This is a genomic window from Rothia endophytica (assembly GCF_928381505.1).
GTDB lineage: Bacteria > Actinomycetota > Actinomycetes > Actinomycetales > Micrococcaceae > Rothia > Rothia endophytica_A.
Genome location: NZ_CAKMSJ010000012.1, coordinates 1 through 42,389 on the forward strand (window position 1 = coordinate 1; position 42,389 = coordinate 42,389).

General features: G+C 59.3%; 33 protein-coding genes. 13 read left to right on the forward strand and 20 right to left on the reverse strand.

Translation table 11 applies throughout. The features are described from left to right. Positions 1-346: 346 nt before the first annotated feature. The 4 genes from L6990_RS11275 (at position 347) to L6990_RS11290 (ending at position 5,522) form a co-directional block, all read left to right on the forward strand. Positions 347-1,834 (forward strand): NAD-dependent succinate-semialdehyde dehydrogenase, encoded by a 1,488-nt coding sequence (locus L6990_RS11275; protein WP_237204337.1) that lies wholly within the window; start codon positions 347-349, stop codon positions 1,832-1,834. 82 nt (positions 1,835-1,916) lie between these two features. After that, entirely contained in the window at positions 1,917-3,275 is a 1,359-nt protein-coding gene (gene gabT / locus L6990_RS11280) for a 4-aminobutyrate--2-oxoglutarate transaminase (protein ID WP_440480505.1), read from the forward strand. A gap of 331 nt (positions 3,276-3,606) precedes the next feature. After that, a complete protein-coding gene (locus L6990_RS11285) occupies positions 3,607-4,983 on the forward strand; it encodes an NAD-dependent succinate-semialdehyde dehydrogenase (RefSeq protein ID WP_237204307.1) in 1,377 nt (458 codons plus the stop codon). Positions 4,984-5,156: 173 nt separating this feature from the next. Then, positions 5,157-5,522: a helix-turn-helix domain-containing protein gene (locus L6990_RS11290; RefSeq protein ID WP_237204308.1), complete on the forward strand. Its 366-nt coding sequence runs from the start codon at positions 5,157-5,159 to the stop codon at positions 5,520-5,522. A gap of 130 nt (positions 5,523-5,652) precedes the next feature. Here L6990_RS11290 and L6990_RS11295 read toward each other — a convergent pair whose 3' ends face one another. Both L6990_RS11295 and L6990_RS11300 read right to left on the reverse strand, forming a co-directional pair. Further along, the gene (locus L6990_RS11295; RefSeq protein ID WP_237204309.1) at positions 5,653-6,927 is read right to left on the reverse strand and encodes an ATP-binding protein; all 1,275 of its coding nucleotides are present in this window, start codon (positions 6,925-6,927) and stop codon (positions 5,653-5,655) included. 176 nt (positions 6,928-7,103) lie between these two features. Then, complete coding sequence (locus L6990_RS11300) at positions 7,104-8,759, reverse strand: alpha-keto acid decarboxylase family protein (RefSeq protein ID WP_237204310.1); 1,656 nt, start codon at positions 8,757-8,759, stop codon at positions 7,104-7,106. Between the two features lie 175 nt (positions 8,760-8,934). Here L6990_RS11300 and L6990_RS11305 point away from each other — a divergent pair, with 175 nt between their 5' ends. The 6 genes from L6990_RS11305 (at position 8,935) to L6990_RS11330 (ending at position 13,711) form a co-directional block, all read left to right on the forward strand. Continuing rightward, positions 8,935-9,894, forward strand: a complete 960-nt coding sequence (locus L6990_RS11305; protein WP_237204311.1) for an alpha/beta hydrolase — start codon at positions 8,935-8,937, stop codon at positions 9,892-9,894. 123 nt (positions 9,895-10,017) lie between these two features. Continuing rightward, the gene (locus L6990_RS11310; protein ID WP_440480506.1) at positions 10,018-10,749 is read left to right on the forward strand and encodes a VIT1/CCC1 transporter family protein; all 732 of its coding nucleotides are present in this window, start codon (positions 10,018-10,020) and stop codon (positions 10,747-10,749) included. 50 nt (positions 10,750-10,799) lie between these two features. Then, positions 10,800-11,204: an RNA-binding S4 domain-containing protein gene (locus tag L6990_RS11315; RefSeq protein WP_237204312.1), complete on the forward strand. Its 405-nt coding sequence runs from the start codon at positions 10,800-10,802 to the stop codon at positions 11,202-11,204. Positions 11,205-11,210: 6 nt separating this feature from the next. Continuing rightward, positions 11,211-11,741 carry a GNAT family N-acetyltransferase gene (locus tag L6990_RS11320; protein ID WP_237204313.1) on the forward strand — a complete coding sequence of 177 codons (531 nt, stop codon included), beginning with the start codon at positions 11,211-11,213 and terminating at the stop codon, positions 11,739-11,741. A 63-nt stretch (positions 11,742-11,804) separates the two neighbouring features. Beyond that, positions 11,805-12,341, forward strand: a complete 537-nt coding sequence (locus L6990_RS11325; protein ID WP_237204314.1) for a GNAT family N-acetyltransferase — start codon at positions 11,805-11,807, stop codon at positions 12,339-12,341. Continuing rightward, on the forward strand, positions 12,341-13,711 hold the full coding sequence (locus L6990_RS11330; RefSeq protein WP_237204315.1) for an MATE family efflux transporter: 1,371 nt from the start codon (positions 12,341-12,343) through the stop codon (positions 13,709-13,711). Before L6990_RS11325 ends, L6990_RS11330 begins: the two co-directional genes overlap by 1 nt. Before the next feature lie 114 nt (positions 13,712-13,825). Here the strand turns inward: L6990_RS11330 and L6990_RS11335 are convergent, their stop codons facing one another. The 8 genes from L6990_RS11335 to L6990_RS11370 form a co-directional block, all read right to left on the reverse strand. Next, positions 13,826-14,335, reverse strand: a complete 510-nt coding sequence (locus L6990_RS11335; protein ID WP_237204316.1) for an RDD family protein — start codon at positions 14,333-14,335, stop codon at positions 13,826-13,828. Positions 14,336-14,457: 122 nt separating this feature from the next. Beyond that, complete coding sequence (locus tag L6990_RS11340) at positions 14,458-14,979, reverse strand: hypothetical protein (RefSeq protein ID WP_237204317.1); 522 nt, start codon at positions 14,977-14,979, stop codon at positions 14,458-14,460. A 29-nt stretch (positions 14,980-15,008) separates the two neighbouring features. Continuing rightward, positions 15,009-15,584: a hypothetical protein gene (locus tag L6990_RS11345; RefSeq protein ID WP_237204318.1), complete on the reverse strand. Its 576-nt coding sequence runs from the start codon at positions 15,582-15,584 to the stop codon at positions 15,009-15,011. A 356-nt stretch (positions 15,585-15,940) separates the two neighbouring features. Continuing rightward, a complete protein-coding gene (locus tag L6990_RS11350) occupies positions 15,941-17,848 on the reverse strand; it encodes a hypothetical protein (protein WP_237204319.1) in 1,908 nt (635 codons plus the stop codon). Positions 17,849-17,856: 8 nt separating this feature from the next. Next, positions 17,857-19,704 (reverse strand): HSP90 family protein, encoded by a 1,848-nt coding sequence (locus tag L6990_RS11355; RefSeq protein WP_237204320.1) that lies wholly within the window; start codon positions 19,702-19,704, stop codon positions 17,857-17,859. Continuing rightward, positions 19,705-20,160 carry a YbjN domain-containing protein gene (locus L6990_RS11360; RefSeq protein ID WP_237204321.1) on the reverse strand — a complete coding sequence of 152 codons (456 nt, stop codon included), beginning with the start codon at positions 20,158-20,160 and terminating at the stop codon, positions 19,705-19,707. Between the two features lie 68 nt (positions 20,161-20,228). Further along, positions 20,229-23,021, reverse strand: a complete 2,793-nt coding sequence (locus L6990_RS11365) for a YhgE/Pip domain-containing protein (protein WP_237204322.1) — start codon at positions 23,019-23,021, stop codon at positions 20,229-20,231. A gap of 57 nt (positions 23,022-23,078) precedes the next feature. Then, complete coding sequence (locus L6990_RS11370; protein ID WP_237204323.1) at positions 23,079-23,648, reverse strand: TetR/AcrR family transcriptional regulator; 570 nt, start codon at positions 23,646-23,648, stop codon at positions 23,079-23,081. Positions 23,649-23,812: 164 nt separating this feature from the next. Here L6990_RS11370 and L6990_RS11375 point away from each other — a divergent pair, with 164 nt between their 5' ends. Further along, positions 23,813-25,270 carry a phospholipase D-like domain-containing protein gene (locus tag L6990_RS11375; protein WP_237204324.1) on the forward strand — a complete coding sequence of 486 codons (1,458 nt, stop codon included), beginning with the start codon at positions 23,813-23,815 and terminating at the stop codon, positions 25,268-25,270. A gap of 109 nt (positions 25,271-25,379) precedes the next feature. Next, positions 25,380-26,363 (forward strand): TPM domain-containing protein, encoded by a 984-nt coding sequence (locus tag L6990_RS11380; protein ID WP_237204325.1) that lies wholly within the window; start codon positions 25,380-25,382, stop codon positions 26,361-26,363. A gap of 14 nt (positions 26,364-26,377) precedes the next feature. Here L6990_RS11380 and L6990_RS11385 read toward each other — a convergent pair whose 3' ends face one another. The 6 genes from L6990_RS11385 to L6990_RS11410 form a co-directional block, all read right to left on the reverse strand. Next, positions 26,378-27,421, reverse strand: a complete 1,044-nt coding sequence (locus tag L6990_RS11385; RefSeq protein ID WP_237204326.1) for a YeiH family protein — start codon at positions 27,419-27,421, stop codon at positions 26,378-26,380. A 134-nt stretch (positions 27,422-27,555) separates the two neighbouring features. Continuing rightward, positions 27,556-28,152, reverse strand: a complete 597-nt coding sequence (gene pdxT / locus L6990_RS11390) for a pyridoxal 5'-phosphate synthase glutaminase subunit PdxT (protein WP_237204327.1) — start codon at positions 28,150-28,152, stop codon at positions 27,556-27,558. Positions 28,153-28,244: 92 nt separating this feature from the next. Further along, positions 28,245-29,156: a pyridoxal 5'-phosphate synthase lyase subunit PdxS gene (gene pdxS, locus L6990_RS11395; protein WP_237204328.1), complete on the reverse strand. Its 912-nt coding sequence runs from the start codon at positions 29,154-29,156 to the stop codon at positions 28,245-28,247. A 137-nt stretch (positions 29,157-29,293) separates the two neighbouring features. Beyond that, on the reverse strand, positions 29,294-33,586 hold the full coding sequence (locus L6990_RS11400) for an FtsK/SpoIIIE domain-containing protein (protein WP_237204329.1): 4,293 nt from the start codon (positions 33,584-33,586) through the stop codon (positions 29,294-29,296). A gap of 36 nt (positions 33,587-33,622) precedes the next feature. Next, on the reverse strand, positions 33,623-34,885 hold the full coding sequence (locus tag L6990_RS11405; RefSeq protein ID WP_237204330.1) for an ABC transporter substrate-binding protein: 1,263 nt from the start codon (positions 34,883-34,885) through the stop codon (positions 33,623-33,625). A 3-nt stretch (positions 34,886-34,888) separates the two neighbouring features. After that, on the reverse strand, positions 34,889-37,891 hold the full coding sequence (locus tag L6990_RS11410; RefSeq protein ID WP_237204331.1) for a hypothetical protein: 3,003 nt from the start codon (positions 37,889-37,891) through the stop codon (positions 34,889-34,891). A gap of 157 nt (positions 37,892-38,048) precedes the next feature. On the opposite strand from L6990_RS11410, the gene L6990_RS11415 reads away from it, so the two are divergent. Beyond that, on the forward strand, positions 38,049-39,998 hold the full coding sequence (locus L6990_RS11415; RefSeq protein WP_237204332.1) for a serine/threonine-protein kinase: 1,950 nt from the start codon (positions 38,049-38,051) through the stop codon (positions 39,996-39,998). A gap of 196 nt (positions 39,999-40,194) precedes the next feature. On the opposite strand, the gene L6990_RS11420 is transcribed toward L6990_RS11415, so the two are convergent. The 4 genes from L6990_RS11420 to L6990_RS11435 form a co-directional block, all read right to left on the reverse strand. Further along, positions 40,195-40,338 carry a hypothetical protein gene (locus L6990_RS11420; RefSeq protein WP_237204333.1) on the reverse strand — a complete coding sequence of 48 codons (144 nt, stop codon included), beginning with the start codon at positions 40,336-40,338 and terminating at the stop codon, positions 40,195-40,197. A gap of 355 nt (positions 40,339-40,693) precedes the next feature. Further along, positions 40,694-41,098, reverse strand: a complete 405-nt coding sequence (locus tag L6990_RS11425; protein ID WP_237204334.1) for a hypothetical protein — start codon at positions 41,096-41,098, stop codon at positions 40,694-40,696. After that, a complete protein-coding gene (locus L6990_RS11430) occupies positions 41,095-41,436 on the reverse strand; it encodes a hypothetical protein (RefSeq protein ID WP_237204335.1) in 342 nt (113 codons plus the stop codon). Before L6990_RS11430 ends, L6990_RS11425 begins: the two co-directional genes overlap by 4 nt. Further along, on the reverse strand, positions 41,429-42,389 hold a 961-nt coding region (locus tag L6990_RS11435; RefSeq protein WP_237204336.1), incomplete at its 5' end, for a hypothetical protein. The genes L6990_RS11435 and L6990_RS11430, both read right to left, overlap by 8 nt.

Here is a 42,389-nt window from a genome sequence, read left to right on the forward strand (position 1 = left end):
TGATTCGGGACTCGACATGCCCCAAACTCTAACATGCCTTCAATGGCAAGCGGTCTGGACAGATACTTCTTGAATCGGCACGGTGTCATTACGGGCGGGGGCCAGAACAACGTCCCTGGACATCACATCTAGTTCTGCTGGTTTTGGGAGTCATCGCCATGATCTACCAGCGCATCAAGCGCCCGGACTTCTTTGCCGGTAAGGTGCCCATGGATGTCGAGCACATGATTGACCTGCCCGAGGTGTAACCCTGGGAACATGCCAGCCTAGGCGCGTAAACTAAATAAACATGAGCGGTCGCATAGACCCAGGACATATTTTCAATGAAGAGAAAGAAGTGCACATTATGGCTGTCAACGTTCAAGAGCTGCTGGCAAAGGTGCCCACAGGTCTACTGATTAACGGTGAGTGGCGGGAGTCCTCCAACGGTGAAACCTTCGATGTTGAAAACCCCGCCACCGGTGAGATTATCGCGACCCTGGCGTCCGCCACCGAAGAGGACGCAATGGCCGCCCTGGACGCCGCCTGCGCAGCTGAAAAGGGTGCAGGGGAGAACGGCTGGGTAGCCACTACCCCGCGTGAACGCGCCGAGATTCTGCGCCGCGCTTTTGAACTGGTCACCGAGCGTGCAGACGAGTTTGCCACCCTCATGACCCTAGAGATGGGCAAGCCCTTCGCCGAGGCGCTGGGTGAGGTTAAGTACGGTGCCGAGTTCCTGCGCTGGTTCGCCGAGGAAACTCCCCGCCACTACGGCCGCACCCTGAATATGCCCGAGGGTACCCTGCGCATGATCACCCGCCACAAGCCGGTTGGCCCCTGCCTGCTGATTACCCCCTGGAACTTCCCCCTGGCTATGGGTACCCGCAAGGTCGCCCCCGCTATCGCCGCCGGCTGCACCATGGTGCTCAAGCCCGCGCGCCTGACCCCGCTGACCAGCCAGTATTTCGCCCAGACCCTCATGGATGCCGGCCTGCCCGCAGGCGTCCTGAACGTGGTGTCCTCCAAGTCAGCCTCGGCTATCTCGGAGCCGCTCATGAGTGATGACCGCCTGCGCAAGGTCTCCTTCACCGGCTCCACCCCCGTGGGTCAGCAGCTACTGGCTAAGGCCAGTGAGAAGGTACTGCGTACCTCCATGGAGCTGGGTGGCAACGCCCCCTTCATCGTCTTTGAGGACGCCAACATGGAGCAGGCAGTCGCCGGTGCCATGGCCGCTAAGATGCGCAACATGGGTGAGGCCTGCACCGCTGCCAACCGCTTCTTCGTGCACGAATCTGTAGCAGAAGAGTTCTCCACCAAGTTCGCTGCCGCCATGGCAGATCTCAAACTGGGCAACGGCCTGGACGAAGGCACCACCTGCGGCCCGCTGATTGAGCAGAAAGCTCAGGACTCAGTAGCTGAACTGGTTGAGGACGCCCTGGCTAAGGGCGCCCGCGCCCTGACTGGTGGCGCCCGCGGTGAGGGGGAGGGCTACTTCTACCAGCCCACCGTGCTGGTGGATGTCCCTGCCGATGCCCGCGTGGCCCGCGAAGAAATCTTCGGCCCCGTAGCTCCCATCTTCACTTTCAGTGACGAGTACGAAGCTTACGAACTCGCCAACGACACCGAATACGGCCTGGCGAGCTATGTCTTCACCGAGAACATTGACCGTCTCTACCGTGCCAGCGACCACCTGGACTTCGGTCTGGTGGGCTTCAATGCCGGAGTTATCTCTAACGCCGCAGCACCCTTTGGCGGTATCAAGCAGTCCGGAATGGGTCGCGAAGGTGGCGCTGAAGGCATCGCTGAATATTCCTCGGTGCAGTACATCGGCCTGCGCGACCCCTACACCTACTAGGCCGCACATCTAACCTCAGACGGTGCCCGGGGGCCGCACCCCGGCGTCCGGGCACCGTCTCGCCCCCGTCCACTCCTAATCTTTGAGAGAAAAAATGTCTGACATCACCTACCGCCTGCCCCAGGAAATCCGCCTCAACGGTGCCGTTCCCGGCCCACGCTCCGAAGAACTAGCAGCCCGCCGCACCGCCAACGTACCCGGCGGCGTCGCCTCCACCCTGCCCGTCTACGCAGCCGACGCAGACGGCGGTGTGATTGTGGACGTTGACGGCAACTCCTTTGCAGACCTTGGCTCAGGTATTGCTGTAACCTCCGTGGGCGCATCAGCCCCCAAGGTTGTCGCTGCTGTTCAGGAAGCCGCCACCCACTTCACCCATACCTGCTTCATGGTGACCCCCTACGAGGGCTATGTTGCCGTAGCTGAAAAGCTCAACGAGCTGACCCCCGGTGACTTCGACAAGCGCAGCGTGCTCTTCAACTCCGGCGCTGAGGCCGTTGAGAACGCCGTGAAGATCGCCCGTGCCGCCACCGGCCGCAACGCTGTGGTGGTCTTCGACCATGCCTACCACGGCCGCACCAACCTCACCATGGCACTCACCGCCAAGGCGGCACCCTACAAGCAGGGTTTTGGCCCCTTTGCCCCCGAGGTCTACCGCGCCCCCATGAGCTACCCCTACCGTGACGGCGAGCTGGGCGGCAAAGAGGCTGCAGCCCGCGTCATCGAAATGATTGAGAAGCAGATCGGTGCTGACTACGTTGCCGCTATTCTGATTGAACCCATACAGGGTGAAGGTGGCTTCATTGTGCCCGCTGAGGGTTTTCTGCCCGAGCTGGTTACCTGGGCACGCGAGAAGGGCATTGTCTTCATCGCGGACGAAGTGCAGGCGGGTTTCTGCCGCACCGGCAGCTGGTTTGCCTCCGACCATGAGGGTATTGAGCCTGACCTGATTACCACCGCTAAGGGTATTGCTGGCGGTATGCCGCTGTCAGCTGTTACCGGCCGCGCCGAACTCTTTGATAAGGTTCAGCCCGGTGGTCTAGGCGGCACCTACGGCGGTAACCCCGTTGCCTGCGCCGCTGCCCTGGCCACCATCGAAACCATGGAGGAGTGGGACCTTTCAGCCCGCGCCCGCCATATCGAAGAAGCCGCCCGCGAAAAGCTAGGCCCCCTAGTAGAAGAGCTGGACATCGTGGGTGAAATCCGCGGGCGCGGCGCCATGTTCGCCGTGGAATTTGTATCTGACTCCGACTCAAAGACCCCCCACCCCACCGCAGCCAAGCAGATTGCTGCCGCCTGCGCTGAGCGCGGCGTCCTCATTCTTACCTGCGGCACCTACGGCAACGTAGTGCGCCTGCTGCCCCCGCTGACTATCAGCGATGACCTGCTGAATCAGGCACTGGACATCTTCGTGGAAGAAATCCGCAAGGTTGCGGGGAACTAATTACCTGTTTTGTACGGGCAGGGCAGGTGCCCTTATGCCAGGAAATGGGCAGGAAACACCCTCCGCCAGGCTGACCCTCTCGTAGCTCGCCCTGGGGGCTCGCTACGATTCACGCCAGACCCAGCCAGCCTGGCTTTGAGGGTATGTCCCGCCCGGGGGCTGGCCCCACAGCCAGCTCGTTGAGTTGTATTTAGGTGCGGTGCGGACGCCCCGTAAGCCGACTGGCTGGGGCTGGCATGAATCGCATGCGAGCTTGCGAGCCTGCGAGAAGGTTAGTCGGCGCAGGGGCGTCCGTACCGCACATACCCACAAACACAAAGGAGCTAAATCCATGAGCTACCGACTTGAAGACCCCACCACCGGTGAGGTGCTCGAAACCTTCGACACCCTCACCGACGAGCAGGCTGCCGCGGCAGTAGACCGCGCCCACGCCGCCTACCTGGACTGGCGCACTACCAGCGTCGAAGAGCGCGCCGCTATCGTCAACCGCATTGCCGAACTCTTTGAAGAGCGCAAGCAGGAACTGGCTGAAATCATCTCCCAGGAAATGGGTAAGCCCATCTCAGAGGGCATCGAAGAGGCAGAGTTCTCGTCCGCTATCTTCGCTTACTACGCTGGCATTGCCGCCGACCACCTTGCGGACGAGCCGATTCCCTCTGAGGCGGAGAACTCCGAGGCATACATCCAGCGCAAGCCCCTGGGCGCCCTGCTGGGTATCATGCCCTGGAACTTCCCCTACTACCAGGTCGCCCGCTTCGCTGCCCCCAACCTCATGTTGGGCAACACCATCGTGCTCAAGCACGCCGAAATCTGCCCCAAGTCAGCGCTCGTAATCGCTGAGATCATGAAGGACGCCGGGCTGCCCGAAGGCGCCTACGAGGCAGTTTTCGCTAGCCACGACCAGATTGAAACCATGATTGGTCACCGCCACATCCAGGGCGTCTCCCTGACCGGCTCCGAACGCGCCGGCGCCATCGTTGCCGGTATCGCCGGGCGCAACCTCAAGAAGGCAGTGCTCGAACTGGGCGGCTCCGACCCCTACATCGTGCTCGACACCGACAATGTCGCCGAAGCCGCCGCCACCGCCTGGGGCTTCCGCATGTACAACACAGGCCAGGCCTGCAACTCCAACAAGCGCATGATCGTCATGGCTGACATCTACGACGAGTTCGTCGCCGAACTCGTCAAGCTGGCCGAGGCCATGAAGCCGGGCAAGCCCGCCGAAGCGGACGAGACCACCTACACGGCCCTCTCCTCCCGCTCGGCAGCCGAAGGCCTCAAGAAGCAGCTCGACGAGGCCGTTGCCGCCGGTGCCACCCTGCGCGTCGGTGGCCAGCTACTGGATGAGAAGAGTGCCTACCTCTCCCCGGCCGTCCTCACCGATGTGCCCGTCGGCTCCGAGGTCTACTACCAGGAGCTCTTCGGCCCCGTCGCCACCGTCTACCGGGTCGATAGCGACGAGGAAGCCATCGAGCTGGCCAACAACACCCAGTACGGCCTGGGTGGCGCCGTCTTCTCCCAGGACGAGGCCCGCGCCCGCCGCCTGGCCCAGCAGATTGACGCCGGCATGGTCAACGTCAACACCCCCGCCGGCGAAGGCGCCGAAATCCCCTTCGGTGGCGTCAAGAACTCCGGCTATGGCCGCGAACTCGGCCCCTACGGCATGGACGAATTCGTCAACAAGCGCCTCTACTATGTAGCTGGCTAAGCTAGTTCCCCAGCCTGACAAAAAAAGGGGGGGGCTGCACCCTAGGGTGCAGCCCCCCTTTGTTCTGCCTTTCCCCGGGGTGGGCTGTTTTCTGTCCCATGATTGTGTCAGTACGTTCACATTTGATAATATGAACGTACTGACACATAACTCTTGTAGTGCGGGAGGTAAACATGGAACGCAAAATTACCCATCAGAAAAATCTGGGGGCTTTCATTCACGATGCCCGCACAAAATCTGGCCTAACCCAGCAAGAACTTGCCTTGCAGGCAGGAGTTTCGCGTAAATGGCTGATTGGTATTGAGCAGGGCGAACGCCCTAGGGCGGAACTCAACAAGGTCCTAGATGTTTTGAGGGCCTTGGGGATTGACCTTACCCTGTCTTGGACGGCGTCTGGAGAACCTGCTGGTATCCCTGAGAAATCTATGGTCTACGCCCCTGATATTTTTACGGCGAATCATCAGCTCAACCACCTTTTCGGTGAAACCAAGCTGCAACAGCAGGTCCGCTCCACCCTGGAAGGCAGCAGAAAGTCATAAAAATCCTCTAAAAGCCTGCCCCTCCCCGGAGCGGGGGAGGGGTTATCGTGGATACCCCCTGCTGGTGGCAACCATCGGCGGCACTCTGATGGGAACCTGGGGTAGCAGGCACCGAAGAACTAGGCAGGTATCATTCAGCTAAAAGAGCCAGAGGTACAACAGCCACGCCGTCCTGCCGCCGATAAGCTTGAGAACCGGTTGTCACCACCATTAGGTTTGTCACCGCGCTCCCTGCCTTCTCTCTCAGCCACAGGAGGTGGCGGACATCCGCATCCGTAACGCTCGCAGTCAACTTCACCTCAACGCCCAGCACCTGCCCCTCGGGCCCCTGGACAATCAAATCCACCTCCCTATCCCCCTTAGGTGTGCGCAGGTGGCTGACCGTAGCCTCAGCAGCCTGGGCGGCTGTGCGTACACTCAGAGTTACCAGCGATTCGAAGAGGGGCCCTGCCATATGGGCCCCCTGCGCTGTTGCCAGCCCCTGCGCCCCCAGGCCCAGGAGCCTCGCCGCTAGGGCAGGGTCTGCCAGCTGGTGCTTAGGGGAGACTGCAAGTTTTGTGAACTCATTGTTGATCGGCACCCAGCCAGGCACCGGGTCAAGGAGCCACAGTTTCGTCAAAAAATCACGATACATTGCGGTCGTTGTCTTGGCAGGTTGACTGCCGTCCCCCGCGGTCGTCGCATCGAGAATTCGAGAATAGCTCGTGGTTGTAGAACTCGCTGCCGCATAGGCGGTCAGCCAGCGACGTAAGGTTTCAGGGTGCCTCACAGCATACCCAGAGTCGGGCAAATCCCTGTCAATAACACGTTGCAGGTAGGCATCGAGTAGGCGCCTGCGAAGCTGCTGCGGGGCCTGGAAAATACCGGGAAAGCCGCTGCTGACAATTGCCTTGAAGTAATCCTCAAGCGTCACCTGGGTGGTCTGCCCGGCGATGGGGTCACTGTCGCCCATAAGGAGTTCTGCGAGGCTGACCGGTGCTTGTGGCCGGTAGCGTTCGTAGTAGGTAAGCGGGCGCATACGCAGGCTTAAAATGCGCCCGGCACCGCTATGGGTATCAACACCTGCAAGCGGGGATGCGCTACCTGTGAGTAAAAAACGCCCCGGAGGGGCTCCCTGGTCAACCTGGCGACGAACCGAGTTCCACACCTCTGGAACATACTGCCACTCATCAAAGAGCAGGGAACCTGCTGGTGCTGTGGTGAAAGAGGGGTCAGCTCGCATGATGTTCTGCTGCTCTGGTCTATCGAGGTAAAAAATAGCGTCGGCATGGCGGCTGGCTGTACCTGTTTTACCAACGCCTTTGGGGCCATCAATCGCAATAGCGGGGGCATAGGGCATGAGGAGGGAGAGCTCGCTGTCGAGTGTTCGTTGCAGGTAGGGTGATGTTTCATTTGAGAAGGTCATAATCCTAATGTTCCAGCCTTTGCACTACCAAAATTACTAGCGCTACGCTACCAAAATTACTAGCGCTACGCTACCAAAATTCCAGTCAACGGCCCGCCCAACCCCATACTCAGTCATGAAGCCTACGGATTCCCTTTGAGGCTCGTAGCAAAGCGTGGGTAAGGTGCTTTTACACTCTAAGAGTTGGCCTTGGTCAGAGCCGCAGCAACATCCGCCAGCAGGGCCGGCACATCATCCTTATCCATGATGACCTCAATAAAGACCAGCCTGTCACGGGTAGCCTGGGTTAGGCGGGCCGCCTCCAGAAGCTCTGCGGCAGTGTTAACACGCAGCATCAGCACCTCGTCCTCACGAGCACCCAGGGCGGCGGGGAGCAGCTGCCAGTTATAGGCGCGGATATCGTTGTAGGGCTGGGTGGCGCCGTGAATAGCACGCTCCACCGTGTAGCCATCGTTGTTGATGAGCACAACCACGGGGTTAATTTTCTGCTCCAGCATGGTGCCCAGTTCCTGGATAGTCAGCTGTGCTGAACCGTCACCGATCAACAGCACACCGCGGGCGTCCCTATCAGCAATAGCGGCGCCCATCATGGCGGGCAGGGTGTAGCCAATAGAGCCCCACAGGGGCTGACCGATGAACATGGAGCGTTCTGGGAAGCGGCGTGATGCCATACCGAAGAATGAGGTGCCCTGGTCTGCCACCACAATATTGCCGGGTGTTAGCTCGCGCGAGAGCAGTGACCAGAGAACGTCCTGGGTGAGAGGGGCGTCCATATCGATGTCAGCGTGGTCTTCTTCCTCCCAGGGCAACAGGTCCTGGGGCAGGGCGCCGACTTCAAGGGCAACTTCCCGCACGATATCCAGGGAGGTATCCAGGGTGAGAGGTGCGTAGGTTTTGCGGCCAAGGCGGGCAGTCTGAGCGTCCAGGAAGACGGTGTGCTCTGGAAGGTTCTGTGAGAACCCGGCGGTGGTGGTGTCGGTAAAGGTAACACCGGCGCAAATGAGAATCTCAGCGTCCTCCACAGCCTTTTTGGTGCGCTCGTTAGAGACCACCCCGGCGTAGATGCCAGCGAACTCGGGCTTGGACTCATCGACTAGGGTCTTACCCCACATGAGGGTGGCGTAGGGTAGGCCGGTGGCGTCCAGCATCTCGGTTAGGTTGCTCTGTGCGCCCATGCGGTGCACCAAAAGGTCAGCCAGTACGGTGGTTTTCTTGCCGGCAAGTAAGGTGGTGAGATCTTTGCGGAAGGATTCGCGGGCACCGGGGGAGGAAAGCTTAGCAGGAACATTCAGCGGCGCCGCAGGGGGATCAACCTCCACGCGCGCCACATCGGTCGCCAAAAGGATGTAGCCGGGACGCTTATGGATCATCATCTCGCGTAGCACACGATCAATCTCGCTGACGGCGGTGGCATGCTCTAGGTCAGCCACCGTGCAGGAAACCTCAGATGCCATACGAATGAAGTGGGTGAAATCCCCATCTCCCAGGGTATGGTGCATGGTCAGGTGCGCTGCCTGGGCGTCCTTAGAAGGAGCGCCCACAATGTGCAGAACCGGCACCTGCTCAGCGTAAGAACCAGCGGTGGCATTGATAGCAGAAAGCTCACCCACACCGTAGGTAGTGACCAGGGCACCGATGCCGTTCACACGTGCATAACCATCCGCTGCATAACCAGCATTTAGCTCGTTAGCATTGCCCACCCATGCGATACCCTCATGCTCAATCACATGGTCCAGGAACTGCAGGTTAAAGTCGCCAGGTATGCCAAAAAGGTCGCGCAGGCCCAGCTCATTCAGGCGATCAAGCAGGTAGTCACTTACGGTGTAGGTCATGGTGGTGGCCTTTCAAGAGGTAAGGGGAAAGCCCGACGGGGTGATACGGGCCTCAAAAGGTAGTTGAAAAAAGCATACGTTACCGGCGCCGATTTTTGGGCAGTCTGGGTTCCATGTGGTGATGACGAGGGGTGTACCGATGAAACTCAAGGTGCCCCGATAGTAGAGTGGTGATATGACCGAAGATATCCTAGGCTCCCCCTACACCCGAGAAACCCTAGATTTGGGTGCTGACGCCGAAGGGGCCCTCACCGCCACCTTAGTGCGTCGTCCCGCTGAGAACACTGTAGCCTCGGCTACCGACGGCAAGCCCCGAGGTGCTGTGCTCTACCTCCACGGCTTCGTGGACTACTTCTTCCAGCGCGAACTCGGCGACTGGTGGGCAGCCCAGGGGTACGATTTCTACGCCCTTGACCTCCGAAAATACGGGCGTTCTCACACCGATGGTCAAACTTTTTACTACACCGAAGACCTAGCTGACTACGACCTAGAGATCAACCGTGCCTGGCAGCTCATTACCGGGCGGGACGGGCATCGGAAGGTGGTGCTGATGGCGCACTCCACCGGCGGCCTCATTGCTCCCCTCTGGGCGCACCGCACCCAGCCTGCTGAGCTGACCGCTCTGATTCTCAATTCACCGTGGCTGGATCACTTTGACCCGCCGCTAGTCCGAGTGGCACTGACCGCCGGGGTTTCTGCCCTGGCGCGCGTTAAGCCGCGGGCTATCGTCCAACCGGCTAAAAATGATCCGGCCGCTGAGAGCCTGCACCAAAAATTTGGTGGGGAGTGGAGCTTTGACGAGACCTGGAAGACCTTTGACTTCCCACCTATTTACGCTGGCTGGTTGGCGGCCATCCGTCGGGCGCAGCGTCAGCTCCACCGCGGTCTGGACGTGCGCGTGCCGGTGCTTGTGATGAGTTCAGCACGGTCGGGGCGCATGAAGACGCGCACTCAGAAACATGACTTCGACGCGGTGCTCAATGTGCAGCACATCCGCCGATGGGCGCCGGTACTGGGAAAGCAGGTAACTAGCCTGGTCATCGAGGGGGCGGTGCACGATGTTTTTCTCTCGCCCCGAGCTGTGCGGGAGCGTGCCTATGAACAGCTGGGCGATTGGGTGCGACGTTATCTCTAATCCGCCTCTATTCGCTTTGTAGAGGCTAGTTTGCCCTAACTAACCAGGTGGTTAAGGGCTACCGACTGAGGGCTGACCTTGTGCTTGCTAGCGGCCGCCCTGGGGAAGGTTTACAGTGAAAATATGACCACACAAGAATTCACCCCGCACGTCTCAGAAGCTCATGCCATGGGCACTTACCAGGAGAAGCTCAACCGCCTGCGCGCCGCCGTCCTGGGTGCCAACGATGGCATTGTTTCCGTAGCCGCCACCGTGGTTGGTGTAGCGGGTGCAACTACCTCTACCCCCACCATTGGTCTCGCTGCCGCTGCTGCTGTGGTGGGCGGAGCTATCTCTATGGCTCTTGGGGAATACGTCTCAGTGTCATCACAGGTGGACAGCCAAAAAGCGCTGGTTGCTAAAGAAAAAGCTGAACTCCGTGACCTGCCCGAGGAAGAGCTGGATGAACTAACGAACATCCTCATCGACCGCGGCATTGCCCCTGATACCGCTCGCAAGGCTGCCATCGAAATGACAGAGAAGAATGCCCTGGCAACCCACCTGCACTTTGAGCTGGGCATTGAAGAGGAAGAAAGCGTATCCCCCTGGACCGCAGCCTTCGCCTCAGCCGGTGCCTTCCTGGTGGGTGCGCTCCTGCCCACCCTGCTGATTTTGTTGCTGCCGGTATCGGTGCGCATCCCCGCAACCTTCCTTGGGGTTCTTATCGCTCTAGCTGTCACCGGTGCCCTGGGTGCTAAGTGGGGCGGATCCCCCCACTACCTGCGCGCTGCAACCCGCGTGGTCATTGGCGGTGCGCTGGCTCTGGCCGTGACCTTTGCGGTTGGCTCCCTGCTGGGTGCCACCGGCGTAGTCTAAACTCTTCGCTGAGTTAAGCTTAGGTACCTGTTTTAGGTAGCCTAGAGAGCATGACTCACCCAGATGCCAGCACCCAGCTACCCCAGGTTCCCGTGCGGATTGACGCCTGGCTCTGGGCGGTGCGCATCTTCAAGACCCGCGGGCTAGCGTCCGACGAGGTCAAGGCAGGGCACGTGCGCCTGAATGATGCCCACCCCAAACCCTCCCAGAAGGTGAAGCCGGGGGACGTAGTCAAGGTGCGCTACCCGGGGTGGGAGCGAACCTTTGTGGTCAAGAAAACCCTTGCCAAGCGGGTCGGTGCACCTGTGGCAGTGACCTGCTATGACGATATTTCTGAGCCCAAGCCTGCCTACCTCAGCTCCGGGGTCATGCCTCGCCGTGAACGGGGGTCTGGCAGACCCACTAAGGGCGAACGCCGAGCCCTGAATCGCTTGCGCGGCTACGAGAAAGAATAGCCTCCCATGAGTTTTACCCTCCGCGCCGCTACCCCGGCGGACGCTGCAGCTCTCTCGGTTTTTGCGGGTGAGAATTTCCCGGACGCCGCCCCTGCCGTGGTGCCCCGTGAGGCTGTTGCTGCTTTTATCGCTGAGCACCTGAGTCAGCAGGCACTAAAACAAGCTATTGCCAGCGGGGCATATACGGTGAATCTTGTGCTTAATGCGGAGGGGCAAATCATTGCTTACTCGGCGATAGATACGGTGCAGCCCCAGCCAGCTGAGGTTGCTGGCAATGCTGCCTACCTCAGTAAGTTCTATGTGGGGGCAAGCGCCCGAGGAATGGGTATTTCGGGAGTGCTGATGCAGCAATTGGTAAAAGATGCGCAATCTGCTGGCTATGACGGTATTCATCTTGGAACCCACCAAGAGAACTACCGGGCTCAGACATTCTACGAAAAAATGGGCTTCAAAAGAGTGGGAACTCGTACTTTCCAGCTGACCCCCGATGTGATCGGAGAGGACTTCATCTACTATCTGCAGCTAGGGGCTGTATGATTTTTCTGTGTGCCGCTGTATTACTCTTCGTTCGCATCTTTGAGGTGACACTAAGGGAAGATTATGGATTTTGAAGTTCGCGCCCCGCGTGAAGATGAGGCTTTAGCCTGGGAAAAACTGCGCATTGTGTCATGGCGTAAGGCCTATGCCCATGACTTTACCGCCGACACTTTTGCCCAGCAGGAGGCCCAGGTGCCTGTGCGGGCAGCCGCATTTGCTGAGTGGCTGGCATCTACTGCTAACACGGGCCAGGACGTGCAGAATCAACTGGGGCAGCGCCGCAAAGCGCTGGTGGCGGTGAGGTCTGACGGCGGCAACTCCCTTGATATGCCCGAGGTGGGCCCACTGCTGGGGCTAGCTTTTGCTACCTGCATGCCCTACGAAACACAGAAACTAGAGATGCTTTATCTTTTGCCCGAGGCCTTCGGTATGGGGGTAGCGCATGCGCTACTGGAGGGCGTCCTGGCGGACGGCCCGGCTGAGCTTGAAGTGCTGACCACCAACGTCCGTGCCATTCGTTTTTACGAAAAAGAGGGTTTTACAATCGCTTCTACTGACGAATTTGCCGGCAGAAAAACCTACATCATGAAGCGCGCCTAGTGTCTAAAGAACCGTCTTCTCACCCCAGCCTGAACCGCCAGATCCTTGCGCTGGCGGTCCCCGCTTTTGGTGCCCTGATTGCTGAACCATTACTGGTTTTAGCAGACTCTGCCATTGTGGGGCACTTGGGCAGTCTGCAGCTGGCTGGGCTGACACTGGGCTCTACGGTGGCTCATACCGTGGTCGGTCTGATGATTTTTCTTGCTTACTCGACCACTCCGGCCGTCGCTCGTGCTTTCGGTGCTGGAGACGCGTCGGGTGCCTATCGCGCTGCCCGTAACGGTCTTTGGGTGGCGCTGGGCTTGGGTGTTCTCATAGCCGCCGGGCTCGCGGTGACGGCGCGCGGCGTCCTCACAGCCCTGGGCGCCCAGGGGGATGTGCTGACCTATGGTCTTGCCTACCTGCTGCCCTCTCTGGTGGGGCTGCCCGGCATGCTGCTGGTGCTAGCGGCAACCGGTGCCCTGCGCGGTTTTCAGGACACCAAAACACCTCTCTATGTTGCCACCGCTGGCGCTGCCATCAATGTGGTGCTGAGCTGGGTGCTGGTCTACCCGGTGGGGATGGGTGTTGCCGGGTCAGCTATCGCTACCGCAGCTGTGCAGTGGGGTATGGCGCTGATGCTCTCTGCTCGCGTGGTGGTGGGCGTACGTACCCATGCGGTAGGTTTTGCACCTGACGGCCCCGGCCTTGCGGCTGTTTTTAAGGTGGGGTCGTGGCTGATGCTACGGGCGGTGTCGATGCGCATTGCCCTGCTGGCAACCGTCTTTGTGGTGACCGCCCAGGGGCCGGCTAACCTTGCCGCCTACCAACTGACCTTGAGTTTCTTTAACTTGCTGGCCTTTGCCCTGGACGCTCTGGCGATTGCCGCCCAGGCGCTTCTGGGTAAGGAGATGGGCGCTCAGAACCTTGCGACCCCTGCGGGTAGGGATGCCGTGGTGCAGTTGAAGAACCGCCTGGTGCGGTGGAGTTTAGGCTTTGGTCTGCTTACCGCTCTGCTCTGCCCGGCGCTAGGTTTCGGTTTGGCATGGGTCTTTACTCCGGACCCTGAGGTTCAGCGTCTCTTTGCCTTATCCCTGCTAGTGCTGGGTGTGGGGCAACCGCTGGCAGCTTACGTCTTTATTCTGGACGGCGTGCTGATCGGTGCCGCTGACGTGCGCTACCTTGGCCTGGCTGCCCTCTGCACCCTGGCGGTTTACGCCCCTGTGCTGGTGGGGCTGCATCTTTGGTTCACTGGGCAGGACTCCGGTGCGCAAGTTCAGCTTGCCACCCTGGCTTACCTGTTGCTCTGGTGCGCCTATGCTCTCTGGTACATGGGTGCTCGCGCTCTGACCCTCTGGTGGCGGGCGCGCAGCGGAGTGTGGATCCGCTAGGGCTAGGCGGTGATTCCGATCTGGTTGCCGTCAGTGTCGCAGAAGGCACCCTCGTAGTAGCCGTTAGTCCTCGGAGTATGGGTTCTGACAGGAGGCAGGGCCAGTACAAAAGTTTTATGAAGCTTGCACCTGGGTGCCTGCCAATAGGTCACCTAGGTGTCTCTTATCCTTCCGCAACAATGTCATCAAGAGAAGCAGAGTGGCTAGTGCAAGGCTGACGCATGAGAGCTCGACAGCCAGCAGGTCATAATCCGTGTAGACACCGCGAATAGTGCTTATGTGCCCTAGCTGCCAGGGTAGGAACTTGATGATGTTCCTGACCAGGCTACTTTTCACCGACTTGTAGCGGTAGACCAGTTTGAGGCCAGCCTTTTTCTTGCCGAAACTGCCGCCTCTTGCGTAGTCCAGGTAGGTAAAAATTAGGATAACCGGAAGCACAGAGGTAACCAGGGCGATGAGCTGAGACTGCAGTTCGCTTATCTGGGGAACACCACCCAAGAACAGCAGGTAAACCGCCATGGTCACCCCGAAGAGTAGCACTAAATAAGCAAGAATCACCAGGTAGTCGTAGGCAAACTCTTTCACCCTCGCTTTAAAGGGGATTAGGTTTAACTCATTCAGCATACGGTGTGCCTTTCGGGGTTTAGAGCAGCCCGTCCTAGACGCGGTCACCGGACTGCGGAAAGAACAGGTACCTGATAGCCATCGGAACTTTCCGTGTCATCCTGTTTTAGGGCACCGCGGTTCTACCTGCTTTTCTCGCGCTTCTCGCGAATCTCTTCCCGAATCTCCGCAAAACCTTCCTTGATAATCCTGTTACCCTCTTGTAACCGCTCCTCATATTCTTCATCGGTAGCCGTTCCCTTCCACGGAACTCCTATAGCAAGAGCTGGTATCGTACCACCGAGTAAACCAGCCAGGGCACCCCAAAGGGCTGTCTCAAGCTGATAACTCTGAAGTAATACCACTGTGGTCACCGAGGTTATAACTACCCAAGGGATAGCTTCGTAAATAGTCGGGACAAACCCTGAAGGCACATATGTGTCGTGCTTTATACGGTAGGACCTGTCCACTAAGGCAATTATCACGCTACTTACTAAAGCTGATGTTATTGAAATAGCTACTATGTCTGCAAACAGAATCGTTTCACCTGATACCCACCTGATGAATAGCAGAGATACGAGCATGAGCGGGGAATTTAGCAATAGAGCTATAAATATTGATCCAGCTAAATTTGCTTTTAAGGAATGGTGCTGTTTACTCATCATTATCTACATACGCTAGAGGTGTACTGCACTTAGCCAAGTAGTCCCCGGCATGCACTGTAGGCTCCGCCTATTGCAAGCAACTCTTCTAGGATTTTTACCCCATCTTCGCCAATTTCATGAAGGTGCGCACCTCGCCTGATTGCAGAAACAGCCATTCGGATGCTGCCCCAAGACCTGATGGCAGCGCGAATTACTTGCACAATCCTGAATAGCGGGAAGCCGATGCCCGCAAGGATAGGTAGGACGGCAACTGCGCATTCCCCGGCCCCCTGAGGTGCGATAACTCCTGGTGAAGGTGTTGGGCGCGTCTGAATATGAAGACTTCTGCCTGAGTTGATTTTGCTGAGCTCCTTTTCGACTACTGAGACGTAGTTAGGGGTCGAAGCTGGGTCGGCTTTTAATAGCCAGTCTGGAAGCTGTGAGAGATCTTCGGCAAGTTCTGCAAACTGACGCTCTAGGTTCCAATCGATGTCTTGACTTAATTCAGCCCTGCGAAGTGAAGATGTATTCAGTGCGGTTGCATGTGTTGTGCTAGCAAATGCTGCCGCTAGGCCGAGCCCTGCTGAGATGGCGAAAAAGTTTCTGCGGTTGGTCAGGTTAGACATTTAGTATCACTCCTTATCATATGAGTAATTAATTTATTTGTGCTGGGCGTCATTGTCGAGGTTTCAAAATGTTAATTTCACTATCGAACAGACCAAAGATTGATGAGGTCACAGAGCCACTGATATGTACTGAGTTTATTTCCGAAAATTAAAATAGGAAACAACCAACAAAGGAACAAATGATATGTACTGGCTTTAGTTCCGATAATTATATAAACACTAAAACACCAGAAACCACCACCTCCTGCGGAGTTCGATAGCCAAGCCCTTGATGCAACCGGCCCTTGACTCCACCACCGCACCCAGCTAGCCATTTCAGCCTCCAACAAAGCGGGAATGTAGTCCGCTTCGAGGGCTTAGAGTAGCCCGTCCAGCAGGTCCTGGACACGGTGGGTTTGGCCGGTCTTGTTCAGCACCTCAATCAGCAGATTCAGAGCATTAGCCTTAGACTCCTTGCGCTGCGCCGCATCAAGAGCCGCCACAGCACCCTCCAAAAACTTCGTAGCCTGGGCGCTCTGCCCGGCGTCCTTAGCGCACTGCCCGGCCAGCAGAAGCGCGGCGCCGAGACGGGCACTCTGCCCTGCCTGCTCATAGGACTCGGCCACTCTACCAGCCAGTTGTGCGGCGTCAGAATAATTGCCTTCTGCGGCATATAATCTAGCCAAAAGGTCGTCAGCATGGATGACTAGCGCGGCTGCTGCCTCTACCTGCCAGGGCTCAGCGTCTGCCTGTTCTAACTGATTGCGCTCAGCTTCTGCCCTGGCACGTGCAGCAAGAACAGCCTCTTCCAGCCCCTCATACTGCCCCAGCAGCTCAGCCACCTGACCGCGGGCGGTCAGCACTGCCAAGAGCAGGCGGGCAGGAGCGTCCCCGTCAAGTAGCAGCTCCCAAGCGCGCTCAAAGAGCTCGGACGCCCGCCCGCGCTCCCGCAGCTGGGCAAGGCTCTGCGCGGCATCAGCAAAGGCGATACCAGCACCCAAGGTCTGCCCGGCAGACTCACGGGCCTGCCCGGCACGCTCATACCAGTAGGCAGCCTGCATCAGGTCACCCGCGGCAAGAAAGCCATCGGCGGTAACGTAGGGGTCGGCGTCCCCTTCCTGTTCGGTAGAAGCCGTACCCCTCTGATCTGCAAAGGGTTGCGCCCCGCTGCCCAGCTGGAGTCCGGCGGCTGAGCTCAGCCCGGTAGTTTTTTCGGTGACCAATACCAGGTCAGCCAGCCTGGGCTCTTGCTGGGCAGCTTCTAAGGACTCGGTAAAGCGGCGGTTGCCTGCCCGCTCATCAAAAGCGCGAGCTAGCGGAACAGACTGCTGAACCGCCCAGTCATAAAGCTCACCCAGAGTATCTGCTTGATGCAGGCGTGTGGGTAGCTGACCCTTTTCTTCAACCGCCCAGGCTAGACCTGCCACCAGATAGCGCAAAAAGCCGCGGTTATCGCCGGGGTCGCCCTCTAGCTGCAGTGCCCGCTGGCCGTGGGTCACCAATACATCCAATGCGGCCTGAAGCTGACCACCGCGCGCCAAAATCTCAAACTCCATGCCCAAATCATCGGGGTCGTAGTGCCCGCCGCTGGTCGCCTGCGCCCGAGCCAGCTGCCGCCCCGCCGCTTCACCATCGCCCAGTTGCAGGTAAGCCAGGGCAAGCTGGCGGTGGGAATTGGCCGGTTCCCTGTTGCACAGGTCTTCTGTAGGTGCGCCCAAGGCAACTGCCTGCTCAAATTCCCCGGCAATCACGTGGTCACGCAGAGTGCCGCCAATCTTGCAGGAGCCGCAATCCATCTCGTCCTCACCATGCGCCAGCCAGATAGCCCGCCAACGCTCGGCCTCGTCATCCAGCCCCAGGTGCCCTGCCCACATGTACTCGGCGCGGTCTACCGCTGCGGCGCTAAACCCGGCTACGGCGTAGCGTTTGCGCATCTCATCCAGTAGGCCACGGGCCTGCTGCCGGGAGATTTGTGGCCAGGCGGCAAGGTCTCCGGTTACCCACTTGAACTGCCAAAAAAGGGTGCGACCATCATGCACGCTAAAGTGCTCGGGGTGGGTGTCCCAGAGCCTCAACAGCTTAGAAAAGGTGGCGAAGGACGCGGGGTTGGGGGTGCCAAAAACGTAGGCTTCAACCAGCTCAAGTAGGGCTTCGGGCAGTTTTTGCTCGGGCCCCTCGTTTTCAATGGTCCGTGCGATGAATTCCGCAGCTGCGGTGCGGCCGGTGCCGTATGGCATTTCCCGCAGACGGGCGATTTTTAGGTTTGCTTCTTCAAGTGACCACATAGTGCCCCCTAGTTTTCGGTGCGTAGGGCGGCGGCCAGTAGCTGGCTCAGGCTGTCACTGAGCAGCCCGGTTTCGCGTGATCCCAGACCCTCGCCGGCCAGCATCAGTGCTGAGAGATAAAGGGTGCTCATGCCTGCCTCAAAGGATGTATGGTGCGGCTGTGCCAGCAAACGGCGGACGCTGTCGTTAGTGTCATTGAGCATCAGCGTGCGGCTGGGCTTACTGTCTGATGGGTCAGTAAAGGACCCCAATAGTCCGCCCCAGACGTCCCCGGCAGTTTTGCTTTCCTGGCTGATAGCCCGGCGACGCTCAGCCTCAGCATCACGCAGAAGCACGGCGGGTACGTCCGCCGGGTCAAAGCTGCGTAGTTGCACGTCGCAGTCCTGTTCAGCCAGTACAGCCTTGGCACGTTCTAGGGTGGTCATGACCTCAAATTCACGGTCAATACCCACCCCTTCAAGGGTCTGAGTCAGTTCACCGGCGGTCATCTCGGTGACCTCCCAGCCAGGGCGGTGTGCCAGTTTTGCCAGGATGTCGGCGTCATAGACGTAGCCACCATTGACCACCCAGAGACCCTGGGCGCGCGCCACCGGGGCGATACGGCGGTAGCCCTCGGTGGTGGGAGTGAAGCGGACTGCTCCGCCTTCACGGGCAACCTCAGCCAGAGTGGTAAAGCCCTGGGTGGTTTCAAAGGGTAGAGCCTGGGCAACCACATCTAGCATGTCGTCGCTAGCCAGCGCCACAGCACGCAGAGCCAGGTGGTGGTTTTCCAGAAGGCGAGCCTGCACGGGGGAGGGCTCGGTGAGGGTGGCGGTAATCCAGCTCTTGAGCTGCTCGCCAATGGCCTCACGGGTCAGCAGGAGTACCTCGTCCTCACGGAGCTGCTCGCGAGAGGCAGTGGGAGTCAGGCTCTCAGAGTTCAGCACCGCCCGCACAAAGAATGCCCAGTCAGGTAGCAGGGTGTCCTCGCGGCTGCTGACCAGCATCTGCTTCACATAGACTCGGTGGCGACCAGAACCGGGGGATACCGCCTGCGGCAGAACATAGGCGACGCCGGTGGTGCCGGTTGCCTGAACATTCAGGGGAATGGCGGCTAGGGGAGTGAAGCCCAAGGACGCCTCGGCATAGTTGGTGAGTGCCATAGCGGCTTCGTGGGCGTTGGGCGCGGTGCTGCCGTGCTCTGTGCCCTCAGCGTCTTTTTCCATAGCCCCTGCCCAGGGCAGGCTGGTGCGGGAAATACGGCGCCAGACCCGCTGGCCGCCAGCGTTTACCCGCACAGAAATATCCAGGGGCAGCATATCCCCGTAGTCACTCGCCAGGGTCACCACGGTTTCCTCAGCAACCCAGTGGGCGGCGTCCGGCCGCGCCTTGAGCGAGATCGTGGTGCCGATTTCAACCTCAGCATCGGTGAGAGTCTGCACCTCAAAAGTGCCGTCAGCCAGACCCACCCAGTGCACCGGAGCCTCCCCTGGGGCGGCGCTGCGGGAGATCACCTCAACGGCGTCAGCAATCAAGAAACACGCCAGCAGACCAATACCGAACTGGCCCAGGTACTCAGCACGGCCCTCGCCCAGCACTTCATCGCGCTTGGACGTGCGGCCAATAGTTGCCAAAAACTCCTCTGCCTGGGCGGCGGTCAAGCCAACGCCGGTATCGGTAATGGTGATTCCGCCACCGTCAGCCCAAGGCTCCAATCGGACGCGGGCAGGGGCGCCCGGGTCAAGGGCAGCGCGGGCGGTAATAGCGTCCACCCCGTTTTGCAGGACCTCGCGCAGGTAGACCTGCGGGCCCGAGTAGAGGTTCTTAGAGAGCAACTCAACCAGGCCGCCCAGATCGACTTTAAAACGCTGTGCCATTTATGCCTCACCCAGGTTCTGATTCAGTGCCTCAAAAACGTTAAGACCAGCGGAAATACCGGTGCTCAAGAGGTCATCCAGCTGCTCATCGGTCAGCCCTGCACCGGTGGGGTAGTTAGTCTCTGCCATCATGATGCCCAGCTGCTGGCCGTCTTGCTCAAAAACAGCCGGGTAGGTTTTAGGCAGCACCATCTCACGGTTCCAACTCTCAGCAAAAGCACTAGCTACCGGCAGCTTATCGACGGGTAGAGAGCCGCGCCAGGTGCCGCGAATATTGAGCAACTGCCCCTGCCCCATCAGCAGAAAGAAGAAGTACCCCTGCTCAAACTGGGCGATGAGGTTGCTGCCTTCCTCCTCGCAATTTACCTCAAGGCGGGTCAGCGCCTGCCGCAACCTCTCAGCGGTGAGGGGCTGCAGGGCAGCAGCGGGAGCGAGCGCGGAGTCAAAGAAACCCATGGTCAACTTTCTGCGGGGGCTGGTGGTCTTCACCAAGTTTATCGGTGCCCCGTCCCAAAGCTACCCTGCTAGACCGCCTGCGCCTGCCGTGCCGCTGCTAGGGCTGCTTCAGCACGTTCTTCGCGGCGGTGGCGCACCCAGATGCTGAAGGCAGTGCCCGCAACGGCAATCAGCGTCCAGCCCAGTAGCCAGAGCACCCCGCTAGCAATGCCCAGGGTTCCACCGGCAATGAGGGAACGCAGGCCTTCCAGGGAGTGGGTGAGTGGTAGCCAGGGGTGAACAGCACGTAGGAAGGCTGGGGCCGTTTCGATGGGGTAGGTACCGCCCGATGCCCCCACCTGCAGAACCGTCAGAATGAGCGCGATGAACCTGCCCGGGGCGTCCAGCAGGGCGATGAGCGCCTGGTTGATGGTCATAAAGGTGATGGAGGTCAGCATAGAGAAAGCGGCAATGCCCCAGAAAGAGACCATGTTGATGTCTACCATGAAGTGCAGGACCAGAGCAACCACCAGGCCTTGGATTGCGCCCATGACACCCACCGGGATGAGTGCGTTCAGTAGGGTGGCGAGGCCGGAGTGACCGCTGCGGGCGAACTTGCGGGAGATCGCCGGGTACATCATGAAGTAGGCAATCGCACCCACCCACATACCCAGTGACATGAAGTAGGGGGCCAGGCCGTGACCGTAAGTGGCTACTTCGTTGAGGCGGGACTTCTCTAGTGTGACCGGGTTGGAGGTCACGTTACTTAGCTGCTGCGCCTGCTCGGTACTAAAGGCGGGAACCTCATCTACTGCTTCACCCAGGGAGGTGGAGAGCTTCTGGTTGCCCTCCTTCAAATCCCCCAGGCCAACGGAAAGTGAGCTCGCGCCGTCCACCGCACTGCCTGCGCCGGTATTGAGCTGCCCCGCACCGTCTGCAAGAGTCTGCGCCCCGGAGGCCAGTTCGCTGGTTCCATCTGCCAGGGTGCCGGCACCTGATGAGAGATCACCTGCGCCGCTTGCCAGCTTGCCGGTGCCATCGTGCAGGGCGGTAGCACCTGCTGATACATCAGATGCCCCCGCTGCCAGGGTTCCCGTGCCTGCCGCCAGGTCAGATGCGCCAGCAGCCAGAGTGTCAGTGCCGGTGGCAAGATCGGACGCGCCGCTTGCCAGTTTGTCCGTACCTTCAGAGAGGCCGGTGGCACCGCCCGCTAGCTTCTCGGTTCCCTGCGCTAGAGCGTCCGCCCCATCGGAAGCCTGGGAGACAGCATCTGCCAGGGTGCTCATACCGGCAGGGAGAGCGGCTGCCTTATCCTTCAGTTCGGTGGCACCAGCTGATAGGGTGTCGGCCCCGTCAGAGAGTGTGGTTGCTCCGGTGGCCAGGGACGACGCGCCGGTCGCCAGGGTGCCTGCCCCGGCGGAAAGTTTGGTGAGGCCACCGTTTTGGTCACCCACAAGGGCAGTGGTGCCCTCGGCTAGGGTGCTTGCACCCGCGTTGGATGTGCTGGCGCCGGTGCTGACCGCGTCAGCTCCGACTTTAAGTTCCTGAACGGCAGCCAGCTTCTGTTCGTCAGTCAGTAGAGCCCAGTTATCAATCAGAGTCTGAGCGCCGGTGGAAACTTTGTCTGCACCTTCCGCCAAGACTCCCGTGCCATCACGCAGAGCCACAGCACCGGCGTCCAGCTGCTGTGCACCTTCAAGAGCCGCAGCAGAACCTTCGGATAGGGCAGAGGCTCCCTCAGAAACTTGCCCGGCACCCTCTTCCAGATCCTGTGCGCCGGTGGCAAGGCCCGCGGCACCATCAGCCAGCGACTGCGTGCCAGCAGCCAGTGCATCGGCCTGGGCGGGTAGCTCAGAAACCTCGGTATTAAGTTGATCCAAGCCGGTCGCCAAAGAACCGGCACCCTCATTCACCGAGGTAGCTCCGGTGGACAGAGCGCTCGCGCCCTCATTCACCGAGGTGGCTCCGGTGGAGAGAGCACCCGCGCCCTCCTTAGCACTGGTTACTCCTTCTGAGAGCTGACCTGCGCCGTCATTGATACTGCTGGCGCCTTCAGCTACCTTGCTGCTGCCATCGTCTAGAACGCCGGCTCCGTTATTCGCATCGTTTGCGCCGGTCGCCAAAGAACCCGCACCCTGCGCCAGTGAACCGGCACCATCACGAGCGCTGGCAGCTCCACTGGCAAGGTCGCTAGAGCCGGACGCCAGCGAATCGGCGCCGCTCTTGAGGTCATTCAGGCCCAGAACCAGCTCGTCACTGCCGTCTTTAGCACTGGTAGCACCGTCGGTCAGCTGACTCGCGCCGTCGGCAGCTTCACCCAGAGAATCGTGCAGGGTCGTGAAACCGGCGTAGATGTTTTGCAGGTACTGATCCGTTACCTGCTCTTTGAGGCGGTCAGCCACCGAGGTGCCCAGAACGTTGGCGATATTGCCAGCGATAAGATTAGACCCATCATTGGTGGCGATATCTAACTGTGCCTTGCGGGCCGCCGCTGGATCGTTGTCTGAAACGGAAACTACGTTGGCAGAGAAATCTGAGGGGATGGTCAAAACTGCCATGATCTGACCGTCCTCAAGTGCCTTGCTGGCTGTGTCCGCCTCCATCACCCGCCAGTTGAAATTGCTGGTGCTGGTGTTGCTCAGTAGCTCATCTGTGATGTCTGCCCCCAGATTGAGCTGATCACCCTCTGATGGTTGCGCAGGCTGATCCTCGTTGACGATGGCAGCAGGCACAGTATCAATCCTGCCCGTGGGATCATAGTTAGCCCAGGTCAGTCCCCCTGCGTAGAGGGAAGGGATGATGATGACCGCTAGTAGTACCAGGTACTTCATAACGCTAAAGCGGTCGTTGAGCTGCGGTTTTTTAGCTCGGCGTGACGACATCTTAAATCTTCTTTCGGCTTTTAAAATCTTGTGGCAGGTAGGTTCGGCTCTGCTGGTTTAGTAGGCTGCCGCGCGGACCATGGCGGTGAGCCGCTCTGCCATAGCCTCGGGGGCGTTATTCTCGGTGAAGTCCGTGCACAGCCAGCGCATTGCTGACCAGCTCATGCCAGCAGCAATAAACTCGGCGTAACTTTCGTGTTCTGTGGTCTTGGAGTGCACCCCGGCTGCAAAGGGGGAGTGGTTGAGCAGACGGTCACTGAGAAAGCCAATGAGTTCACTGATCAGAGCGGAGTCACCGGCGGTTTTGAGTACGTTGCGGTAGAAGGTTGCATCGTCACGCAACTCGGTCAGGAGGGCGGTGGTGAATCGACCGGTAAAGCCCTCTGCATCGGGGGTGAGGTTTTGTGCGTCAACGGCGGCGAAGGTTGCTGTCAGCTTTTCAAGTGCGGCGGCGCGGGTGAGTGCCGTGGTGTCTGCGAAATGCTGGTAGAAGGTGGGGCGGCTGACGCCGGCTGCCTTCACGATGTCAGTGATATTGACGGCGTCAGGGGTTTGCTGTGCCAGGACGTCGGTGATGGCGTGGATGAGGGCGGTGCGGGAGCGTGCGGGGCGGGGATCGGTGGTCATGAGTCTCTTCTACCTAGATTTTCCTTACGTTTGTAAAGTTTACACATGTAAGGAAAATCTGCAAGCGGGGTACGGGTGGTTTTAGGGTGATTGGAGTACTCCTAGGGCCCAGCCAAGCAAACATACGGTGCACCAAATCAGGAGTTAACCGATAGATTGGGTTTATGCACCCTATCGTCAAGCTCACAACAGCCATACTTCTTGCTGCCCCAGTACTGGTGGGGGTCGCTGCCGCCCGCCGTGCCCTGCCCGCCGGTCTGAATGTCAGTGGGCGCGTCCACTCGGGCCGGGTGCGCCTTCTGGTTGACCTCACCTACCGAGCTGATGGGCAAAGTATCTCTGACCAGCAGATTTTTGACGCCGTGAAGCAGCTCATTGACCGAGCCGAACGCTTCCTGGTGCTGGACATGTTCCTCTTCAACGCCGATTACAGCCAGCCTGCCGGCACCTACCCCGCTCTAGCCCAGCGGCTGACCGACGCCCTCCTGGCTAAGCGAGCGGACGCGCCAAATGTTGCGATAGTGCTTATCATCGACCCCATGAACACTTTCTACGGCAGTACGCCCCAGCCTCATCTTGAGTCTCTGCGTGCCGCCGGGGTGCAGGTGGTTGAAACCAACCTTGACCCGCTGCGCGACTCCAACCCCCTCTATTCCAGCTTCTACCGCACCTATCTGCGGCACTTACCCGAGCTGCCCGGCGTCCTGCCCAATCCGTTGGCTCCTTCTGCTCCCAAGGTGAGCCTGGGCTCCTACCTGCGCCTGCTGAATTTCAAGGCCAACCACCGCAAGGTGGCTATCAGCGAGCGCGAAGCGGTGGTCAGCTCGTCTAACCCGCACGATGCCTCTGCTCCTAACAGCAACCTGGGTTTCTGGGTGACCGGCCCGGTGCTGGCTGATTTAGTAGCAAGTGAAGCAGCGGTGTATCGGTTCTCTGGCGGGGAGCCTGCGGTCTTTGAGCGCTTTACCTCTTCACTGGTACTTGATTCTGATGTAGATGCGGACGCCGCCGCGGCAGGCAGTGCGCAGGTTCAGCTGGTGACCGAGATGGGTATTCGTGATGCTGCCCTGGAGATGCTGGCTGGCGCCGGTTCCGGTGACCGGGTGATGATGGGGATGTTCTATCTTTCTGAGCGCAGCATTATCTCTGCCCTCAAGGGTGCTGCTGCCCGCGGGGCGCAGGTGCAGGTCATTCTGGACCAGAACATCGACGCCTTTGGGCGTAAGAAAACCGGGCTACCGGGCAAGCCGGTGGCGGCTGAACTGGTGAACGCCGGGGTAGAAGTGCGCTGGTACGAGACTCACGGCGAGCAGTTCCACCCCAAGTGCCTGGCAGTTTTTGCTGGGGGACAGTGCCAGATCCTTGCCGGGTCGGGAAACTTTACCCGTCGCAACGTGAGCGGCTATAACCTAGAAACCAGTCTGCGTGTGCAGCTTCCAGAAAGTTCAAACCTTGCCGAGGGGTCCGCGGCCATGTGGCAGATGATGTGGACCAACGACGCCGGTGCCCCTGCCCTCTTTACTGTTGACTATGCGGCGCACCCGGCGTCTACCGGGCTACGCGGCGCCCTACAGAACTTTGCCTACCGCGCCCAGGAGGCAAGTGGCGTCAGCACTTTCTAGGGTGTCTCTACCCGCCTGTAATATCCCCCGCCCGGTGGAGGTCGTGAGTCTACTGCTTGAGTAAGGTGGATATAACAGCTTGCCCATGATGACTAGAAAGGTGGAGACCATGACCGCTCGTAAACCCGCCCTGCTTCTGCTGGCTACCGCCGGCGTCCTGGCGTTGAGCCTGCCTGCCTATGCACAGGAACTGCCCGCCCCTCCACCCAACGGCAACGTGCTCGATAGCGCAGACCTGCTGACAGACGGCGAAGAAACCGAGCTGAGCGCGCTCATCGACCGCAAAAACTCTGGCACGGACGCCGCCCGCGTGGTGGTGCATACCATCGACAGCGCCCCTGGTGGCATTTCTGACTACGCCACCGCTCTGGGCAACGCCTGGGGTGTAGGGGAAGCGGGTGCAGACAACGGCGTGGTCGTGGTGGTTGATATGGGGGAGCGGGAAACCTACATTGCCGTGGCGGACGGCGCCGGTGAGCAGATCAGCGACCGTGAAGCTAAGGACGTTGCCGGTAAGGTTCTCAGCCCCGCCCTTGCTGATGAAAACTATGCCACCGGGCTGACCGACACCGTCACTGAGCTTTACCTGCTGGCTGACGGTGGGGAGAGCGCCTATGACGAGGGTGAAGGTGCACCCAGCTATATTGGCTGGGTCGTGGGCGGAATACTGGCTCTTCTTGGCGCCTTCATGGGCATCTGGATCTGGCTGGACTACCGTAAGGTAGCCCGCAAAGCCAAGGACGAGATGCGGCGGCACCAGGAGGAAAACCCTGGCTTGGAAATCTCCGACGAGATGCGCGCCGCCTACATCAAATACCGCTACGCTAACCGCAAGCCACCTGCTGAGGGCACTGAAGAGCAGGAAGAAAAACTGCGTGAGGAAGAAGAGAAAACCGGTAAAGAGTACACCCGCTATGCCGGCACCTTTAATAGCTGGTTGCCGCTCTACACGGTAGCTCCTCTGCTCTATTCAGGTAGTAACGTCACGCCCAGTAGCGGTAGTGATTACACCGGCGGTAGCGGGTTTAGCTCCGGCTCTTCCTTTGGTGGTGGCGGTGGCTTTAGTGGCGGTGGCGGCGGGTCCAGCTTCTAGGGCAGGACGCCGGGCTAGACCAGCACCAGCGTGCTAGCCAGGCCAACCGCGGCGGTGACTATCGTCAATAGGAGCCCAAAGACCAGGGCGCGGCCGCCGGTGGTCACTACCGTTTTAAGGTTGACCGCTGTGCCCACCGCAGCCATCGCCAGAGTGAGCCCTGCCAGGGTGAGGGTATCCGCGGCATTGAAAACAGGCTCAAATGCACCGCTAAAGGGCGACCAGTCCACGGCAGAACGCAGCAGTATGGCAGCAACAAAACCCAGCACAAAACCCGGCACCAGGGGCGGGCGGGTGCCAGCTGCGCTCGCCTGACCTGCGCTCCGGCGTCCCTGACTGTAACCAACCAGGGCAACCAGCGGTGCCAACAGCACCACCCGCCCCAGCTTGGTGAGGGTTGCTGTTTGTGTGACCTGCTCGCCCATGAAGCCGCCAGCGGCAACCACCTGCCCCACTTCGTGAATGGAGGCGCCCAGCCAGACGCCTGCCTGGATACCGGACAGACCCAGTGCCCTTGCTAGGGCGGGCAGGGCAAACATGGCGAGAGTACCGCAGAGGGTGACCACGGCAAGGGCGGTAGCGGCGGCGGAATCTACTGTCTCATCTGCTACTCCGCGCCGGGGCTTTCCCTCTTGAACCACCGCAGACATACCCGCCACGGCGGACGCCCCGCAGATCGCGGTGCCGGTGCCAGTCAGGACGGTCACGGTGTGGGCAAGGCGCAACCACCTGCCCAGTGCCAGGGCAGCGGCGAAGGTGGCAGCCACCGTGATGAGCAGAACTAGCAGGGCACCAGAGCCCAGACTCAGCACATCGGGCAGAGACAGCCGCAAACCCAGTAGTACTACACCTGCCCGCAACAGGGTTTTAGAAGCGTACTTCAGCCCGGCGTCCGTGCCGGTGGGCAGTGCGCCAAGGTTGCGGGCAACCAGACCCAAGAGCACCGCAAAAAGCATAGGGCTGACCAGGTGAAAAGCGGGTACAGCGGTGAGCAGGTAGGCGGCGGTAGCCAGAAGAGCTGCAACCAGAAGGCCGAAGGCGTGGGAGCGGGTGAGCATGGTAATCCTGTGGGTGGGCGAGGTGCAGTGGTGCTCCCACTAATGTATCGTGTCTGTCCGGCTTCACTGCCGTGTGGTGCGGTGGCAGTGGGTCTAGTAGCGAACCTTTCCTTTCCGAGGATGCCCGGCGCTTTTTAGGCCAAACCCAGCAGGTGCCGGTGCGCCGTAGTGTCGCCGGTCAGCTCGGGGTGGAAAGAAATACCAATCATCTTGCCCTGCTGTACACCCACAATTTCCCCGCGGTAGCGCGCCAGGACGTCCACCCCGGCGCTCGCCTGCACAATCAGTGGGGCGCGAATGAAGGCGGCGCGCACGTCCACCTGGTCCCCCTGTTTGCCCCAGCTAAGGGTGGTTTCGGCAGAATTGACCTGCGGGCCAAAAGCGTTGCGCCGCACCGTCACTCCCAGACACCCGAGGGTTTGCTGACCTGCCGCAGGGTCTTCTACCTGGTCGGCCAGCATAATGAGCCCGGTGCAGGTGCCCAGGGTGGGCAACCCGCCGCCGATGGCGTCAATCAGGGGCTGGCGGAGACCAAAGAGGCGGGTGAGACGGTCAAGAACGGTGGATTCGCCGCCCGGTAGCACCAGGGCGTCCAGACCCTCTATCTGCTCAGGCTTTTTAACTAACCGAACCTGCGCCCCCAGGCTTTCTAGGAGGGTTGCGTGCTCGGCAACTCCACCCTGTAGGGCTAGAACACCCACGGTTTTGCCGGTTCCGGGTAGGTGGTTCACGGGCGCCTTTCTCTTGTAATTACAAAAAATTGAGGAGGGTGGTGTGCTCGCGGGCAAACCACCCTCCGCATGGTGCTGAGATACCCTGTCAGCTACCAGCCGCGTTCTGCAAGGCGGTGGGGTGCGGGTAGGTCAGAAACGTTGATGCCCACCATTGCTTCGCCCAGACCACGGGAGGCTTCAGCCACCACAGCCGGGTCATCATAGAAAGCGGTTGCCTTAACGATTGCCTTGGCGCGCGCCTCGGGGTTGCCGGACTTGAAAATACCGGAGCCCACAAAGACGCCGTCCGCGCCCAGCTGCATCATCATGGCAGCGTCCGCGGGGGTGGCGACGCCACCGGCGGTAAAGAGCACCACGGGGAGGTTGCCGGTGCGCGCTACCTCTTCGACCAGCTGATAGGGGGCGGCCAGCTCTTTAGCCTTGACGTAGAGCAGATCGGGAGCAGTGGCGTGCAGGGCCTGCAACTCGGCGATCTGGGTTTTGATGGTGCGAATGTGCTTGGTGGCTTCTGAAACGTCGCCGGTGCCAGCTTCGCCCTTGGAGCGGATCATGGCGGCACCCTCGGTAATGCGGCGCAGGGCTTCGCCCAGGTTGGTAGCGCCGCAGACAAAGGGCACGGTGAAGCCCTGCTTGTCGATGTGGTTGACGTAGTCAGCAGGTGAGAGCACCTCAGATTCGTCGATGTAGTCCACACCCAGGTGCTGCAGGATTTGGGCTTCAACAAAGTGGCCGATGCGGGCTTTAGCCATGACGGGGATGGAGACGGCATCGATGATGCCTTCAATCATGTCGGGGTCACTCATGCGTGCGACACCGCCCTGTGCACGGATGTCCGCAGGCACTCGTTCTAGTGCCATGACGGCGACGGCGCCTGCGTCCTCAGCGATTTTTGCTTCTTCGGGGGTGACGACGTCCATGATGACGCCGCCTTTGAGCATGTCAGCTAGCCCGGTCTTGAGCAGGGGTGAGCCGGTGGTTTCGGTGGTCTCGTTTTCAGTCATGGATTCTACTGTGCCCTGGATTACTGGTCTAAAAATAGTGCCAGTTTTGACAAAAGTTTTTAGACCATCTGTTAAGTTTGGTCCCACTCTTGCTTAGTGTCCACCAGTTCACTGGTGTTATGCCGCGAGACTTAAATCTAAGGGCTGACTGCCTGGATGAGCTGGACGGCTCCGTTAGAGATAGCGTAGCCACGGCCCTGGGTAATCTCAACGGGTGCCTTGCGCGGTAGGCGTGCGCCAAAGAGGTCGCCGTCAAGGTCGACGTTAGGCTGCAGGAGCACTCCGCATTTTGCTTTGCGCAGGGTTTTGGTCCAGTGGCTGTAGAGCGTGCGTAGCTCGTCTGACCTGCCGGCAGCGATAATGCAGAGGCCCGGCAGGGGCTGATCTAGCAGGCTGCTAATTGACTTATCGCCATCAGCAAAGCCGTCGGCGTCATCAATGAGAAGCACCGAGGGGCCGGTGGACAGACGCAACTGGGCGGTAAGCGCCGGGATTTCATCATCGTCCACGGCGAGGTGCTCAAAATTCTCCTGAGCCAGAGGTGAGCGCCGGGAGCAGATAGCCCAGACGGTGGGTGCCTGGCCGCCGTCTGCCACGTGGGCTTGTTCCAGGACGTTGCGGAGAGCCAGCAGGAGCGTGGACTTGCCAGAGCGGGCAGGTCCGGCAATCAGAATATGCTCACCCTGGTATGTTTCCAAGTAAACGGGCAGAAGGTCCTGCTCGCCCAGACCCACAGGGAGACGCCAAGGTTCACCCGAAATATCCGCATGGGCACCCAGTTCTGCCACCTTAACCTCGGTGGGTAGTTGGCCAATTACCTCGGGTTTAGGCTCAGCGGTAGGCCAGATAGCCTGGACCTTTCCTACCGCTTCAGCCAGGGAGGTATCGGGAGTTGCCACGTGCATTTGCAGCAGGTGCTCGACGCTCACGCATCGGCCTGCGATGGGCGCAGGGACGGTCTTGCCCTTGACGCCCTGGCCTGAGTAGTCGTAGGCATCGGCCAGGCGGTAGAGCCACTTTTGGGTGGTGACTTCATCCATAGCGGTGGGTATAGCTTTGATACGCGGGGTGGCGATAGCAAAGTGCATGCCCAGGGACGGGCCCTCGGCGTAGGCGCGGTAGAGCAGGTTGAGCAGAGTTTGCCCGTCGTAGTCGTCAAATTCATCGCGCAGGCTTGCCAGACCGTCAATGAGAATGAGCAGGGGTTTTTCGGGGGCTGAACTGGCGCGGCGGCGTTCTAGCTCTGCCTGCAGGAACCGCAAAAACCTGACGCGCTGTTCTTTAGCGCGCCCACCGTGCCCCACGTAGGCAATGGTGTGGGGCAGCATCTGTAGATCTTTGAGGCCGCCTGCGCCAACGTCCAGCACCATGATGTCTACTTCTGCAGGGGAACTATGGCGGGCTGCGGTGAGAGCCAGGGACGCCAGGGTGGTGGTCGTGCCGCTGCCGGGAATGCCAACCAGCATGAGGTTACCCTTGCCCAGATCCCAGCCTGTGGAGATTTGACGTTGCAGGTGGGGCTGATCGGCTAGTGCAAAGTGCAGGTGCTTGCCGTCAAAAGAGCCAACCGGCTGCTGGGTTTTACCCAGATCGGTGACGATGGGTTCTGAGAAACCGTCTAGGGCTACGCGCTTGCCCAGGGCTTCGGGCCAGACCTGGCGGGGTTCTACCAGCCCCAGCTCCTGGTGGGCTTGACAGATGGCGGTAATCAGTAGGTCTAGGTCGTTTTCATCCGAGATAATTTTTGGTTTATCGACCAGGGATTTCTGGGGCACCCCAAAGATGCTGCTGTCTCTCAGCTCTAGCTGTGTGGCACCTTCGACCGGAGTTTGACCGGTAACCAAGGCAGTCTGAACTGCCGAGATGTCCTCTTGGCCCAGTTTCACGTAAGCGCGGCCCATCTGGGTGCGTTCAATGGCCGATGCGTCGGGCACGCCGATAACGTTAGAGGAGTCCTCTTTACTCTGCACGCGCAGGGCCACGCGCAGGTTGGTGTTGGCGAGAATGTCATCATTGACCACACCGGCTGGACGCTGGGTCGCCAGGATCATGTGCACACCCAGGGTTCGGCCCACTGCTGCCACGTTGACCAGGGACTGCAGCACGTCGGGGAAGTCCTTGGCCAGCATAGCGAACTCGTCGATGACCAGCAGGATGCGGGGCATAGGCTCGGGCGGGTTGGTGGCCATATAGTCTTTGATGTTATCGACGCCTTCACCCGCCTGGGAGAAGAGTACCTGGCGGCGGTGCATTTCGGCGTCCAGGGCCCGCAGGGCTCGGTCGGCGAGCTGTTCGTCCAGGTTGCTGATGGTGCCGATGGTGTGCGGTAGTCGTTCGCAGGCTTTGAAGGCGGCGCCGCCCTTGAAGTCGATGAGAATGAAGTTGAGCTCATCGGGTGAGTTGCGTGCGGCGAGACCTGCCACGAAGGTGCGCAGGAATTCGCTTTTGCCGGAGCCGGTGGTGCCACCGACCAGGCCGTGGGGGCCATCGCGCACAATATCGAGCACTACCTGACCGTCGTCGCCAATGCCGATGGGGGCTGAGACCCCGCTCTTTTCTTTCCACAGTTTTTGCACTTTTTGGGCGGTTGCTGGGGCTAGGTCAAAGAGCTCTGGGGCGCGTACCAGGCGGGGCAGGGCAGCGCCGGGGATGACCAGTTCGGGGTCATCGAAGTGGGCGAGCTGCATGGCGGCTGTCTCTGTCTGCTCGAGCCCCAGCCCGGCGAGCACCACATCTTTGATGAGGGTGCGGGTTTCGGGTTCGAAGATTTCGGCGTCGGCGTCCTCTCGTACGCGCACGATGCTGGTACAGGAGGCAGGCAGCTGTTCTTCGGAGCTGGCGATTACGATGCCAGAGACTGTGCGTGGCTCCTGCTGGTTCCCAAAGCCCAGGGACCGGCCAGTGGTTTCTCTGCCGTATCCCAGGAGGTCACGGGCCGGGGCGTCGCGCCCTTCGGTAAGCACCTCGGAGTCCAACACCAGCACCAGAGCTGGGGTGATGAAGTGGTCGATGTTTTGCAGGATGTTGCGCAGCATCTCGGTGCTGGTTTGGCGGCCCGAGGCCATCCAGCGTCCGCCGGTGACGCTGCCTGCTTGGCGGGTGTGGGGTAGCCAGGACGCCCAGCCCCAGTCCTGCTCCTTGCCGTGGTCGCAGAAGAGGGCGAGGGTGAGATCGGCCGGCCCTGCGTGGGTGGCCACTTGTAGGGCCAGGCTGCGGGCTAGGGCCAGGCTGCCTTCTCTTTGGCCAACGATACCCACGACGCCACCCTGGTTGAGGTTGGCCATGAGTGGGGCGCCTTTGAGGGTAAAGGAATCGTAGAGTTCTTTTGTTTCCTCTTCGAGATCCGGGTGGGCGCGTTTGTCGAGTTCGGGGCGCCAGTCCCGGTTGCCGGTTCCCACCCTGGTGAGCAGAAAGTCGGCGGAGTCTGCTCGGCGTTGCCAGAGCTGGGTTGAGGGTAGGGCGCTGCGGCGCAGCACGGTGGCGTTATCGGGGGTTAGTTCTTCTCTGCGGGCACGTTCTATCTCTGCGGCTTCTTCAAGGTCGCGCTCAAAGTCTGCCAGGGCGCCGGCAAACCGTTCTTCTTCTGCGGCCAGCTGTTTCTTGTAGCGGTGTTTACCTTCAAACCAGGTGCCGATGAGCACGAGCGGGCTGAGCAGGGCAAAGACCGCGAACCTGAGGTTACCCATGATGGTGACCATGGCAGCTGCCATGACTAGGGGAGCTAGCACCACTGCCAGGTTAAATCTGGAGTTTTCTGTGACCGGTTCTCGTTTGGGGGGAGTGACGTAACCGGGGAGCTCTGGCAGGGCTGGGCGGGGCGGGCGGTTGAAAGGAGCGGTTCTAGCGGGTGTGAGGTTGTGTAGGCGCCCGGGGGCAGGTGCTGTGAACTCGGTGAGGTGGGGCTGGAAAAACAGCGTGGAGCCGCCGGCTTGTACCTCTGCCGGTTCGGTAATGGTCACCGGGCTACCCGCTTCAAGTTTTTCACCCTGCAGGTAGGTCCCGTTGGTGGAGCCGCTGTCCTTGATCTCTAGCCCGTCGGGGGTAAGGGTGGCGGTGAAATGCTCCCAGGAGGCGCTACTGGTCGGCAGCACGATGTCCGCTTGCTCTGACCGGCCAAAGACCATGGGGCGGGTGCGGGTGACCGGTTTGATCTCGCCTGTTTCTAACCCGGCACTGACGCTCACCACCCAGCCCGGAAGAGTAGTGGTTTCAGGTAGGGGGGAACGCGCGATGCGCGAGCCTTCTAGCAGGGGCAGTTTCTCTAGCGTATCTTCTGCCTGTGCGAGGTGAGCGTCGATATAGACCTGCTCATTTTCGCCCAGCCGTGGCCCTCCTACGGCTTCAATCAGCTCGCCGAGCGTGGTGCTACCGCGCCAGCTATCAACATGAACTGAGCGGTGCAGAGAATCAATGCTTATGTGAATGCGCATAGGAGCCCTTTGGCTGTGGGAGGGGCAGGGAGGTGGTTAGGAGGCTGCGAACCAGACGATATGCGCCGATTCATCCCTAGGTGACGTGCGAATGGTGACATCCTCCAGCGTGGCGGAGAGCAGGGCCGGTGAGCCTGCCACTGCGTGCGGCTGGGAGAAATCAAGACCAGCGGCGGTGATGCCATCGGACGGGGAGAGGGTTAGCGTTCCCAGCTCCTTTTTGATATCTTTGGGTTTCGCCGAAGGTGCCTTTTCGGTTGCTCGTACCAGGGCTACAACGGCGTCGTGGCTTCTGGCGTCTGCGCTAGCTGCGACGTCGCTAAACGGCTGTTCGCCCAACGGCCCGTGGGCATCGGGGGAGTCACCCAGCATCTTGACCATTTGCAGGTAGGCAGACATGGAACGGCCCTGACCGTCGGCTTGCAGGGCTACCGAATCGCCGGTGTTAAACCCTACGGTCATAGCGTTGATGACGGTGGAGGGGTTGTCCCGGGTGAAGGTTTCGCTGAAGGCTGGGCTGGTGGCTTCGTTGCCGAGCACGATGCTGGCCTGGGTGCCTGCCTCTTGCAGGGCGCGGGTCAGTCGGGCCTGTGTGTAGGAATCTGCGTTGATGAAGATAGCTGCACCGGCCTTACCATCAGAGATACGGCGGGCGATATCTTGGGCAGTCTTATCGAGATCGCTAGAACTGTTGACCGTTACGGTTTCTTCTGCCCGCACCTCTGGCCCGGGGAAGCTTTCCTGGTCAATACGAACCACGCGGGAGGTGCCGCTGTAGTGGCTTTCGAGCAGGCTGGTGACGTCGCTGGGTGAAGGCGTCAGTGACCAGGCTCCGCCTACCGCGTCGGTGTAGGGGAGGATGACGGGGATCCCGCGTTCTTCGGCAGCCTTAACTGCCTCTTCTACGTGGTTGCCGCGGGAAGCGATGACAATCCCTGACACGTTCTGCTGTGCCAGAACCTCCACTGCCCGCGCAGCGCCTGCTGAGGTGCCTCGGTCATCCTCGGTGATAAGGGTCAGGTTGGCACCAGAACGGTTGAAACGTTCGATAGCTACCTGCGCTCCTGCCGCAGCTTGGTTCCATTCAGAGCCCTGCGCACCTTCGTTACCTACCGTGAGAATCAGGCCGATGGAGGAGTTACGGGCTTGCTCTGAGGCAGTGAGTTCTACGGGTACGGTGACTGCCACCGCGGCGTCCTTTTCTTGGCCCTGGTGCTTCACGATCGCTGCGACAACCAGCCCCACAATCAGCAGGATCAGGGCGAGTGGTACACCGATATTGAGGATTTTATTCTTCATCGGTTACTGCTCACCACCGATGGTGAAGGTGTAGATGGTCTTGACGGTGGCACCTGAGGACGCTGAAAGGTGGAAGGCAGGCAGAGCAGAGAGCTTGCGCAGGGAGGCGTTGTACTGCTCCTGCTTGAGGCGGATCGCACCCATATCCTCTTCGCGGATTGTGGCGTACTTTTCTGCATTCTGGGTAGCCAGTGAGAGCTGGTAGTCGGCGTTACCCGCACTACCCGCGTTATTTTGCAGGGAGCCAAGCAGGCCGGAGCCGTTGACTGAGGTGTCACCCACGTCCAGCATGAGTTTTTGCAGCTCGCCGGTGAGGGTTGCTGAGGCGCCGGCGACGTCCTGGGTGGCGGAGTCGTGGCTTTGCTGGATGCGCTCCAGGGAGGACTTAGTGCGGGCATCGGCTTCTTCTACCTGGCGCTGGGCGGCGGCGTTGAGCTTATCGCCCTGCTCTTTCAGCAGCACTTCGGTGCCGGTTGAGATGCTCTCTGAGGTGCCGGTGAGGTTGGTGACCTGCTGGGAGAAGAGGTCGGTAATAGTCAGCTCACTGTCCGTGCGCTGCTGGGAGACGTTACGTGCCTGGGTGGCGAGGATGCTGCTGATCTCTTCAACATTTTCAGCCGGCGCAGCTTCGATGATCTCAGCTAGAGCGTCGTTGAGTTTCTGCTGCTGGGCTGAGAGATCATCGAGGCTGGTGGAGAGGCTATCAAAGCTGGCGTGAAGCCCGGGCATGGCATCTTTAACGGCCTGGACGCTGGTGTCGGGTTCAGCCGGGGTTTCGGGGCTGGGCTCGGCGGTAGGTTCCTGGGTGGGTTCAGGTGCCGCGGTGGGTTCCTGCGGTTCGGGGGTTGCTGAGGGCGATGCCGAGGGGCTGGGCGCAGGTGACGCGGCTTGCTCTAGCAGGGTGCGCATGGCGGCAGTTTTTTCGCTGACCTGGGTGAGGTCTTCCTTTATAGCAGCGATTTTCTGGGTGGTCTCTGACTCTTCACCCGTCACGTCACTTGCGGTGAACACGCTGTTCCAGAGTTCTACCTGGTGGGTTAGACGCTGGCTCAGTGGCTGCTGGTAGTTCTCCGGGGTGGGGAGCTTTTCGTCGCTGGCGGGTTCAGCGATATCAGCGCAGGGGGTATCGGTTAGGTAGCCGCGCAGTCTCTCGACTTCCTCAGCGGGCAGTTTGCCTGCCTGTGCGGTGCCACCGTCTGAAAGCTGGCAGAGCTGGTCAGCAAGTTCCTGGTTCTGGGTGAGTATTGAACCGGTCTCGTCGGTGTCAACGTTGAGTTCAGCCAGGGCCTCCTGAGCGGTGGTGTTGATGCTGCCTAGCAACTCTTCAAGGTCAGCGATGTGATCGTTTGAAGCTTCGGTGTGCTGGTCAATGGCGTCCAGGCTGGCTAGTAGTTCTTGGGTAGGCAGGGGAGACGGCTGTGGGGTAGCTGTGGGGCTGACGCTGGGAGTAGGGCTGGGCTCGGTGCTGGGTGTAGCACTGGGGGTAGGTGAAGCTGATTCGGTGGGGGCGGGGGCTACGGGCTGCTGTAGCGCATCAACCTGCTGCTGCAGGGTATCGAGGGCAGCGCTGGCGCTCTGGTAGTTACCCAGAACCTCGCTGAGTGCACCGGGGTTCAGCTGTTCAATGAGCTGGTTGGTCTGCTGAGCGGACTGCAGCAGGCTGGCGGTGAGCACGACCTGGGAGTTAAAAACTGAGCAGGAGGCTGAGACTGAGTCCCTGCAGGTCTCCGGGGTGGGGTTTTCGGGGCCTAGCACGGTGTTGACGACCTCCACCACCTGGTCGCGACAGTCGATGTTGGCTTCGCTGTAGGCACCCAGGACGTTAGAGAGCTGCACCATGTTGGAGTAAACGGTGGAGCCGTTGGCGGGCTGGGCGATGTTGACTTCGCAAGTGCCGGCGTCAAAGACGGGGGCGGGAACATCGTCGCCTTCTTGACCAAAGAAGTTCTGCAGGGATTCAACGGTTTGTTGCATCTGGGCGACGAGTTCGTCTTGGGAGCCCTGGGCGCTTTCGTCCAGGTTAGTGCGCAGGCCTGAGAGCTTTTCTTGCAGGTCAGATAGCTGCCCGGTGAGCTGCTCTGAGCTCTGCTGCAGCTCTTGCACGGTGGAGGACTTGAGGGATTCTGAGGTGGTGTTGAGGTTATCGCGGATGTCCGAGATGGTGCTACCGGCGTCGGCAAGCGCCTGGTTGGCTTCAGCAACCACTTCAACGGTCTGCTGCATGAGTTCCATGGTGGAGTCTTGATTAGCACTGAATGCTGAGCTGACGGCTCCTGAGGAGGTCAGGTCGTTGGTGAGACCCGGGTGCACGGCGATATTGAACTCGGGGACTTTCAGGTCTTCTGCCTGCAGGTTCACAGTGAAGGTGCTGCTGGCGCTGGTGCTGGGCCCTGCCAGGATTTTTGCCCACTGCAGGGAGGCGTCACCGTTCTCGTTGGTGCTGATAATGCCGTTGGTAGTTCCGTTGCCCACGGTGGCTTCTGAGAGGATGCTCTGCGGCTTGACGCCTTCGAAGGTGGTGGACGCAGCAACGGATAGGGGTGCCCCGACCAGGGTGCTCTTGGTTTTCTGGGTGCCCGCGACATCGTAGGTGAGGTCCTCGGGCTGCACGGTGAGATTCTCCACGGTGATGTCGATGCTGACATCACCGGTGTAACCGTCTAGGTCGTTGAGGTCGTTACCGGAGCCGTGATCGGTGGTGTAGCGGGTGGTGATGCGCACGGGCAGGTCGTTGACGGCGTCCCGCAGGGCGTAGGTCTGCTCTTCGCTGGAGGACTTGCCACTGAAGGCGTCAAAGGAGACCACGGTGGAGCTGATGTCTGAGATTTCTGCGGACGAGGTGAGGCCCACGTTGACGTTTTGTAGCACGTTGGAGGCGTTCATCACGGCAGTGTTGTCTGAGGTGCACCCAGCCAGCATGAAGGTAGCTGCGACGGCCAGCGCCGATGCGGCTTTTATGCGACGTGAAGAAGTACGGCCGTGAGGACTTTTGTTGGTGAAAAGCATGCAGTTTCCGTCTCAGATGATGTGTGTGGAGCCGAAGTAAATACTAGCTTAGAAAACGTTGTTATCTCAGGGTTTTAGATGTATATCATCATCACTCCTAGCCGTGGTGAACTAGACTGTTGGGAGGTTTTAGATGAGTAATGTTTGAGGAGCTGGCATGGCAGCAACTGCCCCTGGGGTACCGCTGGGAGCGTCCTATACCCTGGTGAGTTTGGTAGGTAAAGGTGCCTCTGGCCAGGTGTGGTCCGTGCAGCATGCTCGCCAGAAAGCTCCTCTGGTGGCCAAAATTTTGCACTCTCACTTAGCTGAGGACGCCGCGGTGGTGGAGCGTTTTGTGCGGGAGCGTTCTGTGCTGATGGGCCTTGAGCACCGTCATATTGTGACAGTTCATGACCTGGTGGTTGAGGGTAGCACCCTGGCTTTGGTGATGGACTATTACGGTGGTGGGTCGCTGCGCGATGTGCTGGTGCAGCGGGGCACTGTGAGGCCTGCTGTGGCGCTGCGGCTAGTGGCGACCGTGCTAGAAACTCTTGCTTACGCTCATGGGCAGGGTGTGGTGCACCGCGATATTAAGCCCGATAACATCCTCTTTGAGGGTGAATCGGAGCAGTTGCAGCCGGAGGCCTTGCGGGTGACTGACTTTGGTATTTCGTCCATTATTAGGGCTGATCAGGCCAACACCACGGGGATTGTGGGCACCCCCTATTATCTGCCGCCGGAGCTTATTCAGAGTGGCACCAGTGGGCCTGCCGGTGATGTGTATTCCGCGGGCATTATGCTCTATGAGCTGCTGGCTGGGCGGACGCCTTTTGCCGGGGAGGGCACGGATTTCACGGTAGCTTACCGCCATGTGACCACCGAGGTGCCGCCGCTTGAGTTGCCTGACCCGGTGATGCAGGAGCTTCTGTCGCTGCTGGATAAGAACCCGGCGCGCAGGCCTCACCCCCTTGACGCGGCGGCTCGTCTGCGCACTTTAGCTGACCGGTTTGAGAAGACGCCGGCTCTAGCGCCGGTTCAAGACCCGCAGGCCTTCACTGAGGCGCACCGCCCGCAGACGGTGGTGCGCGGCTTGAGCCCCGCACTGACCTCCGATGATATTCAGCAGGTGCAGGACCCCGACGCCCCGGTGCTTGGCGCGGCGGCGGGTGCAACGATCATTAGGCCCCAGCAGATTGAGCGGCCGGCTTACAAGGTTGAATACCCTGCTGATGATGAGGCTAAGGACGCTAAGAAGCCGCGTTCCAAGGCCCTGTGGCTGGGCGTTTTGGGGGTAGTCCTGCTGTTGGGAACGGGTTTTGGTATCTACTGGGCTGTTACTTCTAGTAGCGGCCCGTCGGAGCCTTTCAGTGCTACGGGCAACCAGGAGTCACCGCTGCCCACCGGTTTGTCGGTGCGCCGTGAGGCCACCTACAACCCCAGCTCTTCAACTATTGACCTCACGATTACTTACAGTGCCCAGAAAGCGCCGTTGTCAGGGGAGTTTCTGGAGGTTGTGCCGGTAGTGACCGAAGGGGCCTCTTGCCCCAATGTCACGTGGAGCCAGGCTTCTGGCCAGCGTAACCAGCCCATGGTGACGGACATGAATGTTGAGTGCGGCTGGACCTTGCAGGGTATTGATATTAAGCCTAACCAGCAGGTTGAGGTGAAGGGGTCTGTGGCGGCTGAGGTTGCTGATGAGCAGCAGTTGGAGGGCTGGCTTGAGCAGGTGTCAGAGCAGACCCAGCAGGCGATTGCGTCTGAGGAGTACAAGAGCACTTCTTACCCGGTGCAGCGGCTGACGGATGTAGTGGTGAAGGTACCTGCTCGTACGGTGGGGCAGAGCGCCCTGCCTATTACACTTTTGCCGGTGTGGCCCAGCGGCGAGGACAGCCTCAATCCGCTCTTTTCGTCGGAGAGCGCTGGTAAGCCGTCGGGCATGTTGCAGGCGGTGGCTGGGGATGAGAACCCGGTGCGGTTCTCTGACGGTTGCGCGGGGCACCTGATGGTGGACGCCAGCGGCCTTAAAGTGACTGCTTTGTCGGTGGCGGATCAGTGCGCGGTGAATGCTCAGGTGGGTAATTTTACTGATCTGCGTAGCAGTAATTTCACGATTAGTACCAGGGACTAAACCGGTGCCGGTGCTTAGCCGATGGTGTGGCGGGTGGGTCGAGCTCGGCTGCGAAAAAGCTGAAGCCGTTCGTAGAATCTCATTCGTGCGTTTGAGCTCGGCGTTTTCTTTGTTCAGGCGCCGGTTTTTCTGTTGCCATATCGGTGGTGGTGCTGGGAGCGTTGTCAGCATCGATTTCGGCTTGTTTGTGCCATTTTTACAGAGTTTCAGGCCCGATGCCGAGGTGTTCTCCAATGTTTCGGCATGCAGTGTAGGTGCCTGTCTCGGGGATGTTTTCGAGATGGTCGGCCAGTTGTCGTAGGGTTCGGGTTTTGAGTTCGGCGGGGTATTGGGTGAGCATGGGTTTGTTCCTTTGCTCTTTTTGTTTGTTTCCAATTTACGGGAGCGAAACTAAACCCAGTACATATCATGTTTTAGTGCTCTTGTAATTATCGGAACTAAACCACGTACATATCACTAAACCCTTCGTCGCCGGATCCGTCGCTACCTTCCTAAACACCTGAGAAATCTGCTGACCCACACCACCAGCATCAAAACTATAAACACGAAGACGCGGTAGGCAGGTGAAGCAGAAGGTAAATGCGCTACAAAGGAGCAGAACTGTACGCCTGTCAGGACGACGCGACCCCAGCCACCCGGAACAAAAGAAAGAAGGGGATATTTGGTGCCCAACAAGACCCCAGCACCCCAAATATTCACAAACCCTTATCAGACATCCCAACAAGCACCCTTAACAACTCCCCAAAACGGTCAGGAGAAAAGACCGCGCGAACAGGCTCCACCTCTACGTCCATAAAACACAGCACCCACCACCCAGCAGGAACACCCACCACCTGCTGCTCAAATAAAGAAGACGCAGGAGCCCAATCCACATTAGCAACAAAAACAGGACCATCCGAAGACGCAACAGACTCAACAATCTCACCCATACCTACATGAGACTCAGAAAACTCTGAAGCAAAAAATTCAGCCCATGAATCCCCCACAGTAATCTTGAGGAGATAATGAACCTTTCTGCTGCCTAATAACGTTTTCTTTTCCTTTGAAGATATATCAAAATATATTTCTTGACCCCAAGAATCCTGAAAACTAAAATTCACCTTTCACTCCTCCCCATCTGGGTGCTCTTCCTATTTCTCACATCAGCACCAAATTGCATCCCCGGCAAATACCCCGTAAAGAAGACAGGAAGGGCACGGTGCCAGGCAGTCTCACCAGCAGAACTTGCACCAAAGACAGCAATAAAAAGAATAAATGTTATCCACCCAGCCTTATTCGGGCTAAGGTATCGGAAGAGTAAATAACCTATAAAAATAAAAACGACAGCAACAGTAAATAATTCCCTGAAGTAATCCCACCCTATAAAACTACAGAGCATGATAAACAGACCGCCAGTAAGAGAGCACAGAATTAGCAAGTCTTTAGATTTTTTACTCATCTTTAAGGGTATCTCCTAACGATATATCACTTACACCAGATAGAACTGAACCTTGCGCTCCACCTCTCCACATGCGGGAAGATTGAACCCCTGTAAATGCGCCACGGAAAGTGCTCGGAGATGTCCAGCTAGCTTGATTCAGTGTATTACTGTTGACAGGCTTTGAAACAGGAACTTGAGAAAAAGCAGCAGAAGCCCCACCTGAGACTAGAATTTTTCTGAGGTTTGTCTCTTCGCCAGAGATAGTAGAGCTCAACGCTTCAGAACCGACACCACCAGCAAAATTCATTCCAATTTCTGTTACCTTCTGATTCAGATAGGTAGATCCTTTTGCTAGAGTCCCGGAACCTGGCCCGAAAAAGCCACCAACGGTAGCTCCGAATCCACCGCCTACGCTGTTCCCCATAAATTTATTGAAACTCCACTTCTCACCCTTGATAGCAGATTGGGCAGAATACGTAGCACCACCACCTATTGCGCCGGTAGTAAAGTTAATGCCAGCGTTAACTGCAACAGAGCCCACGAATCTTGAGGCTGATTTTGTAACTGCCATAGTTAATTTTGTAGCTGCTGTACCCGCCCCAGCAATAACACCTGTTGCTGCTCCGACCAAGGTATCCAAACCAACCTTGCCCCAATCAACACGACCATCCCCACCCCTATTAGTCAGAATCGACAAACCACCAGAGAGCAAACCACCACCAACAGCACCAGCAACAATTAACCCTACCGGCCCGGTAGCGACCAAAGCAGCAACAGAAACCACAGTCCCGGCAATAATGGCAGCAGTAGCGATAGCCTCTGCGTGTTCATCAGCCCACTGGCGCACACCAGAGACAATCCGCTCACCAGCACGGCCCCGAGTATCAGCACGATACTCCCTAAACTCACCAGCGGTCATCGGCGACAAACCCCACGGATCCACCAACCCCACCGGATCATTCCCCACAAAC

Excerpts from the sequence above, each read along its gene's own strand:
- L6990_RS11300 (WP_237204310.1), bottom strand. The coding sequence starts at position 8,759 with ATGACCTACACCGTAAGTGACTACCTGCTTGATCGCCTGAATGAGCTG.
- pdxS (WP_237204328.1), bottom strand. The coding sequence starts at position 29,156 with ATGACTGAAAACGAGACCACCGAAACCACCGGCTCACCCCTGCTCAAG.
- L6990_RS11360 (WP_237204321.1), bottom strand. The coding sequence starts at position 20,160 with ATGGGTTTCTTTGACTCCGCGCTCGCTCCCGCTGCTGCCCTGCAGCCC.
- L6990_RS11295 (WP_237204309.1), bottom strand. The coding sequence starts at position 6,927 with ATGACCTTCTCAAATGAAACATCACCCTACCTGCAACGAACACTCGAC.
- L6990_RS11430 (WP_237204335.1), bottom strand. The coding sequence starts at position 41,436 with ATGAGTAAAAAATCTAAAGACTTGCTAATTCTGTGCTCTCTTACTGGC.
- L6990_RS11315 (WP_237204312.1), top strand. The coding sequence starts at position 10,800 with ATGACTCACCCAGATGCCAGCACCCAGCTACCCCAGGTTCCCGTGCGG.
- L6990_RS11285 (WP_237204307.1), top strand. The coding sequence starts at position 3,607 with ATGAGCTACCGACTTGAAGACCCCACCACCGGTGAGGTGCTCGAAACC.
- L6990_RS11335 (WP_237204316.1), bottom strand. The coding sequence starts at position 14,335 with ATGCTGAATGAGTTAAACCTAATCCCCTTTAAAGCGAGGGTGAAAGAG.
- L6990_RS11410 (WP_237204331.1), bottom strand. The coding sequence starts at position 37,891 with ATGCTTTTCACCAACAAAAGTCCTCACGGCCGTACTTCTTCACGTCGC.
- L6990_RS11420 (WP_237204333.1), bottom strand. The coding sequence starts at position 40,338 with ATGCTCACCCAATACCCCGCCGAACTCAAAACCCGAACCCTACGACAA.
- L6990_RS11405 (WP_237204330.1), bottom strand. The coding sequence starts at position 34,885 with ATGAAGAATAAAATCCTCAATATCGGTGTACCACTCGCCCTGATCCTG.
- L6990_RS11355 (WP_237204320.1), bottom strand. The coding sequence starts at position 19,704 with ATGGCACAGCGTTTTAAAGTCGATCTGGGCGGCCTGGTTGAGTTGCTC.
- L6990_RS11305 (WP_237204311.1), top strand. The coding sequence starts at position 8,935 with ATGACCGAAGATATCCTAGGCTCCCCCTACACCCGAGAAACCCTAGAT.
- L6990_RS11370 (WP_237204323.1), bottom strand. The coding sequence starts at position 23,648 with ATGACCACCGATCCCCGCCCCGCACGCTCCCGCACCGCCCTCATCCAC.
- L6990_RS11345 (WP_237204318.1), bottom strand. The coding sequence starts at position 15,584 with ATGTCTAACCTGACCAACCGCAGAAACTTTTTCGCCATCTCAGCAGGG.
- L6990_RS11290 (WP_237204308.1), top strand. The coding sequence starts at position 5,157 with ATGGAACGCAAAATTACCCATCAGAAAAATCTGGGGGCTTTCATTCAC.
- L6990_RS11415 (WP_237204332.1), top strand. The coding sequence starts at position 38,049 with ATGGCAGCAACTGCCCCTGGGGTACCGCTGGGAGCGTCCTATACCCTG.
- L6990_RS11320 (WP_237204313.1), top strand. The coding sequence starts at position 11,211 with ATGAGTTTTACCCTCCGCGCCGCTACCCCGGCGGACGCTGCAGCTCTC.
- L6990_RS11365 (WP_237204322.1), bottom strand. The coding sequence starts at position 23,021 with ATGTCGTCACGCCGAGCTAAAAAACCGCAGCTCAACGACCGCTTTAGC.
- L6990_RS11325 (WP_237204314.1), top strand. The coding sequence starts at position 11,805 with ATGGATTTTGAAGTTCGCGCCCCGCGTGAAGATGAGGCTTTAGCCTGG.
- L6990_RS11340 (WP_237204317.1), bottom strand. The coding sequence starts at position 14,979 with ATGATGAGTAAACAGCACCATTCCTTAAAAGCAAATTTAGCTGGATCA.
- L6990_RS11400 (WP_237204329.1), bottom strand. The coding sequence starts at position 33,586 with ATGCGCATTCACATAAGCATTGATTCTCTGCACCGCTCAGTTCATGTT.
- L6990_RS11350 (WP_237204319.1), bottom strand. The coding sequence starts at position 17,848 with ATGTGGTCACTTGAAGAAGCAAACCTAAAAATCGCCCGTCTGCGGGAA.
- L6990_RS11275 (WP_237204337.1), top strand. The coding sequence starts at position 347 with ATGGCTGTCAACGTTCAAGAGCTGCTGGCAAAGGTGCCCACAGGTCTA.
- L6990_RS11375 (WP_237204324.1), top strand. The coding sequence starts at position 23,813 with ATGCACCCTATCGTCAAGCTCACAACAGCCATACTTCTTGCTGCCCCA.
- L6990_RS11380 (WP_237204325.1), top strand. The coding sequence starts at position 25,380 with ATGACCGCTCGTAAACCCGCCCTGCTTCTGCTGGCTACCGCCGGCGTC.
- L6990_RS11385 (WP_237204326.1), bottom strand. The coding sequence starts at position 27,421 with ATGCTCACCCGCTCCCACGCCTTCGGCCTTCTGGTTGCAGCTCTTCTG.
- L6990_RS11310 (WP_440480506.1), top strand. The coding sequence starts at position 10,018 with ATGACCACACAAGAATTCACCCCGCACGTCTCAGAAGCTCATGCCATG.